The 47,488-nt window shown below is 41.2% G+C and carries 45 protein-coding genes and 1 tRNA gene; 18 read left to right on the top strand and 28 right to left on the bottom strand.

Annotation, left to right across the window (positions count from 1 at the left end; all coding sequences use genetic code 11):
* The first annotated feature begins 18 nt into the window (after positions 1-18).
* Entirely contained in the window at positions 19-363 is a 345-nt protein-coding gene (locus QZ488_RS06655) for a hypothetical protein (protein WP_293747053.1), read from the top strand.
* Positions 364-1,278 (top strand): TonB-dependent receptor, encoded by a 915-nt coding sequence (locus QZ488_RS06660; RefSeq protein WP_293747054.1) that lies wholly within the window; start codon positions 364-366, stop codon positions 1,276-1,278.
* Positions 1,279-1,430: 152 nt separating this feature from the next.
* Here QZ488_RS06660 and QZ488_RS06665 read toward each other — a convergent pair whose 3' ends face one another.
* The 3 genes from QZ488_RS06665 to QZ488_RS06675 are packed head-to-tail and all read right to left on the bottom strand — an operon-like array spanning position 1,431 to position 4,736.
* Positions 1,431-2,042 (bottom strand): gluconate 2-dehydrogenase subunit 3 family protein, encoded by a 612-nt coding sequence (locus QZ488_RS06665; protein ID WP_293747055.1) that lies wholly within the window; start codon positions 2,040-2,042, stop codon positions 1,431-1,433.
* Positions 2,042-3,727 carry a GMC family oxidoreductase gene (locus QZ488_RS06670; RefSeq protein WP_293747056.1) on the bottom strand — a complete coding sequence of 562 codons (1,686 nt, stop codon included), beginning with the start codon at positions 3,725-3,727 and terminating at the stop codon, positions 2,042-2,044. The genes QZ488_RS06665 and QZ488_RS06670 overlap by 1 nt, the downstream gene beginning before the upstream one ends.
* A gap of 55 nt (positions 3,728-3,782) precedes the next feature.
* On the bottom strand, positions 3,783-4,736 hold the full coding sequence (locus QZ488_RS06675) for a TIM barrel protein (RefSeq protein WP_293747057.1): 954 nt from the start codon (positions 4,734-4,736) through the stop codon (positions 3,783-3,785).
* A 388-nt stretch (positions 4,737-5,124) separates the two neighbouring features.
* Between QZ488_RS06675 and QZ488_RS06680 the strand changes: the two genes are divergently transcribed.
* The 8 genes from QZ488_RS06680 to QZ488_RS06715 all read left to right on the top strand — a co-directional run bounded on the left by QZ488_RS06680 (position 5,125) and on the right by QZ488_RS06715 (position 11,876).
* Positions 5,125-5,823 carry a DUF1080 domain-containing protein gene (locus QZ488_RS06680; RefSeq protein ID WP_293747058.1) on the top strand — a complete coding sequence of 233 codons (699 nt, stop codon included), beginning with the start codon at positions 5,125-5,127 and terminating at the stop codon, positions 5,821-5,823.
* A 2-nt stretch (positions 5,824-5,825) separates the two neighbouring features.
* The gene (locus tag QZ488_RS06685; protein ID WP_293747059.1) at positions 5,826-6,425 is read left to right on the top strand and encodes a hypothetical protein; all 600 of its coding nucleotides are present in this window, start codon (positions 5,826-5,828) and stop codon (positions 6,423-6,425) included.
* Between the two features lie 96 nt (positions 6,426-6,521).
* Entirely contained in the window at positions 6,522-8,177 is a 1,656-nt protein-coding gene (locus tag QZ488_RS06690) for a c-type cytochrome (protein WP_293747060.1), read from the top strand.
* A gap of 37 nt (positions 8,178-8,214) precedes the next feature.
* Complete coding sequence (locus tag QZ488_RS06695; RefSeq protein ID WP_293747061.1) at positions 8,215-9,186, top strand: Gfo/Idh/MocA family oxidoreductase; 972 nt, start codon at positions 8,215-8,217, stop codon at positions 9,184-9,186.
* Positions 9,179-9,379, top strand: coding sequence for a hypothetical protein (locus tag QZ488_RS06700; RefSeq protein WP_293747062.1), 201 nt, complete (start codon positions 9,179-9,181; stop codon positions 9,377-9,379). The genes QZ488_RS06695 and QZ488_RS06700 overlap by 8 nt, the downstream gene beginning before the upstream one ends.
* A gap of 12 nt (positions 9,380-9,391) precedes the next feature.
* Positions 9,392-10,774 carry a divalent metal cation transporter gene (locus QZ488_RS06705; RefSeq protein WP_293747063.1) on the top strand — a complete coding sequence of 461 codons (1,383 nt, stop codon included), beginning with the start codon at positions 9,392-9,394 and terminating at the stop codon, positions 10,772-10,774.
* Positions 10,775-10,779: 5 nt separating this feature from the next.
* Positions 10,780-11,397, top strand: a complete 618-nt coding sequence (locus QZ488_RS06710; protein WP_293747064.1) for a Gfo/Idh/MocA family oxidoreductase — start codon at positions 10,780-10,782, stop codon at positions 11,395-11,397.
* Positions 11,361-11,876: a hypothetical protein gene (locus QZ488_RS06715; RefSeq protein ID WP_293747065.1), complete on the top strand. Its 516-nt coding sequence runs from the start codon at positions 11,361-11,363 to the stop codon at positions 11,874-11,876. The genes QZ488_RS06710 and QZ488_RS06715 overlap by 37 nt, the downstream gene beginning before the upstream one ends.
* Before the next feature lie 669 nt (positions 11,877-12,545).
* On the opposite strand, the gene QZ488_RS06720 is transcribed toward QZ488_RS06715, so the two are convergent.
* From QZ488_RS06720 to trxA, 6 genes are all read right to left on the bottom strand, one after another.
* A tRNA-Thr gene (locus QZ488_RS06720) sits at positions 12,546-12,621 on the bottom strand.
* A gap of 137 nt (positions 12,622-12,758) precedes the next feature.
* Entirely contained in the window at positions 12,759-13,898 is a 1,140-nt protein-coding gene (locus tag QZ488_RS06725; RefSeq protein ID WP_293747066.1) for a 5-(carboxyamino)imidazole ribonucleotide synthase, read from the bottom strand.
* Positions 13,899-13,923: 25 nt separating this feature from the next.
* The gene (gene purE, locus QZ488_RS06730; protein WP_293747067.1) at positions 13,924-14,418 is read right to left on the bottom strand and encodes a 5-(carboxyamino)imidazole ribonucleotide mutase; all 495 of its coding nucleotides are present in this window, start codon (positions 14,416-14,418) and stop codon (positions 13,924-13,926) included.
* Between the two features lie 128 nt (positions 14,419-14,546).
* Entirely contained in the window at positions 14,547-15,839 is a 1,293-nt protein-coding gene (locus QZ488_RS06735) for an amidohydrolase (RefSeq protein WP_293747068.1), read from the bottom strand.
* Between the two features lie 145 nt (positions 15,840-15,984).
* Complete coding sequence (gene rho / locus QZ488_RS06740; protein WP_293747069.1) at positions 15,985-17,250, bottom strand: transcription termination factor Rho; 1,266 nt, start codon at positions 17,248-17,250, stop codon at positions 15,985-15,987.
* 351 nt (positions 17,251-17,601) lie between these two features.
* Complete coding sequence (gene trxA, locus QZ488_RS06745; protein ID WP_293747070.1) at positions 17,602-17,928, bottom strand: thioredoxin TrxA; 327 nt, start codon at positions 17,926-17,928, stop codon at positions 17,602-17,604.
* A 101-nt stretch (positions 17,929-18,029) separates the two neighbouring features.
* Between trxA and rhlB the strand changes: the two genes are divergently transcribed.
* The 4 genes from rhlB to QZ488_RS06765 all read left to right on the top strand — a co-directional run bounded on the left by rhlB (position 18,030) and on the right by QZ488_RS06765 (position 21,727).
* On the top strand, positions 18,030-19,289 hold the full coding sequence (gene rhlB / locus QZ488_RS06750) for an ATP-dependent RNA helicase RhlB (RefSeq protein WP_293747071.1): 1,260 nt from the start codon (positions 18,030-18,032) through the stop codon (positions 19,287-19,289).
* Entirely contained in the window at positions 19,290-20,807 is a 1,518-nt protein-coding gene (locus tag QZ488_RS06755; protein ID WP_293747072.1) for a guanosine-5'-triphosphate,3'-diphosphate pyrophosphatase, read from the top strand. It begins immediately after the preceding gene.
* A 157-nt stretch (positions 20,808-20,964) separates the two neighbouring features.
* A complete protein-coding gene (locus QZ488_RS06760; RefSeq protein ID WP_293747073.1) occupies positions 20,965-21,453 on the top strand; it encodes a hypothetical protein in 489 nt (162 codons plus the stop codon).
* Positions 21,440-21,727, top strand: coding sequence for a transcriptional regulator (locus QZ488_RS06765; protein ID WP_293747074.1), 288 nt, complete (start codon positions 21,440-21,442; stop codon positions 21,725-21,727). The genes QZ488_RS06760 and QZ488_RS06765 overlap by 14 nt, the downstream gene beginning before the upstream one ends.
* 24 nt (positions 21,728-21,751) lie before the next feature.
* Here QZ488_RS06765 and hemB read toward each other — a convergent pair whose 3' ends face one another.
* The 7 genes from hemB to tatA are packed head-to-tail and all read right to left on the bottom strand — an operon-like array spanning position 21,752 to position 27,358.
* Positions 21,752-22,750, bottom strand: a complete 999-nt coding sequence (hemB, locus tag QZ488_RS06770) for a porphobilinogen synthase (protein WP_293747075.1) — start codon at positions 22,748-22,750, stop codon at positions 21,752-21,754.
* On the bottom strand, positions 22,747-24,654 hold the full coding sequence (locus QZ488_RS06775; protein WP_293747076.1) for a diguanylate cyclase: 1,908 nt from the start codon (positions 24,652-24,654) through the stop codon (positions 22,747-22,749). Before QZ488_RS06775 ends, hemB begins: the two co-directional genes overlap by 4 nt.
* Complete coding sequence (locus tag QZ488_RS06780) at positions 24,644-25,456, bottom strand: TatD family hydrolase (RefSeq protein WP_293747077.1); 813 nt, start codon at positions 25,454-25,456, stop codon at positions 24,644-24,646. The genes QZ488_RS06775 and QZ488_RS06780 overlap by 11 nt, the downstream gene beginning before the upstream one ends.
* Positions 25,457-25,459: 3 nt before the next feature.
* Entirely contained in the window at positions 25,460-26,044 is a 585-nt protein-coding gene (locus QZ488_RS06785) for a hypothetical protein (protein WP_293747078.1), read from the bottom strand.
* Complete coding sequence (tatC, locus tag QZ488_RS06790; protein ID WP_293747079.1) at positions 26,041-26,781, bottom strand: twin-arginine translocase subunit TatC; 741 nt, start codon at positions 26,779-26,781, stop codon at positions 26,041-26,043. Before tatC ends, QZ488_RS06785 begins: the two co-directional genes overlap by 4 nt.
* Positions 26,782-26,786: 5 nt before the next feature.
* Positions 26,787-27,086, bottom strand: a complete 300-nt coding sequence (gene tatB / locus QZ488_RS06795; RefSeq protein ID WP_293747080.1) for a Sec-independent protein translocase protein TatB — start codon at positions 27,084-27,086, stop codon at positions 26,787-26,789.
* Positions 27,086-27,358 (bottom strand): twin-arginine translocase TatA/TatE family subunit, encoded by a 273-nt coding sequence (gene tatA, locus QZ488_RS06800; protein ID WP_293747081.1) that lies wholly within the window; start codon positions 27,356-27,358, stop codon positions 27,086-27,088. Before tatA ends, tatB begins: the two co-directional genes overlap by 1 nt.
* A gap of 166 nt (positions 27,359-27,524) precedes the next feature.
* Between tatA and QZ488_RS06805 the strand changes: the two genes are divergently transcribed.
* A complete protein-coding gene (locus tag QZ488_RS06805; protein ID WP_293747082.1) occupies positions 27,525-28,445 on the top strand; it encodes a hypothetical protein in 921 nt (306 codons plus the stop codon).
* A gap of 76 nt (positions 28,446-28,521) precedes the next feature.
* On the opposite strand, the gene ubiB is transcribed toward QZ488_RS06805, so the two are convergent.
* From ubiB to QZ488_RS06825, 4 genes are all read right to left on the bottom strand, one after another.
* Positions 28,522-30,153: a ubiquinone biosynthesis regulatory protein kinase UbiB gene (gene ubiB / locus QZ488_RS06810; RefSeq protein WP_293747083.1), complete on the bottom strand. Its 1,632-nt coding sequence runs from the start codon at positions 30,151-30,153 to the stop codon at positions 28,522-28,524.
* Between the two features lies 1 nt (position 30,154).
* A complete protein-coding gene (locus QZ488_RS06815) occupies positions 30,155-30,811 on the bottom strand; it encodes an SCP2 sterol-binding domain-containing protein (protein ID WP_293747084.1) in 657 nt (218 codons plus the stop codon).
* A gap of 1 nt (position 30,812) precedes the next feature.
* Complete coding sequence (gene ubiE / locus QZ488_RS06820) at positions 30,813-31,601, bottom strand: bifunctional demethylmenaquinone methyltransferase/2-methoxy-6-polyprenyl-1,4-benzoquinol methylase UbiE (RefSeq protein WP_293747085.1); 789 nt, start codon at positions 31,599-31,601, stop codon at positions 30,813-30,815.
* Positions 31,602-31,772: 171 nt separating this feature from the next.
* Positions 31,773-32,555: a hypothetical protein gene (locus tag QZ488_RS06825; RefSeq protein ID WP_293747086.1), complete on the bottom strand. Its 783-nt coding sequence runs from the start codon at positions 32,553-32,555 to the stop codon at positions 31,773-31,775.
* 417 nt (positions 32,556-32,972) lie between these two features.
* Between QZ488_RS06825 and QZ488_RS06830 the strand changes: the two genes are divergently transcribed.
* A complete protein-coding gene (locus QZ488_RS06830; protein ID WP_293747087.1) occupies positions 32,973-34,949 on the top strand; it encodes a diguanylate cyclase in 1,977 nt (658 codons plus the stop codon).
* A gap of 105 nt (positions 34,950-35,054) precedes the next feature.
* Here QZ488_RS06830 and QZ488_RS06835 read toward each other — a convergent pair whose 3' ends face one another.
* The 5 genes from QZ488_RS06835 to prlC all read right to left on the bottom strand — a co-directional run bounded on the left by QZ488_RS06835 (position 35,055) and on the right by prlC (position 39,173).
* Positions 35,055-35,183, bottom strand: a complete 129-nt coding sequence (locus QZ488_RS06835) for a hypothetical protein (protein WP_293747088.1) — start codon at positions 35,181-35,183, stop codon at positions 35,055-35,057.
* Between the two features lie 103 nt (positions 35,184-35,286).
* Positions 35,287-35,946 (bottom strand): hypothetical protein, encoded by a 660-nt coding sequence (locus QZ488_RS06840; protein ID WP_293747089.1) that lies wholly within the window; start codon positions 35,944-35,946, stop codon positions 35,287-35,289.
* Between the two features lie 84 nt (positions 35,947-36,030).
* Positions 36,031-36,345 (bottom strand): helix-turn-helix transcriptional regulator, encoded by a 315-nt coding sequence (locus tag QZ488_RS06845; RefSeq protein ID WP_293747090.1) that lies wholly within the window; start codon positions 36,343-36,345, stop codon positions 36,031-36,033.
* Between the two features lie 92 nt (positions 36,346-36,437).
* The gene (locus QZ488_RS06850; RefSeq protein WP_293747091.1) at positions 36,438-37,127 is read right to left on the bottom strand and encodes a DNA-3-methyladenine glycosylase I; all 690 of its coding nucleotides are present in this window, start codon (positions 37,125-37,127) and stop codon (positions 36,438-36,440) included.
* A 9-nt stretch (positions 37,128-37,136) separates the two neighbouring features.
* Positions 37,137-39,173 (bottom strand): oligopeptidase A, encoded by a 2,037-nt coding sequence (gene prlC, locus QZ488_RS06855; protein ID WP_293747092.1) that lies wholly within the window; start codon positions 39,171-39,173, stop codon positions 37,137-37,139.
* A gap of 265 nt (positions 39,174-39,438) precedes the next feature.
* On the opposite strand from prlC, the gene gorA reads away from it, so the two are divergent.
* On the top strand, positions 39,439-40,788 hold the full coding sequence (gene gorA / locus QZ488_RS06860; protein ID WP_293747093.1) for a glutathione-disulfide reductase: 1,350 nt from the start codon (positions 39,439-39,441) through the stop codon (positions 40,786-40,788).
* An 82-nt stretch (positions 40,789-40,870) separates the two neighbouring features.
* Here the strand turns inward: gorA and QZ488_RS06865 are convergent, their stop codons facing one another.
* The 3 genes from QZ488_RS06865 to QZ488_RS06875 form a co-directional block, all read right to left on the bottom strand.
* Positions 40,871-42,271 carry a sugar porter family MFS transporter gene (locus QZ488_RS06865; protein ID WP_293747094.1) on the bottom strand — a complete coding sequence of 467 codons (1,401 nt, stop codon included), beginning with the start codon at positions 42,269-42,271 and terminating at the stop codon, positions 40,871-40,873.
* 87 nt (positions 42,272-42,358) lie between these two features.
* Complete coding sequence (locus tag QZ488_RS06870; protein WP_293747095.1) at positions 42,359-43,408, bottom strand: FecR domain-containing protein; 1,050 nt, start codon at positions 43,406-43,408, stop codon at positions 42,359-42,361.
* Positions 43,405-43,995, bottom strand: a complete 591-nt coding sequence (locus tag QZ488_RS06875; RefSeq protein ID WP_293747096.1) for an RNA polymerase sigma factor — start codon at positions 43,993-43,995, stop codon at positions 43,405-43,407. The genes QZ488_RS06870 and QZ488_RS06875 overlap by 4 nt, the downstream gene beginning before the upstream one ends.
* Positions 43,996-44,296: 301 nt before the next feature.
* On the opposite strand from QZ488_RS06875, the gene QZ488_RS06880 reads away from it, so the two are divergent.
* Positions 44,297-47,320 carry a TonB-dependent receptor gene (locus QZ488_RS06880; RefSeq protein WP_293747097.1) on the top strand — a complete coding sequence of 1,008 codons (3,024 nt, stop codon included), beginning with the start codon at positions 44,297-44,299 and terminating at the stop codon, positions 47,318-47,320.
* Positions 47,321-47,488 lie beyond the last annotated feature (168 nt).

Here is a 47,488-nt window from a genome sequence, read left to right on the forward strand (position 1 = left end):
CCTATGTAAATAGTCTCGTTGAAAATTCTATTTTGGCGCATTGACGCCGTATTAGGGAGCGTCCATCTCATCACCCATCAGGTTGCTTTTTCTTATCGTTATTTTGACGGTAGTAATACCACTTATCCTGAACAAAGTGGTGGCCCCGAACTTGCCCAAAGCGAAGCGTTAGACAGCACTGATTACCGCAACCAACAAGCGGCTATTAATTGGCAGTGGCAAATCACTCCCCAATGGAAAAGTAGGGTCTCTAGCACTTGGTTTAATCGAGAAGATGAGTATCGATCGCCTGGCATAGTGCCTTATTCCTCTGTACCAGCGAATGGTGCAAATACTGACTTTACCCGAACCAGCAGCACTTGAGTGAACACTCTAGGTGACCAAGAAAGACTGTGGGCCAATATTGGTTTGGAGACAAAAAAAGAACAAGGTGTGAGCGACGGCTACTTGGATATCGGTTTTTTGCTACCCACCACTTTTGATTTGGATCGCCGCATAAACAGCGCTTTTGTTAATTTAAATGGCTTTGTTACTGAGGGTTTGTTACTGCAAGCTAGCGTACGTCATGATGCTGCTGTTGGTTTTAATGACGACCAAAGTGTGCAATTGGGCGTGCGTTATCAACTGAACGATAATCTGAGTTTTCTGCTTAATCGTGGTGAAGGGTTTAAGTTACCGAGCTTTTTTGCCTTGGGCCATACCTTAGTGGGTAACCCTGATCTAAAGCCTGAAACTTCAATCACAGTGGAATTTGGCGTTGAATGGCAGAGTCAACAAGTGACTGCATCAGCCAACTATTTTGATAATGAATATCGTGATTTAGTGGATTTTGATGCCGAGCTGTTTACCAATGTTAACCGTGCAAGTGTTGATATCAGTGGTGTCGATGGTTATGTGCAATGGCAGTCATTAGATAAAAAATGGCATGTTAATGGGCAATTTAATTACAGTGATATAAATGCGCAGAACCCGCTCAATGGCCGACCTAAAATCACCTTGGGTCCTTCGATTGGTTATAACCCGAATAGTGTGTTGAGTTATAACCTGCAAGGGATGTGGGTTGATGAACGTTATGTTACATCGCTGTATACAGGTGATGCACAACAACAAACGTTAGACAGCTATATGCGGTTTGATGCCAATGTGCAGTATCAATATGATGCTAATTGGCAGTTTTCTTTGCAGCTGACCAATATTACCGACAGCGATTATCAGGATGATATTGGTTTTGCAGCAAATGGACCGGCATTTTATCTAGGCGCAAGTTATAACCTTTAAAACCAATTTTTGATGCGCAATGGAAGAAGTGTTTGCTCCATTGCCTAGTCATTATCAATGAAAGAAAACAATAGTTAACCTGCACTTTTGATAAGTAATGTCTTTTATCTAGAGTGCAGGTTAATACCAATCCGTATAACTCTGGGTTTAGCCTAAGTTGCCCAAGCTCGATCGCCCTTCTTATACTCAAGCTCACCATTATATTTACCCGGAGTCGCTTCATAACGAAGGACCTTTGTTGCCCCTTCTTTTGAGGTGAAAAAACTAAACAGGGTCAGTTGCTTTATCAAGGTAAAATAATGGGGAAGTGGTTTATCATCATTACTATTTCTATCGTAGGGAGTGACCGATAAATAATAGATGTCTTGTTTATTATTGTAAGTTTTGGCATCAACATCCAATTGGGTGACAAACTCAGTTTGCTGTTGCGTGTTTAATAATAAATAGGGTGAGCCATAGTCTTTTTGAGATTGCTCATTCAGGGATTGTAATCCTTGGACCAAGACGTCACGTTCTTTTGAGGTATAACAATCATTCGCTAAAATGAGTGCCATTAATCCTACATTGGCATCTTTGGCTCCTGGTGTACTAGTACGAGGTAAAATGACTTCGGCAACTTCATTAAACAAGATGACATCGTCTGAGGAAAATATCGTCTTGCTTAAGGGGACTTGGCCTTTCATTTCGTAGCCAAAAGCATCGCCTCCCACCATGGCAACACCTGTTGTCGCCATGATCATTTTTAACAGATCGCGTCTATCCATCATAGATTCCTCTTCTTAAGTTCTTCAACCGCAAAACTCGCCGCTCTGGCTGTAATGGCCATATAGGTTAAAGAAGGGTTAACACACGAAGCAGATGTCATACAGGCACCATCGGTAACAAACACATTAGGCGCATCCCAGATTTGGTTATGTTTATTTAGAACAGAGGTTTTCGCGTCTCTGCCCATCCTGGCAGTCCCCATTTCGTGAATGCCTTTGCCTATTGGTGAATCCCCGTCCCAGCCTTGCACATTTTTAACGCCCGCTGCTTCTAACATGTCCATTGCATCTTGTTTCATGTCTTTACGCATGCGTAATTCGTTTGCTTGTAATTCAGCATCCATCGACAAAACAGGCAGTCCCCATTTATCTTTCACACTTTTATCCAGTGTCACTTTGTTCTTGTGATCAGGTAATATTTCACCAAAACCACCCATGCCAATGTTCCATGAGCCGGGTTCAGCCAAAGCATTTTTAAAGTCAGCGCCTATGCCTAACTCAGCGACATTTTGCTGCCAGTTTGAGCGAGATGCTGAGCCCTGATAACCAAAGCCGCGTACATAGTCGCGTTTGTCATTGCCCCAATTACGAAATCTTGGGATGTAGAATCCACAAGGACGTCTACCTGAATAATATTTGTCCTCATAACCTTCAATGCTGCCGTGTGCGCCAACTGCTAGGTGATGATCCATAACGTTATGACCAAGTTCCCCTGAGCTCGAACCTAATCCATTATCCCAAACATCAGTGGCAGAATTCATCATGATCCAAGACGAATTTAAAGTTGAAGCGTTTAAGAAAATAATTTTACTATTAAATACATAGGTTAGATTGGTTTCTGAATCCAGCACTTCAACACCGGTGGCTCTTTTGCTGTTTTTGTCATACAGCACTTGCGTCACTATTGAATAAGGCCTGACGGTCAAGTTACCGGTTTTCATGGCTGCCGGTAAAGTAGAAGATTGGGTGCTGAAGTAGCCACCAAATGGGCAACCAAGCCAACATTTATTTCTGTATTGGCAGCCAACTCTATTTTGTTCGGGCATTGCCTGAGTGATATTCGCGGTGCGGCTATGTATAAGATGGCGCATGCCTTTGTAGACTTTTTCTATGCGTTTCGCGACGTCTTTTTCAACCATATTTAATGGTACTGGCGGTAGAAATTGACCGTCTGGTAGCACGTCTAGACCTTCTTGGGTGCCAGCAATACCGGCAAATTTTTCTACATAGTCATACCAAGGCGCTAAATCTGCGTAGCGAATTGGCCAGTCGACTGCCACCCCATCTTTTAGGTTGGCAGTGAAATCTTCAGCATTCCAGCGGTAACTTTGACGCCCCCAAAGCAAAGAGCGTCCACCCATATGATAACCTCTGAACCAATCAAAACGTTTTACTTCGGTGTAAGGGTGATCCTTATCGTTTGCCCACATACCGTTAGTCATTTCATTTAGGGTATATTCTCGAGCCAACTTAGGGTTATCCGCTTTCATCTGTTGCGTAGGTAACCCTCTATGTGGGTAATCCCAAGCCTCGTGAAATGCATTGGTATAATCTTTGATGTGTTCGATATTGCGACCACGCTCAAGCATCAATACTTTTAGGCCTTTTTCGGCCAACTCTTTAGCTGCCCATCCGCCGCTTATTCCAGAGCCTACTACAATCGCGTCATAATCATTATTTGCCATAAATTTCCCTTAAATACATATTTTTAATTGCTGTAAGATGTTTTTATTAGACGTTTTACACATCACAAATTTGAATTGCTTGTCGCAATGATTCGATTTTCCCAGCGGCGTCTGGCGGGGTCGGAATAAACTCTTGTGCCAAATAGCCCTTGAAACCTGTGGCTAATATTGCCCGTGAAATAGCCGCATAATTTAGCTCTTGTGAATCATCAATTTCATTTCTGCCGGGTACACCAGCGGTGTGGTAATGACCAAAATATTGATGTTCATCTTGTATGGTGCGAATGATGTCGCCTTCGCTAATTTGCATATGATAAATGTCGTATAGCAATTTGAAGTTTGGTGAGTCTAAACGCTTACATAAATCGATACCCCAGCTAGAGTTATCCGCAAAATAGTCAGGATGGTCAACCTTGCTATTAAACAACTCCATTTGGATTACCACTCCGCGTTTTTCAGCATAAGGTAATATTTTCTGCAAACCTCGCACGGCATTATCTAGACCAACAGAGGGCTCGATGCCGCGTTTATTGCCACTAAAACAAATTAGATTGACATAACCAGCATCAGCGACCAAATCAATGTGCTTAAGATAACGTTTGATAAGCTCATCGTGAAATTGACTATCACCCCAACCGTCGGTCAAATTTAGCTCGGCACCATTACACATGGACGAGTAAACACCGTGTTTTTTTAAGGTTGGCCAATCTGTTGGCCCAACTAAGTCAATGGCGGTAAAACCTAAATCTTTTACCACCTGACATAATTCATCAATGTTTAAGTCCCCGTAAGTCCAACGACTTACTGAGTGGTGAATATTACCTTTTAAACTAGGATTCGCTGAAGTAGCAGCTGCAGGGTTTTTGCTTTCGGCTGTAGCCGCAAAAGACAGCGTTGACTGGCCGAATAAGCTGGCACTTGTCAAACCTAATGCCACATTTTTAATTAACTGGCGTCGTGACGCAGAGGTGTTAACTTTTGCTTCGGCAGAATTGCTTAAGTTTGACATTCATCGATACTCCCTATGATTTAAAAATAATTAACAACTGAGTATAAATCTTAACAATTAAACGCCCTTAAAAAGACAAGGTAAATAAAAAAAATGGGAATTACATAGAACAAAACCAAAATTTGGGAAATACAGTAACGAACTTAAAAGAATTCATAATTTAATGACTTCAATATTAGGCGCTTTGCGGCTTTTAGCTTCAATACTTTTGGGCACTAAGAATAATAATACTCAAATCTGTTTTCATTATGATATTTACATAGACAGCCATGTTAATTTTTTGTTCAATGTGTTGATTCTTAATTAAAATAATTGATTCTGAATTGGTGGCCCAGACAGTTTTTGTCATATCTAGGCTTGTATGGTCAAACAATTCAAGAAGGTAAATATGAAATTAGTGACCCGTATCCTGAGTTTTTATTTACTCACAGCCTTTACTCAAAATGCGTTAGCGAATACGCAGTCGTTGATAGATCCGCAATTAAGTCTGTTTCAGAACGTTTACAATTATGGACAGGCTGAAGTCATTGATGATGTGATCAGCCTTAACTCTACAGGCAACTTCTTTTTATTAACTAAAAAAACTTACAAGAATTTCATTCTAAACGTTGAAGTGAAAATGCCGAGTGTCAAAGAATACAGTAACTCTGGGATAATATTTAGAGCTCAGCTTAAACCTACAAAAGAGGGGTACCAAGAGGCGGTAGGTTATCAAGCCGAAGTGGACCCATCTAACAGAAAATGGAGTGGCGGGCTGTACGATCAAGCAAGACGAGAATGGTTGCATCCTCCGCACCCTAGTCGTTCACATCCTGATCATCATTTTATTCGAAATGTGTCACCTATGTGGTCAGCTAAGCGCAGCAATGCCTACAAATCTGGTGAATGGAATCGATATCGTATCGAATGTCGAGGTAGCAATATCAAAATATACCTAAACGATATTTTAACCACACATATAATTGACACCAAAGACCAACAAGGTTTGATTGGCTTACAACATCACGGTAGTGAAGAATTAAGAAAGCTTGGTAAAACCAATAACATCGTACGTTTTCGCAACGTGACCGTTAAGGAATTGGATTGAATATGAAGTATTTTGTTTATCTTTTTGGAGCGCTCTTAACATATAGCAGTGCAGTGCCAGTTGACATGGTTAAGAAAAACAAAGGCGATAGGGAAGGTCACGACATGACACCGCCTATCCCAGCAGAAGCAATACCACCGGCTCCCATCTTATCTGTTGAACAAGCGCTTGCATCGACTCAAATTCAACCGGGGTTTGTGCTCGAAAATGTTGCCTCCAAACCTTTTGTGTTAAGCCCTATCGCGATGGCGTTTGATGGTGGTGGCCGTATGTGGGTGGCAGAAATGACCACTTTTATGCCCGACACTGAGGGTAATAATGAAGAATTACCAGAAGGCAATATCGCCATATTAGAAGACAGCAATGGTGATGGCCAAGTAGATAAACGCACAGTGTTTCTGGATGACGTAATTTTGCCAAGAACAATAGCCTTAGTAAAAGGCGGTATTTTGTATGCTGATCTTGAGCAGCTGTATTTTGCAGAAGTACTTGAGGGCGATAAATTAGGTGTTCGGGAAGTCGTAGACCCAATTTATGCCAAAGGTGGCAATGTTGAACACAAACCGAATGGCATGATGTACTCCTTAGACAATTGGTATTAAAACGCAAAAATCGATCGCCGTTACAAAACACTCAATCTAGATGCTGTTGTTCCCCAAGGCGCTGAAGAAATTTATCGTAATCAATATTGGAAAATGGTGTTAGCCGACACTGAATATAGGGGGCAGTGGGGTATCAGTGTTGATGACTACGGCCGTTTATTCCACAACGGTAATAGCTCACCTGCACAAGGTGAATATTTGCGCCCTAGCTCTCTGGTAACCAGCCCGAGTTTCAAAAAACCTAACGCCAATAATATAGGTACGACTCGTGTTTATCCGTCACGGATTAATCCCGGAGTAAACCGAGCCTATCTGCCCAATATATTGGTAGAAGAGGGGCCGAACAAGGGCAAACTAGCTAATTTCACCGCTGCATCGGGTAATCAGATATACAGAGGCGATCAGTTTCCTGCTGAGTTTTATGGTGTGTCTTTTACTCCAGAGCCAGCTGGAAATTTAGTGTCGGTTCGCAGAGTGATTGAACAGCAGGGGATGCTTGGAGGAACTGAACTGTATCCAGAGTCGGAAATATTAACTTCTACCGATGAGCGTTTTCGTCCGGTGAATCTAAACACAGCACCTGATGGTTCGTTATATATAGTCGATATGTATCACGGTATTATTCAGCACAAAGAGTTTTTAACCACCTACTTACGCGAACAATATGAATCTCGCGGCCTAGATAAAAACAATCGTTCTATGGGCCGTATTTATCGACTACGCTGGCAAGATAGGCCACTTGGTGTTGCCCCTCATTTAAACGACAAATCAGCTGCTCAGTTGGTTGCTTATCTCACGCATACTAATGGTTGGTGGCGTGATACTGCTAGGCGACTATTGGTGCAACTTGGCGACCAAACAGTTGTGCCCGCCATTCGTAAATTACTGAATGACCAAAAGACAGATCATCTTGGAAAAATAAGTGCTTTGTGGACCCTAGAGGGACTGGGTGGATTAAATCTAGCCAGTATTGAGGCGGGGTTAACTGACGCTCATCCTAAAGTGCAAATTTCAGCGATTGCACTGAGTATCAGACTAGCAAAAGTGGATCACCCCATTATTGCTAAACATTTGAATGAAATGGCTTCATCAGATTATGAAGTGGCCCTGCAAATCGCTTTAATTGCCGGTGAAATAAGCGGCGAGTTGCCATTGCAGGCTTTAAAAATGGTCATTAAAACCCACTTAACAGCACCGTTAATAAAAGAGGCCGCTATCAGCGGTCTGAATGAGCGTGAAGCTGAATTTAAAGGGTTAATGGCTGCCAGCCAGCAAATGGAATTTTTGGCCATGCTTGATTCTGTGGGAATAAAAGAGGTGATGAAAAGTAATGTGCTTCAGCTAAGCCAAAGCGGACAGGAAAGTTATCAGCGCGGTAAAGGTTTGTATGATGGCAAGGCTGCTTGTTTTGGTTGCCATGCTAAAAATGGTGAAGGTATCAGTAATATGGGACCACCCTTAGTCGACAGTGAGTGGGTAAAAACCACAACTGAACGCCTAGGGAAAGTGTTGTTACATGGATTAATGGGGCCCATCACAGTCAATCACAAAGACTACAAGGGCAGTATGATTATGCCTGGTTTTGTTGCTTCATTGAGTGACCAAGAATTGGCTGATATCAGCACCTACATACGTAATAACTGGGGCAATGAGTCTTCAGAAGTTAAAGCCGAGACTTTTAGGTCGTTACGAGAAAGCACAGCAGGTAGAAAGGCTCCTTATCAGCAACAAGATTTTGTGACTGGGAAGTAACAGTATTATTAATACTATGCCACAGGGATTTTAGCTAATGACAAGTCAGCAACAGAGTATTCGCTTGGGAGTAATTGGCTTAGGTAATATTGCCAAGCAGCATATTGCTAATGTTACCAGTCAGGCGGTTAGCCAATGTCAGATCACTGCCTTATGTAGCCGTCATCCAAGTGAGTTGACGGCACAGCTGAGTGTTACTCACTTTACAGATTATCGTCAGCTAATCGACTCAGGGTTAGTAGATGCGGTATTGATTGCTACCCCGACTTTTTCTCATTTTGATATTGCTGAATATGCGTTAGCTAACAACATTCATGTGATGTTAGAAAAGCCAATTGCATTGTCGTCTTATCAAGGTGAGCAACTGATTGCTAAAGCGAGCAAAAACACTAAGTTTGCTTTGATGTTGAATCAACGTACTGATCCGACTTTCCTGAAAATCAAACAAATAGTGGACAGTGGTGTGTTGGTCGATATACAACGCACGCACTGGACCATGACCAACTGGTTTCGCCCCGAAATATATTTTCAAGTCAGTGATTGGCGAGCCACTTGGAAAGGTGAAGGTGGTGGGTTGTTGGTGAATCAATGCATTCACAATTTGGATATTTTTCAGTGGATATGCGGTATGCCCAAACAGATTCAGGCTTTTTGTGAGTTTGGTAAATATCACGATATAGAGGTAGAAGACGAAGTCAGTGCAGTGCTGCGTTACAACAACAATGCCACAGGCGTGTTTGTTGCCTCAACGGGCGAAGCGCCGGGAGTAAATCGTTTAGATATTATTGGCGACAAGGGCAGTCTGCATTTTGATGGGGGTAAACTTAGCCAAACGCTTAATAGGCAAAGTACTGCGGATTTCAATCGCAGCACTGACAATATGTTTGGCATGCCAGATTCGGAGACAACAGATATTGTTATTGATGAAACTGTTAATCAACACGCGGTGATAATGAACAACTTTGTACGGGCTATTTTGTATGAAGAGGCGTTAATGGTTAATGGTTAATGCCGAAATGGGTCTGGCCTCTCTGGATTTGGCTAACGCAATGCTGTTATCCACTTGGCAAAATACTGTGATTACCTTCCCACTGGACCGTGTGCTTTATCAAGAGGTTCTCGACCAAAAAATCGCGACTTCTTGCTTACGCCAAAAATCCAATCGCACCGCCACTATTGATATGCAACAGTCATATCGTTAACCAAGGTTAGTTATGAATATTCAACAGCAACAAGAAGTGCAGCTATTACAAGCACTCAGTAAAAAAGCATGGTACGCCAGAATACCTAAATATACCGCGTTAAGTGGTCCCGGTTGGCTGCAAGGGGCGATGACCTTAGGCGGTGGTAGCGCCGTGACTTCGCTTACCATAGGTGCGGTTTTTGGTTACGAATTTTTATGGGTGCAACCTATTGCTATGTTGATTGGTTGTATCATGTTATTTGCCCTTTCTCATCAAACCTTGCACAGCCAAAAATCCCCCTTTGAATCGATGAAAAAACACGTTAATCCCGGTTTGGCATGGGCGTGGGCCATCGCTGCGTTTGCGTCTAGTATTATCTGGGGGTTTGCGCATTACCCGCTGAGTGCAGGCATGTTAGAAGAGATCATTGTTGTATCAACTGGTTTTTCAATCGATCAAGACAATCCATTAGGACGAGATTTATATTTGCTCTTACTGGCTGTCATTGTTTGGGCGGGTTGTGCGTTTACGGCATGGAAATACGGTGCACAAGTTGATGGGGGAAATGGAAAACACAACGCAGTTAGAATTTTTGAGACAGGCATAAAGATACTGAGTGGTTTAATTGTCATCGCGTTTGCTTGGGTGGTGATCAGTGCATCGCTTAATGGCAAGGTTAATTGGACAGCCGTGTTAGCGGGTTATATCCCAAGTTCATTGCCACAAACACCCCAAGGCGTGACCACCATGATGGCGGCGCTTGGCAGTGCCGTTGGTATCAATATGACGTTTATTTACGGTTATACCTTGCTGCATAAAAAGTGGACGCCTGCTCATGTGGAGTTGTCTCGTTATGACATAGGTTTAGGTTTGGTGATCCAATACATCTTAGTCACTAGCCTGATTAGTATTGCCGCCGCCGGTGCGTTTTTTGGTTCAGACATGGATATCCAAGGCAAGCTTAGTCCTACTCAAGCGGGAAAAATGTTTATGTCTGCCGGACTTGACGAAGTCACCAGTCGTTTAATTTTTGCCTGCGGAATTTTGGGCATGGCGGTGGGCTCTTTAGTCATGCATATGCTCTGCTGCGGCTCTGCGGCGGCAGCTATGTTTGGTTGGCAAGAAGGCAGTCTAAAATACAAACTGGCTCTGCTCGCACCGACACCTGCGGTGTTAGGCGTATTTGTTTGGTCTACCATGGGCGCTTACGTAGTGTTACCCACATCGGCCATTTGCGGATTTTTGTTACCTATCGCTTATATCGGTTGGGCGTTACTGCATAACAACAAAGAGTATTTAGGTGATGCAAGGCCTGAGGGTTTGAAAAGGTATGTATTCAATGCGGCAATGTTACTTTGTATTATCACTGTGCTGAGTAGTGTTGCGTATTCTACTTATGTGCAATTAAGGTAGGGGATATGGATAATCAATCTGTACAACAACAACCCAACATAAAAGACGGCGCTCACTACAGTCCAGAAGGCCGAGTCAAAAAGGTGGTTCAACAGGGAGACTTTTTCTTTTCTGTGGCATTTTTAGACCATGGGCACATATATGCGCAAACTAACGGTTTAGTACAAGCAGGTGCTAGCCTAAAATATGTTTACGACCCAGACCCTATAAAACGTGCCGAGTTTTGTGCCAAATATCCACAAGTCATAGGTGTTGATTCCTTTGAGGAAATATTAGCTGATACTCAAACTCAGCTGGTTGCCAGTGCTGCCACTCCTAATCTACGGGCAGATATTGGTATTAAAGTGCTGCAAGCGGGCAAAGATTATTTTACAGATAAATCCCCATTCACCACCCTCGAGCAGTTACAAAAAGTGAAACAAGTGGTGGCGCAAACACAGCAAAAGTATGCCGTGTATTATGCCGAACGATTGCATAACGAAGCGGCTTGGCATGCGGGAGAATTAATTAAGTCGGGTGCAATTGGCCGAGTCTTACAAGTGATCAATTTAGCACCCCATCGGTTAGCCAAAACAACACGACCAGATTGGTTTTTGATAAACAAGCCTATGGCGGGATCTTAACTGATATTGGCTCGCATCAGGTCGAGCCGTTTTTAACATACAGTGGGGCAACTGATGCCGATATCAATTTTGCGCGTGCCAGCAATTTAAATAATAGCGATAAACCTGATTTAGAAGATTTTGGTGAGTTGTCTATGACAGGCAATAACGGTACATCTTTTTATACTCGTGTAGATTGGTTTACCCCAAACGGTCAAGCCACATGGGGGGATGGGCGCACGTTTATCTTAGGCACTGAAGGCAATATTGAATGCCGTAAGTACAATGATGTAGCCCGTCAAGCTCCTGCTTCAAAACTGTTTTTAACCAATGCTGATAAAGAGCAAGAAATTGACTGTATTGATAAAAGTGGCTTTCCATTTTTTGGCCAGCTCATTTTAGATGTGATTAACCGAACAGAACACGCCATGACACAGGCCCATGTGTTTAAAGCCGCTGAACTAAGTCTGTTAGCACAAGACTTGGCAGATAATAGTTAGATGAGTTAACCAGTTTGGGTTGACCTAACATAATGATTGATATTATTACCCTGATTTTTGAGCGAGCAATGGCCAAGGTTAAAGTGTTATGCGTGAATAATGGGGTCGTAGTCAATTTAAATGGATAAAAAGTTTTCTGGAGCTTGAATTACACGCCCAAACGAAATCATATTCGGACTTAAAGTCTTTTAAATTCAATCGATTGAGATTTCATGATAATCAATAAAAACATAAAAATAATTTAGAATCAGATAGTTAGTGGGATGGTGCCGACTATCGGAGTCGAACTGCTATGAGGCTTAGCTACTGATTACAAAGCTGTTTGAAGACAAGACTAAAGAAAAGTGGTGCCGACTACCGGAGTCGAACTGCTATGAGACTTAGCTACTGATTACAAAGCTGTTTGAAGACAAGACTAAAGAAAAGTGGTGCTTACTATCGGAGTCGAACTGCTATGAGGCTTAGCTACTGATTACAAAGCTGTTTGAAGACAAGACTAAAGAAAAGTAGTGCCGACTTTCGGAGTCGAACTGCTATGAGGCTTAGCTACTGATTACAAAGCTGTTTGAAGACAAGACTAAAGAAAAGTGGTGCTGACTTTCGGAGTCGAACTGCTATGAGGCTTAGCGACTGATTACAAAACTGTTTGAAGACAAGACTAAAGAAAAGTGGTGCCGACTACCGGAGTCGAACTGGTGACCTACTGATTACAAGTCAGTTGCTCTACCAACTGAGCTAAGTCGGCACTGTTTTTTCTTTAACGTGACGCTACTTTAGGAGTGTTGGTAAACTACTTTGCAGCAGCTAATCCCTAAAGCGAGCGCTATTGTATTCACAATTTATATGATGTCAATCAAATACCATAAAATTATATTCAGACGCTTAAAGTTTCACCAATCTGGCTGCTTCATCTTTAAGCGTCGGGAAGTATTCTATAGGCACGTATTCAGCCAAAGCCAACATTGTTTTGCCTAGTTCAGCATAATTATCGGCACATAAATTAAAATGTCCCATTTTGCGTTTTTTCCGCGGTGTTTTGCCATACCAATGTAAATGGCAACCTGGAATGCCAAGCATATCGCGGGCAAAATCTTTGCAGCCAATGATATTGATCATTGCGGTGGGTGAGGTCACTTTAGTTGAACCTAAAGGTAATCCCCTCACAGCTCTAAGATGATTCTCAAACTGACAGGTGTCTGCGCCTTGCATGGTCCAATGCCCTGAGTTATGCACTCGTGGAGCAATTTCATTGACTAACAATTGTTCACCAATTTGGAAAAATTCTACTGCCAATACACCTACGTAATCTAAGGATTCTGCTAATTTATTGAAGATGTTTTGTGCTTGTTGATTGAGTGTTTCATCAACTTGCGGGGCAGGTGCAATAGAGACATGTAATTGGCCCTGATAATGCAAGTTTTCAGCAAGTGGATAATAAGCTATATCACCTTTGCTACTGCGCACTGCAACCAATGAAAGCTCTCGATCAAAGTTGAGCATTTTCTCAACAATCAAAGGTACCTTGTGCAAATCCAGCTTTGATAACTGTTGTTTAAGTTCAGGTAAGTCGTTTTTGTTCTGTAAACGCCATTGGCCGTATCCATCATAGCCATCTCTACTTGCTTTGATGATTAATCTTTCACCAAGCTTTTCGACTGCGGCATCTAATTGTTCAACATCGGTGACGATTTCAAATGGGCAGTTGGCAATCGCAAGTTTTTCGAGTAATTTTTTCTCACGCACTCTATCAGCGCCAGTTAAAATTGCCTCTACACTTGGTTTGAGCTTGCCACTAGCATGGACTAGCTCAAGTAAGTCCTCAGGAATATGTTCAAATTCAACTGTGATGGCGTTCACTTCCTCAATCATTCTATCAAGGGAGTTGTTGATTATCTGTTTACTCACAGGATCGACTATTTTGTTGTTAGCAACATCTACTGCTTGAACACTTACGCCAATCGGGTAAGCAGCTAAAGCCATCATTCTAGCCAACTGGCCTGATCCCAGAACTAATATGCTCATTTACACAATCCCAAGTCGATTTTTATCATAAAGAGGGAAGCACTAATTCGTCTTGTGCTAACACAGTAGCTGTTTGCTCAGCACGAAAGTCTTTAATTGCTTGTTGTACGTCTGGATTTTGCAGACCCACTACCTGTGCTGCCAACAATCCAGCATTAGCTGCACCTGCTTCACCGATCGCTAAAGTGCCTACTGCTACACCTTTGGGCATTTGTACAATAGAGAGCAGAGAATCAATACCGTTTAATTGACTAGAGCGAACAGGTACACCAAACACAGGTAAATGTGTATGCGCTGCTATCATGCCCGGTAAATGCGCTGCGCCACCTGCACCACCAATAATTACTTGGAAGCCTTGTTCAGCAGCTTGCTCAGCAAAGTCTGTGAGTAAATTAGGTGTACGATGCGCTGATACAACTTTAGCTACATAGCTTACGCCAAGTTTGTCTAACATGAGCGCCGCGTTTTGCATGGTAGGCCAATCAGATTTTGAGCCCATTACTATTGCCACGTTTGGCATAATTTTCTCTCTTAAATCACATTTTAGGGTGTGGGGGAACCAGTCCCCCTAAAATTTTGGACGCGTATTGTAGCTTATCGCAATCAGCATAGAAACCACCCTAATTAATGGAAATTAAAGAGTCAAAATTAATGCTGATTCATGTAATCCAAGGTTAAGTCTGTGAGCAGTTTAACTCCTGTTTTCATACCCGAGTCGTCAACATAAAACTCTGGAGTGTGGTGGACTGGAGCTTGGTCTTCTGGTACATCTAATGGTTTACCACCCACCCACATATATAGTCCGGGGACTTTTTCCTGAAAAAATGAAAAGTCTTCGGCACCCGTTACTGGTTTGCTATAAATGACATTTTCTCGGCCAGCGCTTTTAATCAGTGTAGGCACCATTTTTTCGGTGAGTGCAGGATCGTTGTAGGTAATGGGATAGTAATAATCTAACGGCAAAGTCACTTCAACTTCGGCACGCATACTGTCAGCAATGCCTTTCACTTTTCTGGGCAGCGCTTCATACATATGTTCTCGTGCGGCTTTATTTAAGGTACGAATAGTGCCAACCAACTCAACTTCACTGGGAATAATATTCGAACGGTTACCGCCATGAATAGAACCAATTGTGACCACGGCTGCTTCGTCAATGAGTTTAATTTCTCGGCTGACAATGGTTTGTAAACTCATAATAATTTGTGCTGCGGTGGTAATCGGATCCACACTTAACCAAGGGTAAGCGCCGTGGGCTTGTTTGCCTTTTATAACGATTTTAAAAGGGTCAACTGCTGCCATAGAGCCGCCTTCTTTGTAGCGTATTTTACCCACATCTGTATCAGCACTGATATGCAAACCAAAAATCACGTCTACATCTGGATTTTTGAGTACACCTTCTTCAACCATCATCTGGGCCCCTCCTTTCTCTCCTCTAGGGGCACCTTCTTCTGCGGGTTGAAAAATAAACTTCACTTTGCCTCTTAGCTCACTTTTCATATTGACTAAAATTTCTGCTGCGCCCATTAGCATAGCAACATGCGTATCATGTCCACAGGCATGCATTACGGGTACATCGTTACCTTCAAGTTCGCCGCGTTTAGTTGACTTCCAAGGTAAATCATTTTGTTCAAGCACTGGCAGCCCGTCTATATCAGCGCGTAGTGCTACTACTGGTCCTGGTTTACCACTATCAAGAACTGCTACTACTCCTGTTATGGCAACCCCTGTTTGCACTTCTAATCCAAGGCTTTTAAGGTGTTTGGTGATGTACTTTGCGGTTTCAAACTCGCGGTTGGATAGTTCGGGGTTTTGATGTAGATGATGACGCCACTTAATAACCTGAGGTTCGATATCGTTAACCATTTGTTCGACGTTTGATGCGGCGAATATACTGGGCGTGAAAGTTAAGAGTAATAATGCGGCGGGTATAAACTGTTTCATTGATCATCGACTGTAAGTGAACGAATAACTAATATGTTAAAAGCATCTGGACTTGTCAAATATTAAGCTTAAGTTGTTAGAAGGGCGCATAAAAAAATCCGCTAGCAGTTTCCTGTAAGCGGATTTAGATCGATCTACAGATTGGTTAGCTCTTTTGTCTGCGCATAGCAGTAAAGAACTCATTGTTTGTTTTAGTCATAGACAACTTACCGATAAGAAACTCCATCGCGTCTATCTCAGACATTTCATGCACTATCTTGCGCAATATCCACATTTTTTGTAATTCGTCAGGTGTGGTTAATAACTCTTCACGACGTGTACCAGAACGATTGTAATCAATCGCGGGGAATACACGTTTTTCAGCAATTTTACGGTTCAGGTGTAATTCCATATTACCTGTGCCTTTAAATTCTTCGTAAATAACTTCATCCATTTTAGAGCCAGTATCTATCAAAGCTGTGGCAATAATAGTTAAGCTACCGCCTTCTTCGATGTTACGTGCGGCACCAAAGAAACGCTTAGGTTTGTGTAATGCATTGGCATCTACACCACCGGTTAATACTTTTCCTGATGAAGGTATCACTGTGTTGTAAGCTCGTGCTAAACGGGTAATAGAGTCGAGTAAGATAACCACGTCTTTTTTGTGCTCGACTAAACGTTTGGCTTTTTCAATCACCATTTCAGCTACTTGAACGTGGCGGCTGGCTGGCTCATCAAAAGTAGACGCTACTACTTCACCGCGCACCAAGCGCTGCATTTCGGTCACTTCTTCTGGTCGCTCATCAATCAACAATACCATTAATAAACATTCTGGATGATTAGCCGCAATAGATTGGGCGATATTTTGTAACAGTAATGTTTTACCTGCTTTAGGTGGAGCAACGATTAAACCACGTTGACCACGACCAATTGGTGCCGCCAAATCTAAAACCCGTGCAGTAATATCTTCACTACTGCCGTTACCACGTTCCATAATTAAACGTTCGTTAGCATGTAGGGGGGTTAAGTTTTCAAATAATATTTTATTACGAGCATTTTCAGGACGGTCGTAATTGACCTCGCTTATTTTTAATAATGCGAAGTAACGTTCTGTATCTTTAGGTGGGCGTATTTTCCCAGCAATCGTATCGCCAGTGCGCAGGTTGAAGCGTCTGATCTGACTAGGCGAAACATAAATGTCGTCTGGCCCTGCTAAGTATGAAGAGTCGTTGGAACGCAAGAATCCAAAACCATCTTGAAGAATTTCCAGTACGCCATTACCAAAAATGTCTTCACCGCTTTTAGCGTGAGATTTAAGGATAGAAAAAATAATGTCTTGTTTACGAGCGCGAGCCATGTTTTCTAGCTTCATTTCTTCGGCTAGTTTAACCAGTTCACTGATCGGTTTGTTCTTGAGTTCCGTTAGGTTCATAATTGGTGGGTCTTTATGCTAGAAGCTTGTTATTAAAGCCAGTTTGATTGAGTGATTCAAAAGTTTTTACTTATTTACATCTCTGATTTGAGCGAAGTATAGGGGTGTTCAGGTGTGAACAGACTAAAAGTTAGCACCAAAAAATCCCTGCGTCCAGTGAATTGTCTAGTTGTCAGCTGATTTAACGCAATAATACTTCCCTTGTTTATACTATCGGTCAATGACAGAAAACCTGTATAACAATTTATTTACAATAGGAATGGGCGCTGTAGCCAAGGATAGAGTTTAGACACCTACAAAAAAGCTCAGCACTTGCTGAGCTTATTTATTTCATTTTGTAATAACGAAAGACTAAATGTTTTCGTTCAAAAATTCCAAAAGTTGCGCTTTTGATAATGCGCCGACCTTAGTTGCAGCAACATTACCGTCTTTAAATAACAATAATGTAGGTATACCTCTAATACCATACTTAGGCGGTGTTTCGTTATTTTCATCGACATTCAGCTTACCAACTGTTACTTTGCCGTCAAATTCGTCAGCCACTTCATGCAGTATTGGTGCGATCATTTTACATGGACCACACCATTCTGCCCAAAAATCAACTAACACAGGACCAGCAGCATTGATAACATCGGCCTCGAAACTATCATCAGATAACTGGATAATTTTGTCGCTCATTTTTTTCTCCGTAATTTTTTCTCTCGCTGACATGCGTCAGCGCGGTTATGATTGTTATATAGAAACTGGTTTTTAATGCAAGCAATGATAAGCTATAAGCTATGCCAACTACACATTTAACCGACACAAAATTTTCAGACTTACCCATTCATCAACAGGTTGTAGATGCGCTATCTGCGGCCAAATTTAACCAATGTACACCTATTCAAGCGTTGAGTTTACCGTCCTTACTTGAAGGCAATGATATTGCTGGTCAAGCACAAACAGGAACGGGTAAAACAATTGCATTTTTAGTCGCCACTTTCCACTATTTGTTGAGTAACCCTCAAGACTCTAAACGCCAGCCTAGGGCTATCATCATGGCACCTACCCGTGAGCTAGCGGTGCAAATTTTTAACGATGCAGAGTTGCTAAGCGAACACACAGGTTTAACCCTTGGGTTGATTTATGGGGGCGAAGGTTATCAAAGTCAACGGGAAAAATTGCAAGGTGGTGTAGATATTATTATTGGCACTACTGGCCGTATCATTGATTATTACAAACAAAATATCTTTTCATTAGCTGGGATCCAAGTCGCGGTATTGGATGAAGCTGATCGTATGTTTGATTTAGGCTTTATTAAAGATATACGGTTTTTGTTTAATCGGATGCCAAAACCGGCCAACCGTTTAAGTATGTTGTTTTCTGCTACATTGTCTTATCGCGTCCAAGAGTTGGCTTACGACCACATGGACAATCCTACCCATGTGCAGATTGAACCAGAAAGAAAAACCGCGGAACGTGTAAAAGAAGAGTTATTTTATCCTTCAGATGAAGACAAACCCTACCTGCTACTGACTCTGATGGAAGAAGAATGGCCAGACAAAGCCATTGTATTTGCCAACACTAAACATGGTTGTGAAAGAGTCTCTGATTGGTTAGAAGCAGATAACCATAGAGTCGGTTTGTTAAGTGGTGATGTACCTCAGAATAAACGCCTTAAAATACTAGAAAATTTTACCTCTGGTGTGCTTGATGTATTGGTTGCTACAGATGTTGCCGCTCGTGGTTTACATATTCCTTCGGTAAGTCATGTGTTTAACTATGATTTACCTGACGACGCAGAAGATTACGTACACCGAATTGGTAGAACTGGTCGAGCGGGGGAAAGTGGTAGTTCTATTAGTTTTGCTTGCGAAAAATACGCATTAAACCTACCGGCGATTGAAGAATATGTACAACACTCAATCCCAGTGACAGAGTACAACCCAAATGATCTAATGCGTGAGGTACGTCCACCTAAACCTCGCTTTAAGAAGCGAATGCAAAGTGGTAAAAGTCACCAAAAACGTCCTTCAGGTCCACGCCCTAATCGGAAGTAGATGAATAATAATACCGAAATTGTCGCACCCTTTTCTCAACCTGAGCAGTTGTATGCAGCTGTAGATTTGGGCTCCAACAGCTTTCATATGGTCATTGTGCGAGTTGTGGCTGGCAGTGTGCATATTATTGGCAAGGTGAAACAAAAAGTGCGTCTAGCCGCTGGGCTAGATGAAAATATGGTACTCGATCAACTTAGCCTTGAAAGAGGTTGGAGTTGCCTTGAAACGTTCGCTGAACGTTTACAAGATATCCCACTTTCAAATATCAAAATTGTTGGTACTGCCACCTTACGCTTGGCCGCCAATGCCGATGTGTTTATCGAAAAAGCTGAACAAATTCTCAATCATAAGTTAGACGTCATTGATGGTGAGGAAGAAGCGAGGCAAATTTATTTGGGCGTAGCTTACACTTCTGCAAACCAAGGTAATTCTTTAGTCATCGACATTGGTGGCGCAAGCACAGAAGTGATTGTTGGCAATGATATGAATCCGATTCATTTAATCAGTATGAATATGGGCTGTGTCACATTTAAGGAACGCTTTTTCGCTGATGGCAATATATCAGAGCAGAGTTTTGAGCAGGCTATACGAGAGGCTAAGTCTTTATTAGAGCCTGTGAAAGAGGACTTCATCAGTTTTGATTGGCAACAATGTTTAGGTGCATCGGGTACGCCCCAAGCCATTACTGAAATTTTAGTGACCCAAGGTATTAGTGACTCTATCCGCATAGATTATCTTTATAACCTAAAACAACAATGTATTGATTGTGTGACCATAGATCTATTGCACATAGAGGGTTTAACAGAAGCTAGACGCGCTATTTTCCCCAGCGGTTTGGCTATATTAATTGCCTTGTTTGAACAGTTAAATATCCAAGAAATGCAAATTTCTGGTGGCGCGTTACGCGAAGGTCTTATCTATGGCATGTTAGACAACATGCAGCAAAATGATCGTAGGCTACAAACACTTGAGCAGTGTATCGAACATTTCCATATTGAATCTGAGCATGCCAGTCGTGTTAAAGGTGTAGCCCAAAGCCTGTTTAAACAAGTACAAGAGCAAATAGTGTTAGGTAAGGTGGATTGCGAAGCAATGTTAATGGCTTCCGCTATGCTGCATGAAATTGGCTTACATATTGAATATAAACTACATCACCAACATGGTGCTTATATTCTCAATCACTTGCCTATGGTCGGTTATACGCAACAGCAACGCGCCGGAATTAAAGCGCTCGTACAAAGTCATAGACAGGAAATAAAACTCGGATTGTTTGACCCCTTTCATCCAGAAGTACGCCAAGCGTTGTTGGTCCTTGTCAGAATTTTACGTTTGTCTTGTTTGCTTTCTATCCGCCGAAAAGACATTCTGTTGGCAGATTTCACATTAACCATTTCTGATGAAAAGTGGACACTTACTTTCCCTAAAGGCTGGTTAAAATCACATCCTTTGATTGATGCCGAGTTGGCCAACGAAAAGTGGCAGCAACATAAAGTGGGCTGGGTGTTGGAGTGTTTTTAACGCCTCAATTTGCGTAAAGTGACCCCACAGATACCTAGAAATTTTCTAATTTTGTTCTTTTTTAAAAGCCTTGGCTTTCCTTGTTGGAAACTTAAAGCTTTCCATATCGGAAAGTTTGTATTACATTACTTTCCTCATTGGAAAATAAGGACGTGAAATGAACGAGAGTAATGCCCAAGTGAATACTCAAGAAGCTAAGTTAGCATTATTGCTTATTGAGCAACAAAAAATGAAAGCTTCGAATGTGGCTCGTATGCCAATTTGGTTAAATGTTATCTTTTCAGTCTTGGTTACATGGTTAGTATATTTTGAGCTAATTAACCGTGAGTTGAGATTAAGTGACTTAAGCCTGCCGATTCTACTTTTGGGGCTGCTTGTAATTTTAGGGCTGTGGAGTAAGCACCTTGAACGAAAGGGACTAAAAGTTAAGTGGTTTCCTAATAAGAAAATCACCTATGTTGCTTTTATAATTGGCGTTTGTTTAGGTATGTTCGGAGATGAAATAGGAATGTATATATATGAAGAGCTATCCCCTTGGGGCTCATACATAGTTCCGCTAACGACAACCATATTACTGGTCTATTTTGGGCATCGATTCCCTTTATCTGAAGTAGTTACTGCAGATGTGTTAAATGAAAAGCGCTAATTTCGATGACCTTATACATGCACCCAATCGATTAATGATTTGTGCCATGTTGGAGCCGGTTTCTGAGATGGAATTTGCATTGCTCAAAGAGCAGTTAGCTGTAAGTGATTCTGTACTATCTAAACACTTGAAGGCACTCTCCGACGCTAATTACTTGAATCTAGTAAAAGTAACTCAGAATGGCAGACAACGCACTTGGTTGTCCTTATCTAAAGTTGGAAAAGATGCTTACAACGCACATGTTAGAGCGTTGAAAAGTATTGTGGGAAATTGAGCTTTCTTACTTTTTAAGCGGACGCTACCCTTTTGATAGCAGTTGCGCCGCATCTTTAGCAAAATAAGTCAAAATGCCGTCTGCTCCAGCTCGTTTAAACGCTATCAGTGATTCCAAAATCACTTCGTCTTCATTTAGCCAACCATTGGCAAATGCGGCTTTGTGCATGGCGTATTCGCCACTTACTTGGTAGGCAAAAGTGGGTACCTTAAACTCGTCTTTACAGCGTCTGACTATATCGAGGTAGGGCATGCCTGGTTTGACCATGACCATGTCTGCCCCTTCTTGTAAATCCAAGGCGATTTCGCGCATCGCTTCATCTGAATTAGCTGGGTCCATTTGGTAGTTCTTTTTATTACCCCCTTTAATGTTTCCTGCAGAACCGACTGCGTCTCTGAAAGGGCCATAATAACTCGACGCATATTTAGCTGAATAGGCCATGATGCAAGTATTGATAAAACCATTACTTTCTAATGCTTGGCGAAGGGCGCCTACGCGACCATCCATCATGTCAGAAGGTGCAACAATATCAGCCCCTGCTTCTGCGTGAGATAATGCTTGTTTGACTAACACCTCGATGGTTTCGTCGTTTAATACATAACCTTGTTCGTCAATCAGGCCATCTTGACCGTGAGAAGTGAAAGGGTCGAGAGCGACATCAGTGATAACCGCTATGTCAGGTATGGCTTGTTTAATGGCGCGCACTGCTTTTTGTGCTAAACCTTGTGGATTAAATGCTTCGCTAGCACAGAGTGATTTAGCTTGCATTGGAGTAACAGGAAAAAGCGCAATAGCTGGAATACCAAGCTCTACAAGTTCATGGGCTTCTTTGACTAACAGATCAATCGATAAGCGTTCAACACCCGGCATCGAAGGTACGGATTCTCTTTGATTTGTCCCCTCCAACACAAACATGGGGTAGATTAAATCGCTGGCGGTAAGTTGGTTTTCTGCGACTAATTTACGGGTGAAATCTTGTTTTCGTAATCTACGCATACGCGTATTGGGATATGTTTCGATCATGGTGAATCCTGATGTTGAATGACGTCTAAATGACTGCCTTGTACATTGTTTCGACCTGCATCTTTGGCCACATAAAGTTGTTTATCGGCCAAGGCGAGAATTGTGTCTTCAGCCTGGTTCAAGTCAGCTATTGCGCTACCTATACCAGCGCTAATAGTAATATTTATTGTTACGCCTTCTGTTTGTATGCTGGTTTTTTCGATTTCATCTCTAAGCTTTTCTACTAAAACTAAAGCGCCTTCTAGATCGGTGTTAGGTAGAATTAAGGCAAATTCTTCGCCACCGTAACGGCAAACGTCATCACTTGGCCTCTTTAGGGCTTTTTTAAGTGTATGAGCAACTGATTTAATACATTCGTCACCGGCTAAGTGGCCATATTGGTCATTCACTCTTTTGAAATGGTCAATATCCATCATCACTATCGATAATTGAGTTTGTTCTCGTCTACTTCTGCGCACTTCGGCTTGGTATTTTTTATCAAAATAACTGCGGTTACGAATGCCTGTCAATGCATCTAGAGTATTTTTTTCTTGTAGTTCCCGGTTTGTTTCGGATAACTCGCGAAGGGCAATTTCTAATTCTAAGGTGCGCTCTTGAACTTTGTATTCAAGCTCTTCGGTCGCGTTTTCTTGTAATGCCAACATGTCTTTTTGAGCATGTTGAGCTTGTCTTTCTTTGTTCAATAACTCTGCCTGCGTATTGTGCAATGCTTGGCGTTGTTGGTTGTGACTAATGGCCATAATGAGTGCCAGAAGCACGGTTTCAAGACCTGCTCCTAACATCAATAAATAGTATGAGGGTAAGCTAAAGTTAATCATGTCGAGTGCGTCTAGGCTTACGGCAAAACCACTGAGGAAAAGTACCGCTGAGGCTAAAGTATAGTATCCAGCGATAGCCAAACCTTTTATCCATAACCAAATTACTACGGCAAGTACAATAAGTTCACTGACACATAAAATCAGTAGAAAAGCTTTAAGAAAAACAGGAAGTGGAATAAATAAACTGATGATTAAACCCACTATAAAAGCATAAGCTATTGTTCTGAGTAGTTTGCTTAGCTTAGGTTTAAAGGCTATTACATTCAGTAATCCATCACAAAATATAATTGATAACCACACCGTCAAGTTGGCAAAAATACCCACTGCATGTTGTTGTAACCAAGGAAAATTAGGCCAAATATAGCGATAGCCTAAACCCTGTATGGCCGACAAGGTTAACCCTATGAAAATGACATAGCCGGTATACATTAAGAATATTGGGGATCGGATAGTGATGAAAAAGAATAGATTACTTAATCCCATGGCTAACATCAGCCCAAAGAAACCTCCCATGAGTAAACTATTTTTACTGGTATATTCTAGGTAATCTTCTTGTTGCCATATATTTAATGGTAAACGCATGGCACCTTGAGTATGAGCACTGATATATACGTCAACAGGTTGTCCGTTTGTTGGCACCGGAAAAACAAAATTTTCATGTTCAATAACACGTTGCGCGAAAACGAGTGAATCGCCTACTGTGTATTGTGCGAGTACTTTGTTGTCTTGGGTAAACCAAAGGTTAACACTGTCTAATAACGGGTAGTCAATTTCCAACAGCCTAGAGTTTGTTGGGGGGCCATTTTCTATTGTGAACCTAAACCAATGTACCTCATTAGATATTCCCAATGAAGTTAGGTCGCGGTCACGTTTTTGCCAATTATTGTTGGGAGCACTTAGAATATTAGCAATCGAATACTTTCTTTCTAAATCAATTAAGTGTTCGACATGCTGCACCTCAGTATGACTTGGCCGGTTTGGTTCGAAAAAATTAGTCGCGATCAAAATGGCCACTGCGCAGAAAATGCTGATGATGAATAACAGCCAGCTTTTATTTAATATATGATTAAATGAATTATTTGACATGGCCAGCACTATTGCTTGAAATATTAAACAATGCCTGTGTGTTTGCTTCGCTAGCCACTTGCAACGTTGTGATATCGGTAGCCATTATATTGGCCACTTCGCCAGCTATGTAAGGGAGATAGGCAGGTTCGTTATTGCCATTGTCCAATTTACGGTTGTTGGCTAAACCTTTGGGACGTAAATAGGGGGCATCGGTTTCTAGTAAAATTCGATTTAACGGCAATGATTTCACCGCATCGCGTAGGGATTGCCCACGCTTAAGATCACATACCCAACCGGTTATTCCAATATATAAATCTAAATCTAAGTAATGATTCATCTGTTCAATATTGCCAGTAAAACAATGTACTACACCGCCTTTCAAATCTTTACGGTACTTAGTCAATAATTCAATTTGTGTTTCAAATGCGTCGCGTTCATGTAAGAAAACAGGCAAACCCAATTCACAAGCCAATATCAACTGTTGTTCAAACGCAAAGCGTTGTTCATTTGGTGTAGAAAAATTTCGATTAAAATCTAAACCACATTCACCAATGGCAACAACGTTTTTAGACCTAGTAATTGCAGTTAATTCGGTTTTAGTCTGTGCAGTAAAATCTTTTGCATGGTGAGGGTGTACCCCTGCGGTACTAAACAAATGCGTAGGATGCAGGGCTGAAATTTCTCTGGCGTGTTGACTGCTAGACACTGAGGTGCCAGTGATAATCATTTGTGTAACATTTGCCTTGAGTGCTCGGGTGAATGCTGGGTCAAAATCTAGCCTTCGATCGGTAAAGTTGACTCCAATATCTACCCAATTCATGAGCTATTTTTGCCTTTTCACGCGAAGGCGTTTGTGAACTCCGTCTTTACCCAAAAAAAATGTACCTAACGAACCACGTTTAATTACCACCGTTTCTCCAACCGCAATTTTTAAACTCGTACTATCGAACTGTTTCCACACTTGCCCATTATCTAGCGTAATGATGTATTTTTTAAATGGATTTTTTCTAAACGAACGTACATTTGCAACAACACTATCTCCCGATTCTTCAAACCTAACATTACGTTTTAAACCAAAATCCTCAGTTGATGACTTAGCGCTAATCGATTGTTGTGGTGGTTGTACTGGTGTCGTCGTTACAGTTGATTTTTTTGGCGGCGCAACAGCTACTGGTATAGTAGTTTCCATTACTTGTTTTTGCGGCTCTACCGAGGCGACTGTTGTTTGTTCGGAAGCGACGCTCGTTTTAGCCGAAGGGGTGAGATTTTGACTGATAATATCAAAACAAACTAGGCGTTTTAGTGCATTTTGTTGCAAAGAACATTGTCTCATTTGCTCAGTCACATTGTGACTAAATACGTTGAAACTGACAGTCAATAAAAGTACACAAATGGTTAGTCTATTCATGAATCATCCTGCTCAATCGTTTCTTTTTTACTGGAATAAGTACTGCCTACTATTATACCAAGTTCATATAAAATCCACATAGGAATGGCCAGTAATGTCTGAGATATGATATCTGGTGGTGTAAGTAACATGCCCACCACAAACACCCCTACAATCACATATGGGCGTTTTGCGCGTAATTTTTCTGGAGTGGTAACGCCAGTCCAGCACATCAATACTACCGCTACCGGAATTTCAAAGGCCAAGCCAAATGCGAAAAATATCTTAAGTACAAAATTAAGATAACTACTGATATCGGTATTGATCACTACGTCTTCAGGTGCCACGCTCGAAAAGAACGCAAACGCCAAAGGGAAAACCACATAGTACGCAAAGGCCATGCCTAGATAAAATAACAGTGTGCTGGAAAAGAGTAGAGGAGCTACTAAGCGCTTTTCGTTTTTATATAGCCCTGGCGCGACAAAACCCCAAATTTGATAAAGTATTACGGGTATAGCAATAAAAAATGACAGTACCATTGTCAGTTTAAAAGGCGCGAAAAAAGGCGACGCTACGTCTGTAGCAATCATTTGTGCGCCTTCTGGTAAAGTGTCTAACAAGGGGGTCGCTAGCCAGTGGTATAAGTCTTGTGCAAAATAAACCAAACACAAAAACACCACAAAAACACTAATGACCGCATTTAGTACACGGCCTCTGAGCTCAATTAAATGAGCAATTAAGTTATTGGTTTCAGCCATCTTAGTTACTCTTTAGAATAGGGTTTTTGCACGGATTTGGCTGCATCGCGAAGCTCATCAACAGACTTCTGCAATTCTGGGGACAGATTTTCGAGGTTTGTTTCTTCGGCCTTTTTTAAGTTTTGATGTAATTCATGAACTTTGAACTGTTGCTCGACTTCCTGTCGAAAGCCATTGGCCATACCTTTAACGCTGCGCACAGTTTTCATGGCTGAACGAATAGCACCGGGTAACCGTTCAGGTCCCAACACCACTAAACCTACAACTGCAATAATTAGTAGTTCGAAAAAGCCGATATCAAACATTAACTATTCTCTTTGTGTTCGCTCTTGGTTTGCTGAACTGTATTTTCTGCATTTTCAGCTCCATCTGTTGATTTATCTTCAACTTTTTCTTTGGCCACAAAATCAGCGTCTTTGTTATCTTCTTTGTCTTTATCTTCATCGCTCATGGCTTTCTTAAAACCTTTCATCGCTGAGCCTAAATCACCGCCTAAACCGCGTAGTTTTTTGGTGCCAAAAAGCAACACAACTATAACCAAAATAATCACCAACTGCATTGGACTAATACCAAACATAAAATACTCCTAGAGACTGTTTTAATTTCATTATACGTAGCTTACTAAAAAGGTCACTGGAATTGATAGGCAAATCTAGGTTGTTTGAGCATTTAAAGTTAAACTTAAATTTGTAAACGCCATTCACTTGCTCATTAAGTTACCAAATTGGGTATTGAGGGAAAGTGTGAAAAAAGATTATTTATTACTTTTTATGTTACTAAGTACCTGTTATTCAGTGGCCGCACAAGAGTCTGCTGAGGACTATCCGTGGCTGGATACTATGCACCAGAGTATTGCTTCTTCAGTCAACTCGAGTGCTTTATGGTTTGATGACTTTTTTGCGTTAGAGGACTTTGATGATCGTGAAGAAGCCTATGGTGAAGCGCGTATTAGACTTGGCTGGGAGCCAAGAAGCCGAGACTTAAGTAAATTCGAAATGCGTTTTAAAGTTAGGGTTAAATTACCCAACCTGAAAAATCGCGCGGATTTGGTTTTATCTGATTATGACGATGACAGACCAGATAATGACATTCAAGCATCAGGCAATAATGAGTTTGTTGAAAAAAACCGATTTAGTTTGGCATTACGTTGGCGTAGCAGCCCAGAAAGTGGCTTGTCACATCGTATCGGGGTAGGCCGACGATTGCAGGTGTTTGCTAAAAGCCGTTATCGCAATTCACATATTTTGACTAATAAAACAACGTTACGTTGGGAAACCTCCGCTTATTTATATAGTAGCGATGGTTTAGGTGCCGACTTTGCTTGGCAATTTGATTACAACGTCACAGACCATTCAATTTTTAGATGGAATAATCGCTTCTATTATAGAGATAAAACTAAGGATTGGTTGTGGCAGCACAGCTGGCAAAAACTGACCCAGTTCGATGAGAAAAATGCGTTAATAGCAGGTGTGTATATTGAAGGACTGAGTCGGCCAAATTATCGTTTGGAAGAATATTTAGTCAGTTTAAGGTGGCGCAAAAATACCCTGCGTAAGTGGCTGTTTTATGAAGTTGAACCTTTTGTCTTATGGCGTCGTGATGAAAGTTTTTCAGCTTCTTACGGTATTGCATTAAGGGTTGAAGGTTATTTTGGTGATAGTTAACTTGAGTTCTAGATAAGCTATACCGTCCAGCTTCGCTACTAACACGTCTTATCCAGAGTTAAGTTAGATTTGATAGCTAAGAAATTTTAAAACGCCAAGCTACTATCCAACTGACCAATCCCAAGGCTAAACAGCCAACACTTGGCCACCAAAAAGGCTGATAAATTGGCAGTATAGCTGCAGAAATTATAAAAGTGGCGCCCACTAAAACCAACTGCGAACTGCGATGTTGTTGTCTTGATTGTTGTTGTTGCAATTCAAATTGCAGTTTTTGTTGCTCTGGTAGTTTTTTAACTTGTTTTAACGTGTCGTATATCAAGTCGGGCATTTCAGGCAGTTTTTCAGACCAATAAGGTAAGTTGGTCGAGATCTTTTGATACATGGCTTTCAGCCCAATTTGTTCTTTCATCCAATTCTCTAAAAATGGTTTGGCGGTTTGCCACAAATCAAGTTGTGGGTATAACTGACGACCTAAGCCTTCAATATAAAGCAGAGTTTTTTGTAGCAGTACCAGTTGTGGTTGTATCACCATATTAAAACGTCTGGCGGTATTAAACAGTTGCAGTAACACGTTACTGAATTCAATTTCAGCCAAGGGTTTTTGGAAAATGGGCTCACACACTTTGCGAATGGATGCTTCGAAATCATCGATATCAGTATCTGATGGCACCCACCCAGAATCTACATGTAGCTCTGCCACTTTTCGATAATTACGATTAAAAAAGGCGATGAAGTTTTCGGCTAAATAACGTTTGTCTTCGCTATTGAGTGTACCGACTATGCCGAAATCTATGGTGATATATTGGGGGTCGTTAGGGTTAACGGTAGACACAAATATATTGCCGGGATGCATATCTGCATGGAAGAAACTGTCTCGAAAAACTTGAGTAAAAAACACCTCAACACCGCGCTCTGCCAATCTCTTCATATTGGTATTGCGAGTAACTAATTGTTCAACATCAGATATAGGCGTGCCGTAAATACGCTCCATCACCATGACGTTTTTATGACTATAGTCGCTATAAATGGTGGGTACGTACAAAGCAGGTGAGTTTTCAAAATTACGTTTAAACTGTATGCCGTTAGCCGCTTCGTGGGTTAAATCCAATTCATCGATAATGGTGCGTTCGTATTCTTCAACCACCTCAACAGGGCGTAAACGTTTGCCATCGGGTAGCAACTTTTGCAATGCACTGGCAGCTGTGCGCATCAATTCAATATCAGATTGAATGGTTTGTTTAATGTTGGGGCGGATGACTTTAACAATCACATCTTGATTGTTGTCTTTTAACTTAGCTGCATGTACTTGGGCAATAGATGCAGAGGCCAGTGGTTTAGTTTCAAATTCACTAAACACCTCACTGAGGTCGGTTAAACCCAATGCATCACGAATGATCTGTTGGGCTAACTCAGGGTCAAAGGGTTTGACTTGATCTTGCAATATAGACAGTTCAGTCGCTACGTCTGGGGGTAATAAGTCTTTGCGGGTTGATAACATTTGGCCAAACTTTATAAATACCGGGCCTAAGGTTTGTAAGGCCAACCTGATACGGGTGCCTTGAGATTTATCAGGGTGTTTGTTGCGCAGCCAGAAAAACCCAATTCGCCCTAGTTTTGCGTACCACGGTAGCCACTTACTAGGAATAAGTTCGTCTAGTCCGTGTTCCAGCATCACTTTATTAATTTGGTAAAAGCGTAAAATTCTCACGTTAATTATTTAATCCAGTGTCAGCTTTTTTGGCTTGTTCCAATAAAGCTAGCCTGGCAGATAAACGTTCTGTGTCACTGCGTAGTTCACTTACATTTTTGCTAAACTCAAACATTTCGCTAGGTTTAACTGCAATCGAATCACTTTGAGTTAAACGTTCACCAAGCTCAATCGCGCCCTGTTCTATCTGCGTTTTAGCCGTATCGAATAACGTTCTCATACTGGCAAATGTTTGGTGGGCCACTACATCGCCGGTGTATCCAGAGAGCTGTTCTTCCCAATCAATATCCAAGTCTTTGAGTAAGGCGCTAAAAGTTTGCGCAACATAAATATCGCCGACCAGGTTAAGTTGCTTTTGTTGAATAAGCTGGGTGAGTTGGCTGCTATCTCTGAGCTTGGGTAAGGTCTCTAGATTTAATTCTATTAAACAATCTACTGTTTCAGTCGTCGGTTCTAAATCCTTGTCAGAAGGCATTACTGCACGTACATCAATTTGTTCAGAAAAACTGAATAATAAAGGCCAAGGCAATTCCTTAATCGTCACCTGCAACGATTTACCTGATAATTTTTTCAAGCGTTGTTGGCTGTCTTCATCGAGTTTAAGCAATTGGTTCATTGCCAGTTCAATACCTGAGGTCATTAATTGGGCAAAAGGCATACTAAAATTTAAAGCCTCTATGCAGCGCTACTATGCCGCCGGTTAAATTATGATAGGTAGTTTGTTCAAATCCTGCCGTTTCCATCATCGTTTTGAGTACTTCTTGTTCTGGGTGCATACGAATAGACTCGGCTAAATATTGGTAGCTGTCTGCGTCATTCGCCACAAGTTGGCCAATTTTAGGCAATAAATGGAATGAATACATATCGTAAGCTTTGTTTAACATATCGTTAGTGGGTTTAGAAAACTCCAAAACCAACAACCGACCAGCAGGTTTTAACACGCGGTACATTGACGCCAACGCTTTGTCTTTATCAGTGACGTTTCTCAGACCAAACGCAATGGTAATAATATCAAAACTATTATCAGGAAAGGGTAATGCCTCGGCATTCGCTTGCACATATTGCACATTGCCTACTATGCCTTTATCACGTAATTTATCGCGGCCCACCTTTAGCATGGCATCATTGATATCAGCCAAAACCACCTGACCCGATTCACCCACAATACGCGAAAACTTAGCGGTTAAATCACCGGTGCCACCGGCCAAATCTAATACTTTGTGTCCGGCTCGTACACCACTGCAATCTATGGTGTAACGCTTCCACAAACGATGTACACCGAAAGACATTAAGTCATTCATAATGTCGTACTTCGCAGCAACCGACTGAAACACATCTTTAACCATATTCACTTTTTGGCTGGTATCTACCTGTTTAAATCCAAAATGTGTAGTGGACTCTGATGTTTGTGTCGATGCAGAGGTATCATTTGTGTCAGGGGTGCTCATGAAAAATCCTTGATAGTCTTATGCCAATAGTTTACCGAATAAACGGCCAAGCCAACAGATAAGAATGATGGAATATGTTTCACTTATTTTTGATAGGGAGTTTGTCAGAAATTATTTGAATGAGCAGAGGTTATGGGTTGTCCTTTTTTTGTTTTATTTTTAACGACTCATTCAACTACAAGGAAGGTGTTGATTATGAAAATCTAAGGCTACTTCTTTTAGTTTTCTCTGTGTTTCCTCGTTCACATCAATTTCAGCAATATAGCCAAGAGTATTGGCAGGTTTTTCCGTCAATATTTGATAAAAAATGTAAGCCGTTAATAATGCGCCATTGAGGTTGGAATGATTACCGTCTGCTGCGTGCAAAGCTATTGCAGGGTATCTGAATATAAACGCATCCCAAACAAGGCCCACTGGTGCAACACATGCTGGCTCTCTAGTGGATATCGAAACATGCAGTTCATACACTCTTTGGCCCTCTTCGGTGTTTCCTCTGCGTGGCCATTCTGGAAACATTACGGGAGATGCAGGTAGCTTTCTAATTCGTCTTATCCACTCTTCTGCTGCATCGGTCGGATACGAAAAGTTACCCGTTGACGAATATTTTTGCGCCTGCAAAAAAACATGTGTCCATTTTCGTGCTTCTAAAGTGGCTTGAGTCGTACCATCCTTAAGCCGCTCAGCTAAGAAATTCGAACCGGGCGCCAGTGCCGCATTAACGGTTTTTCCTTGTCCTGTTGCTTCGATGAGAATAGCCACTAAATCAGGTAATCCGTTAACTGAACTATGGCTATTGCCAATAAATAACAATTCATAGTCAGCAAGCACTTGGGGCGTTGAGTCCAGTTCAGATGAGTTAACCCCGACGGCAGAACCATCAGAACCACAAGCACTTAGATTGAGTAGCAAAACAACACACAGTCTTATCAGCAATTTTGAAAATTTAATCATCATTTCGTTCCGAACCTTAAGGCTTACTATGCGTATCTGGGGTATTCATCAATTAAATTATTCGATTCACTTTAATCTTATACAGATTTATCCAGAAAACCCTCCAAGAGTCTTCTTAAATACGTCCTGAAAACCTCCTGACTGATGTTTGTTTACTCTAAGTACTGATAATCGCCTATTTTCACTACACTTCTATCGTTTGCAAAAGACAAAAAATGGCTCCGATTCTTATATGCTTAGATACCAATTGATTATTTTTAATACATGACGAACGTCTAGTTTTTCAGTATATTCATTTAAAACAGTCTGTTTTTTGAACCAAAGTGTTGAATACTTTTGTTATTCACATGCAGTTGGTCTTGTTGTGGGCAGACAAAGAATAAGAATAGTATTTTGATACAACAGATACAGGGAGTAGAGATGAACTGGGGTAAATTGTTTCTTACGTGTTTGGGGTTAACACTCTTTAGTTATCAAACCTATGCTCAGATGATCTCAAAACAAGGCTTGCTGCAGTATCAGTCTGACTTTGTTCAAGCCCAAAAAAAAATCGATTCTCGTCTCGCCGATACTGCCAATAATACGCCTGTATCAATCGAGCTGAGTTTGCAAAAAGCCCAGTTGTACATGGCCTTTCAACGTGCCGATTTACTACAGCCCTTATTAAGTGATATTCAACAGCAAATAATGACGCAAGATGATGTTGTTATTCAAAGCCAATGGCATTTTTTAAGTGGTGTTCAATTATATTTGGTAGGTAAATACGCTCAAGCAAGTGAAAGTTTTAAGTCCTCGTCGCTGTTACTCGAGGAGGTAAATAGCCAGCAGGAATATGCCTACCTAGAAAATTTCATATTGATGTATCAGGCCGTTAATCGAATATATTTGCAACAGTATGAAGTTGCACTTGATGAACTTACCGCTGTATTCAAGCGAGCAGAAAAGAACAATTGGCCGATTATTCAGGCACGTAGTTTAGTTTTTATCGGTGATGTTAGTTATGCCTTAAAAAACTACGAGCAGGCTTTGGAGTATTATCAAAACGCTTACAATATCTACCCTGAAGATGCGTTGATTTATCGTGCTGAAACACGCATGTATGAAGCTCAGATGGTTAATGTTGTGGGTGACAGAAGTGTAGCGTTTGAGCAGTTAGAGCTGGCAATACAGGTATTCAATAATAATTCTGATGATACCCGGCTAGCTAATGCTTATGTGTTGAAATCCTATTTTTACAGCAAAGTACCAGACGATGCCAAGGCACTGGAATGGATTGCAAAATCTGTCAAAAAACGTGAAGAATTAGGCAATCCGATTGAAATTGCTAATGCATATGTTCATTACAGTGCGCAATTGGCTGTCGATGATCAAATGCCACAAGCCTTGGAATACGCCAAAAAGGCAGCGGATTTGGCTGAACAACATGAGGATATTTCTGGACAGTGGGATTCTTACGGTAATTATGCCAAATTGTTAAATCAAGCCGGAGATTACCAGCAGGCCTTTCATTATATGCAGTTGAGTGAGAGGGCATTGTTGAAAAAAGCCCGTTTGGATATTACTTCTCAAACCGCCACATTAAACGCCCAGTTCAATTTGAGTCGCGAGCAATTAAAGAGTGAACTTTTAGACAAACAAGCGCATCTTTTTGAAGAGCGCAATACCTTGTTAAATCAACAGTTGTCGATGAAGCAAAGAGAGCAACAACAACAAAACTGGATGCTGATTATCTTGTCCTTGGCATTGGTGTTTTTCTTAGGTTTGTGTGCGGTAATCTATCGTCTATACATTAAAAATAAATTATTGGCCAGACGAGACACATTAACCTCATTACATAATCGCCGCAGTATTTTGACCCTTGGAGAGCAAGCATTAGTGTCCAGTGATCGATATCAACATGCACTGAGTGTGCTGATGTTGGATATCGACAACTTTAAGGCTGTTAACGATCATTTTGGTCATGAAGCGGGAGATCGAGTCATTCAATATGTGGCTGATATTTGTGTGGCCACCGTGCGAAAACCTGATTATGTGGGGCGTGTTGGTGGTGAAGAGTTTTTACTGGTTTTACCGCATACCGATGAAGACGCTGCATTGTTGTTAGCTGAGCGTTTATGTAAAGAGATAGTCCAGTCGGAAAAACAAAGTCTTGGGCAAGTAGAGCAAGTGACTGTCAGTATTGGTATTGCCACTAAAAACATCAAAAGCAAACGCCCCTTTAACCGTTCGCCAAATAAAGACCTTAGCCAACTCATTCGTGAATCGGATGTGGCCTTGTTTGCCGCTAAAGAGCTAGGGCGTGATCAAGTGCAGGTTTACCACTGTGATTTAAAACTAAAAGGCGATGCGGCTAATCTTGAATCAACCACTCCGGATATGCTACGCACAGTATCTTAGCCCGTCAGACCAAATGTTTGGTTGAGACTGTTGAGGGTGTATACAACTTTTATTTTAAAATGGCTAAGAGCGACGGGGATCCTTCCCCGATCGACTTAGATAAGATCAATTAGCTGGAACGATTTGTTCTGTTGTTTGAGGTGGCTTTTTCATTCCAGGGATCGCTGAAGCCGGTGACGATGCTAAAGAAAAAGAAACAACAAGAGTTAAGATCACAAATTTAATTTTTTTCATAATAAACGCTCCGAAATAATTCGATTATGATGAGGACTTAGTTCCGCATCAAATGGCATTATGCCATACGTTTATGACCTGAAAAGTTTAGTTGAAATGTTAACTACGCAGGAAGGTGTTTCTTAGATTGGTTGTAAAAATAGTGCATGTAAATGGTCGTTAGCGTAATTCCAGATAATAAATTAGCGACTAATGTGAAGTTATAATAGACCATTGTAATATCTTTTAAGCCTGCTAAGTGTCTTAGAAAGTATTCCAGCAGCATTATGGCAATTAAACTGTAACCAGCTAATAGTATACTTCTTAGTTGCCAATCTAATGCAATTTTGCCTGATTGATGCCCAAAGTATTGAGACATTAAAAAAACTCTTTTAAACAATAACTCCCTCGCAATGTTTGTAAGAGTCAAAAGTCCAATAGAATAGTAAATATGAGGTTTGTTGGCATAAGAAGTATTCCACCAAAAAAACTCAGCTCCTATGCTCAAAAGAATAATGACGAGGGTGACTTTTGTGGAAGCTTGTTTAAAGCGGTAAATGGAAATTGCCATACAGACTGCGTAAACTAAAACCATAAATGTTGTACTTTCTGGTAGCGTATACAGTAAATGTGTAATGCACCAAAGGCCAAGTAATATTAATAATGCGCCTAATGTATCTTTGTCTGACCAACAAAAAATACAACTTAACGAAAGAGCTGCAATGTAAATCAGATTAAAGTGTTCTGGATTATCACCAAACAAATAAAGTAAAACGGCAAACAATGGGGTTGTGAGGTAGAAAAGTGTTCGGTGAAAATAATATTGGGTATTAAAGGGCAGATTGCCAAACACTTTAAAGATAGTGGTTTAATCCTGTTTTTCGGATTCAGTGATGTCTTTGGCCATGTTGACTAGATGTTGATCTGAGAAACCAAAATACTTCATTACGTGCCCGAAGAATTTGTTGCGTGTTGCAGATGATGCGCGTTGTGCACAAATCATATGCCATTTAGATATCACCTCAGCACCAATTGCTTCAATGGTTTCGCGCTTGTCGTTTTCTATTGCAGAAACTGTTTCGCGGCTGATACCTATACGTGCAGCTAAATCGTGTTGAGTTAATTCAGCTTCTTTTCTAAGCTCGCGAAGTAAAAGACCACTAATTTTTGTTCTTCTGCTCATCAGTTGGTTACTTCGTTAGTCTTGAATAGTTAAATGCTAATTCATTGTTGGTGGTTTTGTCTACTAGTTTTGCCTTAAATATTTACCCCTAGTTATTGATAATTATCGCCCACGCTTTTGGAGATGATCATACTTAACTCTTGTAATGAACGACCGCTTTGCTGTTGCAGTTCATTAAAGCTTTGTTGAATGGCTGTAAGACTACGTTTTGACTGAGCTGAGCCAGAAATAATATTGCGCTGAGTGAAATACCCAACCACATCATTACTCAGTATAAAGGTGTCTTTGCCCATTACTCGCAAACCATAGGCGCCGGTATTACCGCCCAGTCTAGCGCCATTTTTTTTCAAATAGGCCCAAAGGCCGATTATGTCATCTGTAGGCCAGTCTGCTACAAATTTAGCAAAACTACCGTGTTCACGGGCCACGTTATCAATCATGATGGCGTTTTCACGGATGGTTTTTACTTTATTATAATTGCGAATAATACTCGGGTCGGTAGCTTTTTGTTCGAGCATTTCATCAGGGATGAGCAAGACTTTTTCGATATTAAAATCGAAAAAGACTCTTTCAAAATCAGGCCATTTATTATGTACTACGCGCCAGACAAAACCTGATTGAAAAACCTTTTTACTAAACTCGGCTAAAAATCTGTCATCGCCAATGGAACCAAGTACATCGTTCGACAAAGGTTTGTCTAACATGGTGGCCAAGGCTTGTGGGCCGCCTTTGCGCTCACAAGCTCTTTGATAAATTTTCTGAAACGTTTCTAAGTCGCTCATACTGACAAATTAAGCCGCAATGCCAGAATGACGAAGTAAGGCGTCAACTTCTGGTTCACGACCTCTAAAGGCGACAAACATTTCCATGGGTTCTTTGCTGCCACCCATTTCTAAGATGTTAGTCAAAAAATCATGACCGGTTTGTTGATTAAAAATGCCTTCTTCTTCAAAACGGCTAAATGCATCAGAAGACAGCACTTCTGCCCATTTGTAGCTGTAATAACCTGCTGCATAACCCCCAGCAAAAATATGTCCGAAGCTATTTTGAAAACGGTTAAAGCTAGGTGGAATAAGCACAGCAACTTCTTCGCGTACTTTGTCTAACCACTGTTGCACGTTAGTTTGGCCAGCCACAAAATTTTCGTGCAAACTAAAATCAAACAAGCTGAATTCTAATTGCCTAAGCATTTGCATGGCTGATTGAAAGTTACGTGCGGCTAACATGTTATCTAATAAAGTTTGTGGTAATGCTTCGCCCGTTTCAAAGTGTCCTGAAATAAAGCTTAATGCTTCTGGTTGCCAGCACCAATTCTCTAAGAATTGACTAGGTAACTCCACTGCATCCCATGCCACACCGTTGATACCTGATACACCGCCTACGTTTATTTTGGTTAACATATGATGTAACCCATGGCCAAACTCATGGAACAAAGTGACCACTTCATCGTGGGTAAATAACGCGGGTTTATCACCTACTGGGCCATTAAAGTTACAGGTCAAATACGCTACTGGGAATTGCTGGCTACCATCCACTTTTTGTCTGCGTACTTGGCATTCGTCCATCCAAGCACCGCCGCGTTTTTTCTCGCGGGCATATAAATCTAAGTAAAAACTACCTCGAAGTTCACCTGTTTGATCATGAATATCGTAAAAACGCACATCTTTGTGCCATGTATCGATATCGTCACGGGCGCTGATTGTTAAGTTGTATAAACGCGATACCACCTCAAACAAACCTTTTACTACCTTGTTTTCAGGAAAATAAGGGCGTAATTGTTCATCAGAAATTTTATAGGTTTGTTCCTTGAGCTTTTCGCTGTAATAAGAAAAATCCCAAGCTTGTAATTTATCTGCTTGATAATGTTCTTTGGCAAAGGCTGTCAGTGTATCAATATCCTGTTGCGCTTGAGGTTTAGATCGTTTAGCTAAATCTTGCAAGAAACCATTCACTTGTTCACTGGAGTTTGCCATTTTGCTGGCCAACGAATACTCTGCAAAATGCTTAAAACCCAATAGTTTCGCCAGTTCTTGGCGTAAACCTAAGGTTTCTTCAATGATTTCAGTGTTGTCCCATTTACCGGCATTGGGTCCTTGATCAGAAGCCCTTGAGGTATAAGCACGGTACATTTCTTCACGTAATTGACTATTGTCGGCGTGGGTCATAATGGGCAGGTAGCTAGGGATGTCCAAAGTAAACAACCAGCCTTCTAACTCTTTACTTTCAGCAAGTTGTTTGGCCGCACCTAAGGCCGACTCTGGTAAACCAGACAGCTCGGCTTGGTCGGTAATATGTTTTTGCCAGCCAAAAGTGCCATCCATCACATTATTACTAAAGGTTGAACCTAAGTCTGATAAGCGGCTTTTAACCTCGGCATAACGGGCTTTTTTCTCGTCGTCTAAGGCTACGCCTGATAATTTGAAATCGCGTATCGCTTGAGTAATCACTTTTTGTTGGGCTCCTGATAGCGAACTGAATTCATCACTTTTTTCAAGTTGGCAATAAGCGTTGTACAAATCAGCGTTTTGGCCTACCCACGTGCCGTATTCAGACAGTGCAGGTAAACATGCATCATGTGCTTCGCGTAATTCATCATTGCTAACGACTGAGTTCATGTGTGAAACCGGTGACCATTTGCGGCTTAATTGATCGTCAATTTCTTCAATCGGTGCCACTAGGCCATCCCAACTGAAAATGCCTTGGCTTAACACTTCGGTGATTTTAGTTTTGCAGGCACCAATAGCTTGTTCGATAGCAGGTTGAATATGCGCAGGTTTAATAGCCGAAAATTGCGGTAGGCTAGATAAATCATTTAATGGATTGGTCATAAAGGTATTCTTCTCTGCTAAGTTATTTTAGAAATTGGGTTGGATTAACTAAATCTCAATAGCTGACTGGCCGTTCCAACAGATAATTTTGTCAGTGACGCAATTTAACTGCACTAAGTCAGTTCTTTTTACCTGCTAATGGCGTACAAAAGATCATAATTATTTAAGTATCGGTTAGCTAGATTGCATCGATTGGAAAATTGCGGTGTTATTTTTGTAAGATAGGCATTATCTTGAATTATAAAATTTATAACTAGGCAGACACATGGCAGATTTTGATTATATATGTATTGGTGGTGGTAGTGGCGGTATTGCATCGGCAAATCGCGCGGCCAAACACGGTAAAAAAGTAGCATTGGTTGAAGCTAATGCCATTGGTGGAACCTGCGTCAATGTGGGCTGTGTGCCGAAAAAAGTCATGTGGTTTGGCGCGCACGTGGCTGAAGCGATTAACTTGTATGCACCTGACTATGGTTTTGATGTCACAGTGAATAACTTCAATTGGCAAACACTAGTGGATAGCCGTGAAGCTTATATAAAACGTATACATGGTAGTTATGGTAGTGGTTTTGAAAAAAATGGTGTGACGCTAATCAATGGTTTTGCCACCTTTGTGGATAAAAACACCATCGAAGTCAACGGCAAGCAGTACACCGCCGAGCATATTTTGATTGCTACAGGTGGTCGTCCTACCTTACCTAAAATTCCTGGTGCAGAACTTGGTATTGATTCAAATGGTTTTTTTGAGCTGACCGAACAACCTAAACGTGCTGTGGTAGTAGGAGCGGGTTATATCGCGGTAGAGCTTGCTGGTGTGATGCACGCATTAGGCACAAAAACCGACTTGGTTGTACGTAAACATGCACCATTACGTACCTTCGACACTATGTTATCGGAAACATTGGTTGAGCTAATGGCGCAAGACGGGCCAACATTACATACCCATGCAACACCAACCCAAGTGAATAAAAATGCTGATGGCTCTTTAAGCATAGAATTCGAAAATGGTGAATCAATTGAAACAGATTGTGTGGTATGGGCCATAGGTCGTGAACCAGCCAATGATAAAATTGGTTTGGAGAATACGGGCGTAGAGTTAAACGAACGTGGTTACATTAAAGTCGATAAATTCCAAAATACTAACGTTGACGGCATATATGCTGTAGGCGATAACATCGGCTATGTTGAACTCACTCCTGTTGCAGTGAAATCTGGTCGTTTGTTATCTGAACGTTTGTTTAATGGTCAGACTAATGCCCATATGGATTACACGCTAATTCCGACAGTTGTGTTTAGTCATCCGCCTATTGGTACTATTGGTTTGAGTGAAGCCGAGGCTATCAAGGAATACGGCGAAGACAATATCACTGTTTACAATTCAGGGTTTGCAGCCATGTACACGGCCGTGACTAAACATCGCCAAATGACTCGTATGAAGTTGATTTGTGCAGGCGAAGATCAAAAAGTAGTAGGTTTACATGGTATAGGTGCAGGCATGGACGAAATACTCCAAGGCTTTGGTGTAGCCATGAAAATGGGCGCGACTAAAGCTGATTTTGATGCTTGTGTGGCGATACATCCAACTTCTGGTGAGGAATTTGTCACCCTGACTTAGCGGTCAGACTCCGAGCCTTAAACATTGAAAAAAATCACCTGAAAATACCGCTAGCAGTATTTTCAGGTTTTCTCAGTTCAGCTTAACCCTGCATACTCTCTAAGGTTTTGCCTTTTGTTTCACTGATCATTTTTATCACAAAGATCACAGATAACATTGCGCATAGTGCATAAAATCCATAAGCACTGGCTAAACCAATAGTGGTTAGCATAATAGGAAAGGTCATGGTGATCACAAAATTGGCAATCCACTGGGCAAACCCTGCCACAGCCAATCCAGAACCGCGGATTTGATTAGGGAACATTTCACCAAGCAATACCCACATAACCGGTCCCCAAGACAAGTTAAAGAAAAATACGTAAGCATTGGCAGCAATTAATGCCAAGGTGCCATTTTCACCTAACATCAAATTACCACTTTCTGCCACATCGGCATTGGCGAATACCCAAACAAGGGTGAGTAAAGTAATACTCATACCGATTGATCCGATGATCAAAAACGGTCGTCTCCCAAGTTTATCAATTAAGCTGATTGTAATAACGCAGGCAATAATACTGACAGCACCAACAATCACATTAATCATCAGTGAGTCTGATTCAGAGAAACCCACGGCTTGCCATAATACTGCGCCATAATAAAACACCACATTAATGCCTACTAGTTGCTGAAACATGGCTAAGCCTATTCCTACCCAAACAATGGTTCTAACTTTTCCACCAGACACAAGATCTGTAATTTTAGGTTGATGGGTTTCTGCTGCAATGGATTGTACAATTTCTTTCAATGTAAGTTTGGCTTGGTCTACCCCATAAAGCTTTGTAAGTGTGTCTAATGCTTTTTGACGTTTGCCTTTTATCATCAAAAAGCGAGGGCTTTCTGGGATGACAAGCAAAGACAAGAAGAAGATCACTGCTGGCACCAGTTCAATCCAAAACATCCAACGCCAAGTTTGATAACCCAGCCAAAAAATCTCTGTAGAGCCGCCAGCTGCGTTCGCAAGTAAATAGTTGCTGATGAATGCGCAAAACAGCCCAAATATTATCGCTATTTGTTGAATTGTAGCGAGCCTGCCACGCATTCTAGGAGGTGCTATTTCAGCTATATATGCGGGTGCCATTACTGACGCCGCTCCAACAGCAAGTCCGCCAATAATACGATAGAAAATAAATTCTGCAGAGCTTAGCGCGATACCTGAACCCCAAGCACTAAGAATGAAAAGTACGGCAGCAATAATAAGCAGGCCTCTACGGCCAAGCCAATCAGCTAAAGTGCCAGCGGCAAATGCACCTACAGCACAGCCTAACAACATACTTGCGACATTAAATCCCTGCCCAATAGATTCAGATTTAAATGCAAGGGTCAGCCCATCAACCGTGCCATTGATTACGCCACTGTCAAAGCCAAATAAAAAACCGCCAATGGTTGCTACTGCACTTATGACAATAATATAAAATAGATTTTCTTTATGAGAATGGTTGTTCATCTGTAAGTTTCACTTTTTTAAGGTAGGCAAAAAGCCACCGACACAAAACTAGGTTGCGGCTATTTGCAAGGAATGAGGTTGGTGGTTTTAATCAGACTGAGGTTTTTTACTAAGTCTTATTTTGTTGTTGCTCATTTTTTTGACGATAACATCAAAGTTGCTTTCCAAAGCGGACAAAAAGCCACTGATATCTGATGTCTTGAAAAGCCCAGCAATTTGCTGCTTTTTAATGTCTTCATCACCAAAATCAAATTCATAGTTGGTGTATCGGGCAACTTCTTGCATGGCTTCAAAGAGGCTTTCACCTCTAAAAATCAGATTGCCTTGCTGCCAAGCCAAGTCAGAGGCTTGTTTGGTTTCGTCATTACCAATGATGTTGGTATTACGTGCTTGTAGCTGAGCTTTTTGCCCTTTATTGACGGCAAAAGATTGTGGAGATAGATGCACATTTTTCAGCTTCAGAGGTGCAACGCTCTGGCTATTGATGTCTGTGACTAACACTTTGCCATCAGTCACAATCAATTCAACTTCACCCGCGCCAAGCTCAACATTAAAAGCAGTACCCACTGCTTGGATGATATTTGAGCCAGCATATACACTTAAGGGCTTTTGCTTATTGTGAGCAACTACCACATGCATTTCGCCGCGCAATAATTCAAATACTCGCTGCTTATCGGTATAAGTCACTTTAACTAAGCTGTTTGTATTCAATGTTATTTGGGTTTTATCCTGCAAGAAGAAAGTAGATTGTTCTCCAATTTTGGTTTCGTATTCGTTATTGAACTGGACGATTTGTGTTGTATTTTGGCCTAAAAAGATGTCTGCATTGAACCACAAGGCTACAGAAATAAGCGATGCAAAAACGAAACTCGCGGCCCAAGCTAAAATTGGTGCCTTTTTACCGGTTACATTGTGAGGTTTGCGAGGGAATAATTCACTAAGTTGTGAAAGAGATTCCATTTTGTCCCACAGCTCCACCAATTGCATGAAGGTTTCAGCATGTGTAGGTGAAACCTGCAACCAGGCTTTCAGCTCGCTTAGCTCTTTGTTTGATAACCCTCTGTCTAGCCGAGTTATCCATACACTCGCTTCATCGATAGGTTCTTTATTGATGTTAATCCCAACCACCTTACTCATCTTCTAGCCTCTCGAGCATTTACTGCAGATACGTTTGCCGACTCGGACTGACGAATACCAACATTTAATTGATTGATGCCCAGCATGTAGCTTGCACATCGTTTAAATCCCACGGCTATATGTTTTTCTACCGTGCTCTCACTTAAGTTCATTTCTTTGGCAATCTCTTTTTGAGAATATCCATAGACTTTTTTTAATACAAAAACCCGTCTGCACTGCACGGGTAATTGGCGAACAGCCTCACAAAAATGGGCAAACTCTTCATTACTAGCAGCACTCTCAAACACTTCATCATGAATAGTAGTTTCGGTATCAAAATCACATTCAGTATCTACGCCATCGGCCAGCCGAGTTTCTGCTTTTTTCAAATGGTCAAATGCCAAGTTTCTTGCCGTTTTCATTAAAAACGATTTCTGTTGTTCGATCGGCTCACGCTTATCCATTTGACAAATTCGCACATAAGTCTCTTGAACAATATCTTCAATTTCTTTGGGCGGCACTATGCGTGACACCATTCGTAACATGCTATCCCTTGCAGCCATAAATATTGGATGCCATGACGTATGTGTTGCTATCTTTTTTTGCATTTTTATATGCTAACTCTTGTCGACATTTGGTAGCCTCGGGTATATAACGATTGGCAACCAATATTCCGCCAGTTAAATGCTGATTTTCTTTAGCTACTGATTTGAGAGTAGCGTCAGACATAGAAATTAAGTGTAACTTTCTTGTTAATACATGTTAACGTTTTAGGCCTTTAAATATCCAGTGTTCTCAAATAAAATACGAATGTAACGTATTGTTTAATATATGAAATTTAACAAATCATCTACATTATTTATAGTTAACACTAGACCAAAAAATGTCATTTTCTGGATAGCTCTATGTTTGTTTAGTGAATTTTTATGGGCAGTACCTAGCCAAGCTATGCAGGAATTCAATATTGACTCCGGTTCTGCAGATGTTTCATTAATTGAATTTGCCCAACAAGCTGACCTTACTATCATCTTCCCCTATACAAAAGTGCAATCTCGTCGTTCCAATTCTTTAAAGGGCAGCTTTACCATTGAACAAGGCATTATCAATCTACTAGAAGGTACGGGACTGGTAGCTGCGTTTGAAACCGATGGGGTGGTGACTATCAAGCGCATCTCTATTCGCGATACAGTTGTTGTAGACAAATCGTTCTTTCAGGGGATAGTGGATTTATTTGTGGGCAAAGGTGACAACATTGTCACATTTCCCGAAGAACCTTTAGACACTGAACTAATCGTAGTGCGAGGAATTCGAGGCAGTATGGATTGGGCCTTAGATATTAAACAAGAATCTATAGGCGTGTCAGAATCAATACAATCAGAAGACATTGGCAAGTTTCCAGATCTTAATTTGGCTGAGTCGTTGCAAAGAATCACAGGTGTTTCTATCGATCGTTCTGAAGGTGAAGGGCAATTTGTCACTGTGCGAGGGATGGGCCCACAATTCAATACGGTTTTGAGTAATGGCCGAAGATTAGCGACAGATAACCAAGGCCGTGAATTTAGTTTCGACACCATTGCGTCAGAATTGGTGACATCGGTTAGTGTAGACAAAACCTTTTCAGCCTCCCAGCCTTCCGGTGGAATTGGTTCTATCATTAATATCAAAACTGCAAAACCTATGGCATCAAGAGAATTTAAAGTGGTCGGCAGTCTCAAAGCTACGTTTGATGATAATAGTCAAAAAACCACTCCCCAAGGCACAATCTTTTTTAGTAACAGTAATGATAAGTTAGGCTGGTTGTTTTCGCTGTCTCACCAAACTCGTAAGGCACGTATTAACGAAGTGCAAACAGACGGTTGGCTGTTAAATACCGACGTTCCAACTGATCAGATTAGCAGCATATCGGACAATATTTTTGTACCCAGAAATTATGATCAACGAGTTCGATTTGACCAACGTACTCGCACAGGTGGTACGTTCGTTTTGCAATATAAGGCAACACCAAATCTGGAAATTAACCTCGACTATTTACAGTCTGACTTTAATGTTAAAACTGATTCCACATCACTAGGCCACTGGTTTACATCGAGTAATCTAGAGAATGTGGTCACCGATGAAAATGGTACTGCAATTGAGTTTTCACAAAATGTAGGACACGCTACAGATTTTCATGCGCGTACTTTCGATAGGCCCTCAAGTTTAAGTGCGCTGGGGTTGAATACTATTTGGCAAGTGTCCCCAGAAGTGTTGCTTGAGTTTGATGTTTCTAGCTCTAAAGCTAGCACCCAAGACAGAATAGGCGCCGGTAACGCTTTGACTCTAATTGGTTACCTTAATCGTTCTTCTTTCTCAATTACAGAAGATAATGTATTACCCCAAATAACTAACTTTGAGTCGTCCGATCCAACAATTGTTGATGCGATAGGAGAGGCTTCTGGGGTGTCATATTATTTGGATCCTATCAACGGCAAAGCCCATGTTATGTTACGTCGAGGCTGGAATATTGATGATAAATTTGATCAATTAAAAACAGATATTACATTTTTTGACCGACTTAATTTTGATTTAGATATTAAGTTTGGTTTTATGTATTCAAAACAATCAAAAACCAATGAACGTTGGGATAATGAGAAAAATGCTGTTCACTGTTCGTTTTGTGGATATTTCCCGACTCCCGATATTCCAGATGATTTTCAATCAGTATTTGATGCCGGGAGTGATTTTTTAAGTGGTATAAGTGGTAGTGAACTTTTGCCAAAAAGTTGGTTAAGACACGATGGTGAAACACTGTTTGGTTTTCTTGAATCTGCGAGTGATGTGACTTTCGATGCGGTTATACGGAATAATTCTTTTTCGATAATAGAAAGTGTAACGTCCGCCTATGTTGAGGGACAACAAGACGCCCAATGGCGGGGCATTGAATTTTTATCAAAATATGGTGTTCGATTTGAAAACACTAAAATTATGGTAACGGGTTTTGAGTCGGACCTATTGGCTTTAACAATTCTTGATCAAACTGAACTGGGGCAACTTAACTCACCAGGTCGACCTATTTCACAATCTGCATCATATAATAACTGGTTACCTAGCATATCGGCTAAGGCAGAATGGAAAAACAATATTATTGCACGATTAGGTTTATCTCGGTCGTTAACTAGACCCACTATGAGTCAGTTGTCACCAAGTTTGTTAGTTAATACAACTCGTCAAGGCGGTGACTTACGGGCTAGTTCAGGCAGCCCAAATCTGCAACCATATGAATCTACCAATCTGGACTTGGCTGTTGAGTGGTACTACCAAGCTTCAAGTTATATTTCGGTGAGTTATTTTAATAAAATAGTTAAAAATTTCATTGTAAGCACAGTGACACAAACCAGTATAAATGATGTTACTGATCCTAGCACTGGGAGCGACTCTAGTGCCCCCGACTTTGAAGATAGTCTCGCTGAATTTGACTTAACCACACCCACAAATGGTGAAACAGCAACAGTAAGAGGATTTGAACTGGCGATTCAGCATGCGTTTGACAGTGGTTTTGGGGTTGTGGCAAATATGACCTTGGTAAATAGTAACGCCAAATTAAATCCCACTGATATTTCGCAAAAGTTTGCTTTAACAGGACTAAGTGATTCACAGAATCTCATCGTCTATTACGAGAAAGGTCCTAGCCAAATTAGGTTGGCTTGGAATCACCGTGATGGATTTTTGCAATCCTTGGTGCAAATACAAGGCCCAGAGCCCACCTACGTGCGTAGTTATCAGCAACTTGATGTAAGCGCGAGTTATGCGGTGAATGACAATCTTTCAATATTCATTGAAGGCGTCAATATTACCGAAGAAAATGTACTTAAACATGGACGCTTCAGTAATCAATTGCTTTTAGCTCAGCAACCAGGTGCACGATATTCTTTAGGTCTACGGGGCAGTTTTTAATCTCGCCTGCCGGTTTATAGAACTTAGCCAAGCAAAACGTTGTGTATACAACAGCCTCTTCAACTCCTCACTTACAATCTTCTAATACCAATAATACCATATATGGACCCTCTCCAATTGCAAGACACCAATTTGACTGATTAACAACACTCATTGCTGCCATATATT

Origin of the sequence: uncultured Paraglaciecola sp., from assembly GCF_913020055.1 — a bacterium.
In the GTDB taxonomy this organism is placed as follows: Bacteria; Pseudomonadota; Gammaproteobacteria; order Enterobacterales; family Alteromonadaceae; genus Paraglaciecola.

Coding starts and splice junctions, on each gene's coding strand:
- prlC (WP_293747092.1), bottom strand. CDS start 39,173: ATGACCAATCCATTAAATGATTTATCTAGCCTACCGCAATTTTCGGCT.
- QZ488_RS06700 (WP_293747062.1), top strand. CDS start 9,179: ATGGTTAATGCCGAAATGGGTCTGGCCTCTCTGGATTTGGCTAACGCA.
- QZ488_RS06670 (WP_293747056.1), bottom strand. CDS start 3,727: ATGGCAAATAATGATTATGACGCGATTGTAGTAGGCTCTGGAATAAGC.
- QZ488_RS06665 (WP_293747055.1), bottom strand. CDS start 2,042: ATGGATAGACGCGATCTGTTAAAAATGATCATGGCGACAACAGGTGTT.
- QZ488_RS06845 (WP_293747090.1), bottom strand. CDS start 36,345: ATGAGCAGAAGAACAAAAATTAGTGGTCTTTTACTTCGCGAGCTTAGA.
- tatA (WP_293747081.1), bottom strand. CDS start 27,358: ATGTTTGGTATTAGTCCAATGCAGTTGGTGATTATTTTGGTTATAGTT.
- purE (WP_293747067.1), bottom strand. CDS start 14,418: ATGCCAAACGTGGCAATAGTAATGGGCTCAAAATCTGATTGGCCTACC.
- QZ488_RS06775 (WP_293747076.1), bottom strand. CDS start 24,654: ATGTCAAATAATTCATTTAATCATATATTAAATAAAAGCTGGCTGTTA.
- QZ488_RS06725 (WP_293747066.1), bottom strand. CDS start 13,898: ATGAGCATATTAGTTCTGGGATCAGGCCAGTTGGCTAGAATGATGGCT.
- QZ488_RS06705 (WP_293747063.1), top strand. CDS start 9,392: ATGAATATTCAACAGCAACAAGAAGTGCAGCTATTACAAGCACTCAGT.
- tatB (WP_293747080.1), bottom strand. CDS start 27,086: ATGTTTGATATCGGCTTTTTCGAACTACTAATTATTGCAGTTGTAGGT.
- QZ488_RS06685 (WP_293747059.1), top strand. CDS start 5,826: ATGAAGTATTTTGTTTATCTTTTTGGAGCGCTCTTAACATATAGCAGT.
- QZ488_RS06875 (WP_293747096.1), bottom strand. CDS start 43,995: ATGCAAAAAAAGATAGCAACACATACGTCATGGCATCCAATATTTATG.
- QZ488_RS06830 (WP_293747087.1), top strand. CDS start 32,973: ATGAACTGGGGTAAATTGTTTCTTACGTGTTTGGGGTTAACACTCTTT.
- QZ488_RS06835 (WP_293747088.1), bottom strand. CDS start 35,183: ATGAAAAAAATTAAATTTGTGATCTTAACTCTTGTTGTTTCTTTTTCT.
- ubiE (WP_293747085.1), bottom strand. CDS start 31,601: ATGAGCACCCCTGACACAAATGATACCTCTGCATCGACACAAACATCA.
- QZ488_RS06865 (WP_293747094.1), bottom strand. CDS start 42,271: ATGAACAACCATTCTCATAAAGAAAATCTATTTTATATTATTGTCATA.
- QZ488_RS06850 (WP_293747091.1), bottom strand. CDS start 37,127: ATGAGCGACTTAGAAACGTTTCAGAAAATTTATCAAAGAGCTTGTGAG.
- QZ488_RS06785 (WP_293747078.1), bottom strand. CDS start 26,044: ATGAATAGACTAACCATTTGTGTACTTTTATTGACTGTCAGTTTCAAC.
- QZ488_RS06815 (WP_293747084.1), bottom strand. CDS start 30,811: ATGCCTTTTGCCCAATTAATGACCTCAGGTATTGAACTGGCAATGAAC.
- rho (WP_293747069.1), bottom strand. CDS start 17,250: ATGAACCTAACGGAACTCAAGAACAAACCGATCAGTGAACTGGTTAAA.
- hemB (WP_293747075.1), bottom strand. CDS start 22,750: ATGATCGAAACATATCCCAATACGCGTATGCGTAGATTACGAAAACAA.
- rhlB (WP_293747071.1), top strand. CDS start 18,030: ATGCCAACTACACATTTAACCGACACAAAATTTTCAGACTTACCCATT.
- QZ488_RS06870 (WP_293747095.1), bottom strand. CDS start 43,408: ATGAGTAAGGTGGTTGGGATTAACATCAATAAAGAACCTATCGATGAA.
- QZ488_RS06710 (WP_293747064.1), top strand. CDS start 10,780: ATGGATAATCAATCTGTACAACAACAACCCAACATAAAAGACGGCGCT.
- QZ488_RS06675 (WP_293747057.1), bottom strand. CDS start 4,736: ATGTCAAACTTAAGCAATTCTGCCGAAGCAAAAGTTAACACCTCTGCG.
- gorA (WP_293747093.1), top strand. CDS start 39,439: ATGGCAGATTTTGATTATATATGTATTGGTGGTGGTAGTGGCGGTATT.
- QZ488_RS06695 (WP_293747061.1), top strand. CDS start 8,215: ATGACAAGTCAGCAACAGAGTATTCGCTTGGGAGTAATTGGCTTAGGT.
- QZ488_RS06680 (WP_293747058.1), top strand. CDS start 5,125: ATGAAATTAGTGACCCGTATCCTGAGTTTTTATTTACTCACAGCCTTT.
- QZ488_RS06760 (WP_293747073.1), top strand. CDS start 20,965: ATGAACGAGAGTAATGCCCAAGTGAATACTCAAGAAGCTAAGTTAGCA.
- QZ488_RS06825 (WP_293747086.1), bottom strand. CDS start 32,555: ATGATGATTAAATTTTCAAAATTGCTGATAAGACTGTGTGTTGTTTTG.
- QZ488_RS06755 (WP_293747072.1), top strand. CDS start 19,290: ATGAATAATAATACCGAAATTGTCGCACCCTTTTCTCAACCTGAGCAG.
- QZ488_RS06780 (WP_293747077.1), bottom strand. CDS start 25,456: ATGAATTGGGTAGATATTGGAGTCAACTTTACCGATCGAAGGCTAGAT.
- QZ488_RS06765 (WP_293747074.1), top strand. CDS start 21,440: ATGAAAAGCGCTAATTTCGATGACCTTATACATGCACCCAATCGATTA.
- trxA (WP_293747070.1), bottom strand. CDS start 17,928: ATGAGCGACAAAATTATCCAGTTATCTGATGATAGTTTCGAGGCCGAT.
- tatC (WP_293747079.1), bottom strand. CDS start 26,781: ATGGCTGAAACCAATAACTTAATTGCTCATTTAATTGAGCTCAGAGGC.
- QZ488_RS06735 (WP_293747068.1), bottom strand. CDS start 15,839: ATGAAACAGTTTATACCCGCCGCATTATTACTCTTAACTTTCACGCCC.